Raw genomic sequence first — 57671 nt, 5'->3', positions numbered from 1 at the left:
ATAAACGTCATCAACCGTCATTCCAAATTTAATTTCGACGCTGTCTTTTACTAAGTCGTATAAAACTCGTTCCAGGTCTCCCCTCATAAAATTAAAATGCCTATTGTCCAAAAGAGCTCTAAGAGATTGGTAAGGGAGATCAAATTTCACTTTTCCATTCTCATTAAGAAATTTCAGGCCTGAGATAGGATAATGAATATCACTTAACTTTCTCATGATCCCCATTTTCTCAGCCACATCATATCCAGGCCCAAAAAAGTCCAGCATATACCCTTCCGTCCTTAATTCCGGGGCTTTTTCTATAATCTTCACATCATTTCCATTCTTATTCAGCCAGTAAGCTAACGTTAATCCAGCAATACCGCCACCTACAATCATTACTTTCATATTTTCAACCACCTTATCAAGCTTTTTTTGACTCATGTAACCCTCAAATCGATCCAGGCTGTCTTCCCTTTATTTTCCCAGCTAATACAAATTTAATGTGCTCGGAAATACGACCTGCATAAGTTTCATAGGACATGTCCTCGCTGTAAATATAAAATAGTGTATCTGTCATAACTGAACTATAGATTACATAAGCTGCATCTTCTGGATCTACAGGCAAAAGAAATTGTTCTGATGCGGTGCTGATAATGGATGTCACATCCTTCATGATGTCTTCATCTAAGCCGAACAACCCCTGTCTTAAATGGATACTTTCTTGTGCTTCTTCTGTCATCACATGGAACAATTCTTTCCAAAAAGCTTTAGGGTAATGAGAAAATAACACTGTAAACTGTAAAATAAATTCGCTGATCCTCTCTGCCAGTCCAGCCTCTGAAGAAGCTTTTAACCTCTGAGGCTCTTTCATCTCCATCCGGGACGTTTCTTCTGAGAATATTTGCAGCAACAAAGCACCTTTAGATGAAAAATAATTATATATAGTCCCTGTGCCGACGGCTGCATCCTTTGCTATCTCCACCATTGAAGCATTTTCAAACCCTTTTTCCGAGAAAATCTTTTTAGCCGATTCCATGATCGCCAGCTGAGTTTGCTTTTTCTTTTCTTCTCTTAGACCGGCCAACTTCCCACCTCCAAATTATGAACTTATTCATTTATGAATGCATTCATATTTTATCTTTCATTCATTTGATAGTCAATATTCCTATGCTTTTCAAAGTAAATATTAAAAAACTACTTGAGCATCTAAAATAATTGTTAGGTAAAAGGGACGTAATGAGGAAATTTAGTGGAGATCAAGAGGAGCTTTCTCTTAAACAAAATAAAGCACCATTCTTCTGCAGCAGAAGAATGGTGCGTTATTTACACACAAATTAAAAAACCACCAATATATGTATTGGTGGAGACGGTGGGAGTCGAACCCACGTCCGGAGATATCGGCACTCGGGCATCTACAAGCTTAGTTGATATATTGTCATTCACTTCCTCTTCAGCCTATCAACAGGCTTCCGAGAAGCTAGCCTGATTAGTCTCTTCGTTTTTCCTCAGGCGGTGGAAAAACGCGTAGCCCGCTTTAGTTTGAGACCCTTCATCTAGTACACGGGCGATACCAGGAAGGATCAGCTATAGACTACTTACGCAGCTACAGCTAGGTTTTCGTTAGATTCGCCAGTTATATTTAGGCAAATGACGTTTTACGAGTCGTCGCCTCGACCTGCAGCCCGAGCTCGACCTATCCCCGTCGAATCCGTAACGTCCCCGTTAGGATTAAAGGATAGAAAATCAAGCTCAATTCTATGCTGTCACATATAGCGACATAAAATATTATAGCACATTATTGATATTTTTCAAGCCGGTAATTATTTCAAGCTCTCTTTAATCGCCCGGTCAATTTCACGGTTCACTTGCTTGCGTTTTAAGTCCTCTCGTTTGTCATATTTCTTTTTTCCTCTTCCAAGTCCGATGAGTACTTTAGCCACTCCGTTTTTAATATAAACTTTCAGCGGCACTAGCGAATACCCTTTTTGCTGAGTTTGTCCGATTAGCTGATTAATCTCTTTCCGATGTAAGAGCAGCTTACGCGCGCGAGTGGGATCATGATTGTAAATGTTGCCTTGCTCATACGGAGAAATGTGCATATTATGCAGATAAGCTTCTCCATTATTAATCCGGGCAAAGCTGTCTTTAAGATTTACTCTTCCGTTACGAATCGATTTTATTTCCGTGCCTTGCAGGACAATTCCGGCTTCAAAGGTTTCTTCAATTGTAAAGTCGTGTCTGGCTTTTTTATTTTGAGCGATGGTTTTCCCGTGACCTCTTGGCATGGCGCTTTCCTCCTCTATTGCGTACCTTCTATTGTACCAAATGTCTCAAGCGTTTCCAATTCACAGCTGCTCCTTTTTCTCCAAATAGACAGGATCTCGTTTTTTATGAGATTATTATCTCGCAACCCTTATTCAAAGGAGCTTTAGCTGATGGAATCTCTCCACCTTCAAGTTAGAAAATTAACAGACAAGGATTTACCCGCATTTTCAAAAATGGACACTGGTATAGAAGATGATTATGTGCTCCGAATTTTTGACCGGCTCATCGCTTCCCAAGATCACACTTTATTCGGATTGTTTAACAGAAACCAGTTGGTTTCTGTCGGGGGCTATAGTTTATTTGCCAATGGACGATTTGCAATGATCGGCCGGATGAGAACAGACCGCCGCTTTTATGGCAAAGGCTGCTCGACTCAATTGCTGCTTTTTGTCGTAGAAGAATTACATACGCGAAACGAAATCCTTTGGATGGGGGCCAACACACATAAACATAACAAGCCCGCCCGGAGAGTTCTGGAAAAAATCGGCCTTCTTCCCGGGCCGCTCCATTATTATACAGTGTTGAGACACCCGCAGCTGCTTGCAGGCAGCACAAAAGGAAAGATATGGGGAGAAGTTACTGAAATCAAAGAAAAACGAACCCTGCTCCTTCAGCTAGAAGAAAACACACTTGGCTTTTTTCCATATGAGTGCTATTATCCATTCCCTTACCACAAACAGTTATTTACAGATAAACATTTAAGTGAATCCAGTGTTTACACTTCTCCTGACGGGAAGCGTTTTGTAATCATTAGGAATGATCGAAAAGGAGAGGAATATTCACACGTGAAATATTTCTGGAACGATCATTACCTTCAACCCGGCTTGTTCGAAACCATTCTTCACCATTGGCGCAAGCACCCTTCCCATACTGGGTGCTGGATCGACTTTTCTCCGGAGGGCTATCACAATATCCCTGATTTAACTCCTTTCGAAATTCAGAAACCATGGATTCTTTATGGAAAATGGATGCAGTCATAGAAAAACGCGCTTAAATGCGCGTTTTTTTATATCTTCAGTTATTTTTTCTTTTTCCGACCTTTTTTAGGAACCCCTTTATTGCGATAGAAAGGCTTATTTCCTTTCTGCTTGTTCTTCTTCTTATCTTTCTTGCGATCAGGACCTTTTGATTGAATTTCCTTAGGACGCTCACGGCGAGGACGCTCTTTGCGTGGTTTCATATAATCAATTTCAAAATCAACGACGCGCTCGTCTAAATTGACATTGGTTACCCGAATCGTGACTTCATCACCGATACGGAATACATTTCCTGTCCGCTCACCAATCATGGCATATTGTTTTTCGTGGAAATGATAATAATCATCGGTCAGCGTACTAACATGTACGAGTCCTTCAACGGTGTTTGGCAGTTCCACAAACATACCGAAGCTTGTAATCGAACTGATCACACCTTCATACTCTTCGCCGATTTTGTCCTGCATATACTCTGCTTTTTTAAGGTCATCGGTTTCCCGTTCGGCGTCTACCGCTGCCCGCTCCATTTCGGAAGAGTGGCGGGCAATATCCGGCATCTGGTCTTTCCAGTGTTTACGCGTTTTATAGTCCACTTTTTTCTCAACTAAGTAGGTTCGGATTAAACGGTGAACGATCAAATCCGGGTACCTGCGGATCGGCGAAGTAAAGTGGGTATAAAAGTCTGTTGCCAGACCAAAGTGACCGAGACTTTGAGGATCGTATTTGGCCTGCTGCATCGAACGAAGCATCAGCTTGGAAATAATCATATCCTCCTGGGTGCCCTTTACTTCTTCAAGCACCTTTTGCAATGCTTGTGGGTGGACATCATCTGAGGTTCCTTTAACCGAGAAACCGAGATTCGCAACAAATTCAAAGAAATGCTGCAATTTGCTTGAATCAGGATCTTCGTGAATCCGGTGAATAAACGGAACGTCCATCCAATGGAAATGTTCGGCTATCGTTTCGTTCGCAGCGAGCATGAATTCTTCAATCAGCCGTTCAGCAACCGAGCGATCCCTCAGCTTAACATCAACTGCTTTTCCTTCTTCATCCACAATGACTCCGGCTTCTTTAAAATCAAAGTCAATCGCTCCTCGTTTCATCCGCTTCGTGCGCAGAATTTTAGCAAGGTAGCCCATATCTCTGAACATAGGAACAAGCTTGCTGTATTTTTCGATTAGAGCGGGATCATCATTCTCAAGAATTTCATTAACATCACGGTACGTCATACGTTCGTTGGTTTTTATGACACTTTGAAAAATTTCATGTTCGACAATTTCACCACGATCATTGATTTCCATTTCACAGGAAAGAGTCAAACGGTCCACTTGAGGATTCAATGAACAAATTCCGTTGGATAACCGGTGAGGGATCATCGGGATCACGCGGTCTACTAAATACACACTGGTAGCCCGCTCCCGAGCTTCTTTATCGATCGGGGACCCTTCACCTACATAATAAGAGACATCTGCAATATGAACACCAAGCTTATAGTGTCCGTTGCTCAATTTCTTGACCGTTACGGCATCATCAAGATCCTTTGCATCTGCTCCATCAATCGTAACAATCGTTTCATCTCTAAGATCACGCCGATTCTTAATTTCATCTTCACTAATTTGGTCAGGGGTTTCGGCTGCTTGGGCCAATACCTCTTCAGGGAAATCAATTTTGATTCCGTGCTTATAAATAATCGAAATGATGTCGATTCCCGGGTCATTTTTGTGACCAAGGATTTCTACAATTTCCCCTTCCGCGCTCATACGCGCTTCAGGAAACTTTGTAATGTTTACGATCACTTTATGCCCATCAACAGCGCCGTTTGCCTGACCTTTAGGGATGAAGATATCGTTGGGAATTCGTTTATCATCTGCAATGACAAACCCGAAGTTACGGCTTTGTTCATACGTTCCGACCACTCTAGTCGTTGCCCGTTCCACTATACGAATGACAGTTCCCTCCGGACGCTGACCCGCCTCATCTCTTTTCTCAATTCTGACAAGAACTTTATCATTATTCATCGCTGAGTTAAGGTCGGAATGGTGCACATACACGTCGTCCTTATCTTCTTCATCCGGAATTAAAAAGGCAAAACCTTTCGCATGCATTTGAATGCGTCCGCGAACTAAATTCATCTTTTCTGGAAGTCCGAACCGGTTCTTCCTCGTGCGGACAAGCTCCCCTTCCTCTTCCAAGGCATTCAACGCTTTCATAAGGTCTTTGAATTGATCCCCTTCATTAAGCTGGAGCTCTTCTTCTAATTCTTGTACAGATAGCGGTTTAGAGACCGATTCTTTGAAAAATTGTAGTATTTGTTGTTGTAATTCAGTGTTCACTTGCCTTTCCTCCTTTAACTGAAGGGCAGGGCTCTTGGGCTATGACCAATCCAGGGATTCAAGAAATTCGAGTATATCCTTATGGAGCTGGTCTTTTTCTTTATCCATCGTAATGATGTGCCCAGAGTTTTTGTACCACTTCAAATCTTTATGATCTGCTTCAATTTGATGATAAATATAGCTGGCACTATCCGTGTTGATCATCTCATCCTGTTCAGCCTGCACAACCAGTGTGGGCGTATAAACCTGATCAATCTCATCGTGGACCTCATTAATAAACCGGCCAAGCTGTTGAAACATATCTTTCGAATCATCCAGAAGCTCTTTCACTTCTGCTTCTATCGTTTCTTTGTCTTTACCTTGCAGCTGCTTATACTGCCTGGCTTTAAATTGAAAGCCCTCCGTCAATTGCTCTTCATTATCAAAGAACATCGGCGCGCACATGGTTACTATTCCTTTGATCGGCTCAGAATAGCCAAGTTTCAAGCTTAATACTCCGCCAAGAGAAAGACCGGCAACAGCAATTTTGTCATACCCTTTTTCTCTCAAGTGGTTCAAGCCAGCCTGCACATCTTCCCACCACTCTTCAGGCGTGGCATCGATGAGATCTTCCGGTTTAGTTCCGTGCCCCCTGTAAATTGGAGCATGACTTGTATATCCATTCTTTTCTAAAAAACGCCCCAGCATACGGACATCGGCTGAATGGCCTGTGAATCCATGTAGTAATAATACCGCACGCTCGCCTGCTTCAAACGTAAACGGCTGAGGTTGTTTAATTTTCATCTCGTTCTCTCCTTACTTCCACTATTTCCTACTTTGAAAATTTCATTCCTTATTAGCAATGCTATTAATTTTAACAAAAGTGTGGATCAGGTTTCATACCATTTGCTTTCAAATAAAAAGAGCCGCGCTTTAACAGCGCGGCTTCCACTTCTTTAAAGTACATAAGCAACTAAAAAAGCAAGAACGAAAAATAATACGCCAACAACAACAGTAGAACGATGAAGTACGGCGTCAATCCCCCGTGCTTTTTGTTTACCGAACAATTGCTCCGCTCCCCCGGAAATTGCTCCAGACAGACCGGCACTTTTTCCCGATTGCAGCAATACTAAAACGATTAGAGCAATGGTATCAATGACTAACAACGATACTGCGATAGTTTCCATGATGTACCTACACCTCCTAGACCGCACAATTAACTATTTTTAAATGTAGCATAAAAGCACAGAATCAGCAAGATGAATTGAAACTTAAGACATAAAGAAAAATAGGAGTACCAGAGCGAAAATCGGAAGGATCATTTCGAGAAACAAAATGAAGCTTTACGAATGATTTTTGATCGTTTATGATTGTTTGTGGTTGATTATGGTTGATTTTTGTAAGGGCTTACTTTATGATGGAAATATCGATTACTAAAGGGAGGCTTAGGTAATGCTTACTCCTGAGCGTCATCAACTCATCATGACCCTTTTACATGCGCATCATAATGTAAAAATGCAGGACCTTGTGCTTCACACAGGAGCTTCAGAATCCACGATTCGGCGGGACTTGGATCAGCTGGAAAAGGAGGGAAAGCTTAGACGGGTCCACGGCGGTGCCTCTATTAGACAGCGAACGCTGGAAGAACCCAGCGTGGGAGAAAAACTTACGAAGTATCACGATGAAAAAAAGTTGATAGGTAAGTACGCGGCTTCAGTCGTACGGAATGGAGATTGTATCTTTATTGATGCCGGAACAACAACGATGGAAATGATCCCGCACCTTCAAGGAAAAGATATTATTGCAGTCACCAATGGTCTTAACCAATTAGAGTCACTCACTGATTATCAAGTGAAGACTTATATGTTAGGCGGTTATGTAAAGCATAAGACGAGAGCCGTTATCGGCACTCAAGTGTTAGAAGCATTGGCTCAGTATAGGTTTGATCAGTGTTTTCTTGGTGCTAACGGTATTTCGTTGAAAGAGGGATTTACGACGCCTGACCCTGAAGAAGCGTCCATTAAGTACCGTACCCTTTCCCTGTCACAGGAAAGCTATATCCTTGCAGATCATTCCAAGTTTGATGAAGTTTCCTTTTGTAAAATTGCAGACCTTAACGAATCTGCCATCATCACTAACTATCAAGGACCATTGTTAAAACAATTTCAAGAAAAAACAAACATAAAGGTTGTGACCACATGATATACACGTGCACGCTTAACCCGTCGATTGATTACGTAATGACTCTTGAGACATTCCAAGCAGGCGGGTTAAACCGAGCCAAGCGGGCATTTTACTATCCTGGCGGGAAAGGAATCAATGTATCAAGAGTCATGCGCAGACTCGGCGTGAACACAACAGCCTTAGGTTACATTGGTGAGTTTACCGGCAGGTTTATTACCGATTTTCTCGATGAGGAGAGCATCAGCCATCAGTTTATCGATACAGGCCAATACACACGGATCAATGTGAAACTTAAAGGAAATGAAGAGTCCGAAATCAACGGCCCTGGTCCGGAAATAAATTTTGACCAGCAGGAGAAACTAGTAGAACAAATCCGCTCTTTGTCATCGGATGACGTGTTAATCCTTGCGGGCAGTGTTCCTTCTTCCCTGCCGGAAAATTTCTATATGAAGATTGCCCAACTATGTACGGAAAGCGGCGCTAAGCTCGTGGCCGATACTTCCGGCAAAGCCCTTGAGCAGGTCGCTCGATATCCGGTTTTATTATTAAAACCTAACCATCACGAACTAGGTGAATTATTCAATACTGTGATTGACACAAAAGAAAAAGCGGCTGAATATGCCGCCAGGCTTGTAGAGAAAGGCACCAGGCACGTCATCGTATCTATGGGGGGAGAAGGAGCTGTTTATGTGGACAAGGAACAGCAGTTGTTCGCTAACGTTCCGAAAGGGAAAGTGAAAAACTCCGTCGGTGCGGGTGATTCTGTTGTATCCGGTTTTATCGCCGGTCTTACTTTAGGCAAAACGATTGAAGAATCTTTTAAATATGGAGTGGCAGCTGGAAGTGCAACGGCTTTTCAAGACGACTTATGTGAGAAAAGAGACGTAGTTCAGCTTTTGGAAGAAATCAAAATTTCTTCACTTAACTAAGGGAGGGAAATCCGTATGAAGATTACGGACTTACTTACGAAAGATACCATTTTGTTAAATATGCAGGCTTCATCAAAAGCAGAGGCGATTGATGAATTGATTGGCAAATTGGATCGTGCGGGCAAGCTTAACAATCGCGATGAATACAAACAGGCGATTGAAGCCCGCGAACAGCAAAGCACGACAGGAATCGGTGAAGGCATCGCTATTCCTCACGCGAAAACAGATGCAGTCAAAGAGCCTGCAATCGCCTTTGGGCGGTCTCAAGAAGGACTTGATTACGAGTCATTGGATGGACAGCCTACCAACTTATTCTTTATGATCGCTGCTTCTGAGGGAGCAAGTAACGCGCACCTTGAAACGTTATCCAGTCTTTCTTCCTATCTTATGGATAAGGAATTCCGCAGAAAGCTTGAAGAAGCCAAATCTATTGAAGATGTCATTGAAGCAATCAATGCAAAAGAAGCGGAAGAAGACGAAGGTGAAGTAACAACTGATGCTTCTGATAGTAAAATTCTCGCCGTAACTGCATGCCCTACCGGTATTGCACACACGTATATGGCAGCAGATAAACTGAAAGATACCGCTAAAGAAATGGGTGTCAATATTAAGGTCCAGACGAACGGATCAAGCGGCGTTAAGAATCGTCTCACCGACGAGGATATTAAAGAAGCAGACGCCATCATTGTCGCCGCTGATACAAAGGTCGACATGGATGTCTTTCACGGTAAACCGGTGATTGAAGTGCCTGTGGCTAAAGCCATTCATGAACCAAAGGAATTAATCACAAAAGCGTTAAATAAAGATGCACCTATTTACCAAGGTGGAGGAAAAAGCTCTGAATCAGCAGGTGATAAAAACCAGCGTACCGGTTTTTATAAACACTTAATGAACGGGGTTTCCAACATGCTGCCATTTGTTGTCGGCGGCGGAATTCTCATTGCGATTTCCTTTTTCTGGGGCATAAATTCCGATAACCAATTTGCTCAAATGCTAAGTACGATCGGCGGTGCCAATGCCTTCTACCTGCTCGTTCCTGTGCTTGCAGGTTTCATCGCTTCAAGTATTGCTGACCGCCCTGGTTTCGCTCCTGGTATGGTCGGCGGTTTAATTGCGATTACGCAAACCGTAGAAGGAGCAGACAATGGATCTGGTTTTCTAGGTGGTCTAATTGCAGGTTTCTTAGCAGGTTATATTACTATAGGTGTTAAAAAGGCTCTGGAAGGACTTCCTGCTGTATTAGACGGACTAAAAACAGTACTCTTCTATCCAGTATTTTCTTTATTCTTTACAGGTATGATTATGCTGCTTATCAATCCTGCCCTCACAAGTGTGTATACGGGACTGTTTGATTTCTTAAATGGCATGAGCGGCGCAAACCTTGCTCTCCTTGGTATTATCGTAGGCGGGATGATGGCCGTAGATATGGGCGGACCCGTCAACAAAGCCGCTTACACCTTTGGTATCGCTGCGCTAGGTGCCGATAATTATACGTTTATCGCTGCCGCAATGGCTGGTGGAATGGTACCGCCGCTTGCGATGGGACTTGCAACAACCCTATTTAGAAATAAATTCACGAAGCAGGAAAGAGAAACAGGAAAAGCCGCTTATCCGCTGGGAGCGTTTTTCATTACGGAAGGCGCCATTCCTTTTGCCGCAGCTGACCCGATTCGTGTCATCCCTTCTATGATCGTAGGAAGCGCGACTGCTGGTATGCTGACCATGCTCTTCCATATTGGTTTAAGAGCACCACACGGTGGATTAATTGTAGTTCCGCTAATTGAAGGCGGGTTTATGAAAATCGTGTTGTACTTGGCTGCCATTATTATCGGTACAATTGTGAGCGCAATTATTGTAGGATTCTTGAAAAAAGATGTAGAAAAGGCTTAAAATAATAGAGTTAGGGTAACTCACCAATTAAGGACTTATTTTTTGAGGAGGAATAAATCATGGTAGAAAAATCATTCAAAATTACATCATCAGACGGAGTACACGCGCGTCCAGCCACTGTACTTGTACAAAATGCAGGAAAGTACGAATCTGATATTAATCTTCACTACAAAGAGAAATCCGTCAACTTAAAGTCAATTATGGGGATTATGAGCCTAGGAATTCCTGCTGGTGCAGAAGTGAAAATTTCTGCTGAAGGCAGCGATGAACAGGAAGCGATTGACCATTTAGCAAGCACTATGAAGAACGAAGGGCTGGGGGAGTAATTTTATGACACACCTCCAGGGGATTGCAGCTTCCAACGGGATTGCCATTGCAAAGGTCTACCGTCTGGAAGCTCCAGACCTTTCCTACAGCAAGAATGAAATCCAACAGCCAGACCAGGAAGTCAAACGTCTTCATGACGCTCTCGACGTTTCTAAAAGCGAGCTTGAAAAGATTAAAGCCCACACGCTGGAAACCTTAGGTCAGGAGCATGCAGATATTTTCTCTGCTCACCTTCTTGTTTTGAGCGATCCTGAATTAATCAAACCGATAGAAGATAAGATTAAAACGGAAAATGTAAATGCAGAAGCTGCTTTAGATGAAACAGCCGATCTGTTTATTAACATGTTTAAAAACATGGACAATGAATACATGAAAGAACGTGCAGCAGACATCCAGGACGTTACAAAACGTGTGATGGCACATTTGTTAAACGTGACGTTCCCAGATCCTGCTCTTATTAATGAAGAAGTCGTGATCGTTGCCGATGATCTGACTCCTTCAGATACTGCTCAATTAAATAAACAATACGTGAAAGGGTTTACGACGGACATCGGCGGTCGTACTTCCCACTCTGCAATTATGGCCCGTTCGCTAGAGATCCCAGCGGTAGTCGGTACGAAAGACATCACGGCTAAGGCTGAGAAGGATTCCTTGATTATCGTAGATGGGATTGATGGCAATGTCATTGTTAATCCATCTGAAGAAGATATTCAATCCTATAAAGAAAAGCAAGCCGATTTTGACAAACAAAAACAGGAATGGGCGAAGCTGAAGGATGAAGCAACGGTCACATCTGAAGGCGAGCACGTTGAGCTTGCAGCCAATATCGGCACTCCTGAAGATGTGGAAGGGGTTTTAGCCAACGGTGGAGAAGGTGTCGGGCTTTACCGTACTGAATTCCTCTATATGGGCAAAAACCAGCTGCCTACAGAAGAAGAACAATACGATGCTTATTCCTCTGTCTTAAAACAAATGGGAGACAAGCCGGTTGTCGTCCGTACGTTGGACATCGGCGGAGATAAAGAATTGGATTACCTGGATCTTCCGGATGAAATGAACCCATTTCTTGGTTTCCGGGCGATTCGTCTCTGCCTTGAACGCGATGACATTTTCCGAGTCCAGCTTCGTGCGCTCTTGCGGGCAAGCGTTCACGGAAACTTGAAAATCATGTTCCCGATGATTGCGACACTGGACGAATTCCGTCAGGCAAAAGGCATCCTTGATGAAGAACGCGAAAAACTGCTTAGCGAAGGTATGGAAGTCGCTGGGGACATCGAAGTAGGAATGATGGTTGAAATTCCTTCTACAGCTGTTATCGCACGCCAATTTGCTAAAGAAGTTGATTTCTTCAGTATCGGCACCAACGACCTTATTCAGTACACCATGGCTGCTGATCGTATGAATGAGCGCGTCTCTTACTTGTATCAGCCCTACAATCCAGCAATTCTTCATTTAGTCAATAACGTCATTGAAGCAGCACATGCGGAAGGAAAATGGGCTGGAATGTGCGGTGAAATGGCAGGCGACGAAATTGCGATTCCTATCCTTTTAGGTTTAGGACTGGACGAATTCAGTATGAGTGCGACTTCTATCCTTCCTGCGCGTACACAAATAAGAAATCTTTCCAAGAAAGAATTGGCTTCTTTCAAGAAAGAACTGTTATCAATGGGTACCGCTGAAGAAGTAGTAGCATTTATTAAAGAAAAAACCGAAAGCCAGTAGTAATCCAAAGTCATTTATGGCACAATAAGCTTGAAAAGAAGGAGTTTTACGCTCCTTCTTTTTTTAAGACTGCTGAAAGAAAGTAGGTGGACCATTGCCTTTAGTCTTACTGCTTATTATATGTATTGTGATTGTACTGATTATCGCAGCTGCTTTTGGATTTGCCGTATCCAAAGGCTATGAATATAAGCACACTGTCGATCCGCTTCCTGACGAAACTCTAGATGATAATGAAAACAACCAAAAAGCTGACACGTAAATTCCGTGTCAGCTTTTTTCTTTAAACCTATTATTAACAAACTTCATTTTTTCTGTTATCGAACTCCGCTTCTTCGCAGCAGGTACTTGATTAGGAAACCCCATCTGCAAAACAGCTACAGGCTTATAGCGGTTGAAATCAATCCCTAAGCCTTCGGCAAACCATTCATCATTCAAGTAAGGACTTGTCGTCCACAGCATCCCTACTCCCATTTCCCAAGCGCCTAGCTGAGCATTCTGAATAAACGCACACACCGCTGCATAATCTTCTTCAAACTTATGAGGATCCTGCTCTCTTTCCATAAAGATCAACGCATGGTGAGGAATAGACACAAGAAAGTTACGGATGCCCTCGATCATTTTCTGCTTTTTCCCATCGTTATAAGCCGCGAAGAAACCAGCCCTCTCATAACTCTCTATCACAAGATCAGCATAGTCCTTCTTTCCATCCTCTTGAAAAATTCGGATGTTCCATGGTTCCTTCATCCGATGGTTTGGCGCCCAGGAAGCGGTTGAAAAGATTTCCGTCAGCATTTCTTCACTGACTTTTTCACTTTTAAAATCATGGATGGACCGCCGATTTTTTATTCCTTGTCTAAGGTTCATTTTATCTCACCTGTTTCTTAACGGAAAAATTGCATTACCTGATATCCCATAAAATAGCCCCATTCTTTAAAAAAGAAAGGCAGTTTTGTATCTCTTGTCTTGTAGGCAGAATACTTAGTCGGAATTCCCGTCACATTTTTCATATCTGCGTTCTGTGCTAAAGCGACGGCACGTTTAAGATGGTACCGGTCACTGACAAGTAAATACGATTGGATTGAATTTTTCTCCGCAACTTCTTTCGCATTTCTAAGATTTGTTTCCGTCTTTAAAGAGCGGTCTTCATATAGAATGGCTTTGTCAGGAACTCCGTGATCCATCGCATATTGTTTTCCTACCGCTGCTTCTGAAGACGCTGCATCTTGACTGGATCCACCGGTAAAAATTAAATAGTTCACTTTATCTTCTTTGTATAATTCAATGGCTTCTTTTAGCCGGCCTTCAAATACCGGACTCGGTCGTCCGTTCCATTGAGCAGCTCCTAATACGATTGCTGCATCTGCTTTTTTTACGTGTTTATTGCTGCCATATGTCCATATGCTGATGCCTGTATAGGCGATATAAGCTAAAATGGCAAGAAAGACAAATAATATGATTTTTTTCATTACTGTAAGTTCTCCTACTTTAAAGTGTCCTTCCCCATCATATCATAGAAAAAAGCCTCCCTGTCATAGGGAGGCTTAAATTACACATTTTTTACTTGTTCAAGTTGTAAAAAGAAGTTTCACCAGCGTACACGGCGGTATCAAGCAGCTGATCTTCAATACGAAGCAGCTGATTGTACTTCGCCACACGGTCCGTACGGGAAGGAGCACCTGTCTTAATTTGACCTGCATTAGCAGCAACAGCGATATCGGCAATGGTAGCATCCTCAGTCTCTCCTGAGCGGTGGGAAATGACGGCTGTATAACCTGCACGCTTCGCCATTTCAATCGCTTCAAATGTCTCTGTAAGTGTTCCGATTTGGTTCACTTTAATAAGGATTGAATTACCAACGCCTTCTTCAATTGCCCGGGCAAGCTTCGTCGTATTTGTCACAAATAAGTCGTCGCCTACAAGCTGTACTTTATCGCCGATGCGGTCGGTAAGAAGTTTTGTACCCTTCCAGTCATTTTCATCCAGACCGTCCTCGATAGAAACGATTGGATATTTATTAACAAGCTCTTCATACCAATCCACCATTTCTTCAGAAGTGCGGACAACGCCTTCTCCTTTAAGGTTGTATTTTCCATCTTCATAAATTTCAGAGGAAGCAACATCCATGGCAAGTTTAACTTGCTCACCTGGCTTATAGCCAGCTTCTTCAATGGCCTCAATGATGGTTGAAAGGGCTTCTTCGTTTGATTGAAGGTTTGGAGCGAAGCCGCCTTCATCACCTACACCAGTATTATAGCCTTTAGATTTTAGAACTTTCTTTAAGGAGTGGAAAATCTCTGCACCCATACGCAGAGCTTCCTTAAACGTTGGTGCGCCTACAGGCATAATCATAAATTCCTGGATATCTACATTATTATCCGCATGCTCGCCGCCATTTAAAATGTTCATCATTGGTGTCGGAAGCGTAGCAGCTGTAAAACCTCCGAGGTATTTGTAAAGAGGCTGGCCAACCATGTCAGCTGCTGCATGGGCAACGGCCATAGACACTCCAAGAATGGCATTGGCACCAAGATTGCCTTTGTTTTCAGTACCATCAAGCTCCATCATCATTTTATCGATGATGACTTGCTGAGTTACATCCATACCTAACAATTTTGGAGCGATGATTTCGTTAACGTTTTCCACAGCTTTTAATACACCTTTGCCTAGATAACGTTGTTGATCACCGTCACGCAGTTCTACAGCTTCATACTCTCCTGTAGAAGCTCCGCTGGGTACAAGAGCTGTACCAAAAGCGCCTGACTCTGTATATACTTCTACCTCAACGGTTGGATTGCCGCGTGAATCTAATACTTCACGGGCGTAAACATCTGTAATATATGGCATGCTAAATCTCTCCCTTTTATTTAATGATTGATTTTCCTGTCATTTCTTCCGGCTGATCTACGTGAAGCAACTCTAACAGCGTTGGCGAAAGATCGCCTAATATTCCATCTTCACGCAGTTCCTCGCCTTCTCTCGTTACGATGACTGGAACCGGATTTGTCGTATGAGCCGTCATCGGCTTTCCTTCCGGTGTTATGACTTCATCGGAGTTTCCGTGGTCAGCTGTAATGATGGCATTACCGCCTTTTTCCAAAATCTTATCAACGATTTTGCCTAAGCATTCATCTACTGCTTCCACTGCTTTAATCGTCGGTTCAAGCTTACCGGAATGGCCGACCATATCCGGATTTGCGAAATTCAGGATAATCGCGTTGTGTTTATCTGCATCTAATTCTTTTAATAATGCGTCGGTAACTTCATAAGCACTCATTTCGGGCTTAAGGTCGTAGGTAGCTACTTTTGGAGAATCGATGAGGATGCGCTCCTCTCCATCAAATTTCTCCTCTCGTCCACCACTCATAAAGAAGGTCACGTGCGGATATTTTTCCGTTTCCGCAATGCGAAGCTGCTTCATTTGGTTGTTAGCGAGTACTTCCCCCACTGTATTCTTAAGATCATTCGGAGGAAATGCGACTTTACTCTGAACTGTTTCACTATACTGGGTCATACCAACAAAATAAATATTTTTCGGCGCTGCAGGCCCGCGGTCAAAATCATTAAAATCATCATTTGCAAACGTACGTGAAAGCTGGATAGCACGGTCCGGCCGGAAGTTAAAGAAGATGACAGAATCTTCATCATTCATCTTCGCCACGGGCTCCCCATTTTCCTTTGTCACTACAAAAGGAACGACAAACTCATCATAAACTTCTTCTTTATAGGAGGCTTCCACTGCTTCCAGTGGGTCTTTATAAGCAGGTCCTTCCCCATAAGCAATCGCATCGTAAGCTTTTTTCACACGTTCCCAGCGATTGTCACGGTCCATGGCATAGTACCTGCCTGAAATTGTAGCAAATTGTCCCACCTGCAGTTCATCCATTTTCTGCTGTACTTGCTGAATAAACGTTTTTGCTGTTTGGGGACCTACATCGCGTCCATCTAAAAATCCGTGGACATAGACTTCTTTCAAGCCGTACTGTTCTGCCAGCTCCAGGGTAGCAAACAGATGGTTAACGTGACTGTGGATTCCACCATTGGAAATCAATCCAAAGACGTGTAAAGCCTTCTCGTTTTCCTTAGCATGGCGAACGGCCTTAAGGAGTTCTTCATTTTTAAAGAAATCCCGCTCCCGTATCGCTAAGTTGATACGCGTTAAGCTTTGATAAACAATACGGCCAGCGCCGATATTTAAATGACCGACTTCTGAATTTCCCATTTGCCCTTCCGGAAGGCCGACAGCTTCTCCACAAGCTGTCAGTTGGGAATGGGGGAACTTATTCCAATACCGGTCAAAATTTGGAGTATTCGCTTGTTTGACAGCATTGCCTTTTTCTTCGTCACGAAGTGCAAAACCATCAAGAATAATCAGTGCAGCTAAGTTCTTGTTACTCATGCTTACCTGCCTCCACAAGTTTTAGGAATGAAGCAGCTTCAAGGCTCGCACCGCCAACTAATGCCCCATCGATATCAGACTGGGAAAGAAGCTCATCTACATTAGCAGGCTTTACACTGCCACCATACTGAATCCGGACAGCTTCCGCGACATCTCCATTGTATTTCTCTTGAAGTGCTTTACGAATGTGTGTGCACACTTCGTTGGCTTGTTCTGCACTTGCTGTACGACCTGTTCCAATCGCCCAGATTGGTTCATAAGCAATGATGACCTTAGAAGCCTGCTGCTGATTTAAGCCTTCCAGGGCTTCCTTAACCTGACCTTCTACATGTTCCATAGTCTTGTTCGCTTCACGCTGCTCTAACGTTTCTCCTACACAAACAATTGGAGTCAATCCATGTTCAAAAGCCGCATGCACCTTTTTATTTACTTCTTCATCTGTCTCTTTAAAAATTTCACGGCGCTCTGAGTGGCCGATTACGACATAGGTTACTCCTAGTTCTTTGAGCATTACTGGACTTACTTCACCTGTAAACGCACCTTTTTCTTCATAGTGCATGTTTTGGGCACCAATTTCCAAAGGAGTATCCTTTGTTACTTCTACAAGTTTTTGAAGAAAAGGGAATGGAGCACAGATAACAGATTCCACTTGTTCAGCTGCTGGGAGGTCATTTTTTACCGTTTGAGCGAAATCTTCAGCTTCCGTGTGGGTTTTATTCATTTTCCAGTTTCCTGCTATGACTTGCTTACGCATATTGCCATCACCTCTCCTTATTTATTTATCATTGAGTAGAGCTACGCCGGGAAGTTCTTTACCTTCCATGAATTCCAAGGAAGCTCCGCCTCCTGTAGATACATGATCCATATCATCAGCGTAGCCGAATTTTTCAACAGCTGCTGCAGAATCCCCGCCGCCGATCACGGAGTAACCTTTTGTTTCCGCAAGAGCGTGGGCTACGGCTTTTGTTCCGTTGGCAAAAGTCTCAAGTTCAAAAACGCCCATTGGCCCATTCCAAATAATGAGTTTGGAATCTTTAATAACTTGAGCGTATTTCTCTCTCGTTTTCGGACCGATATCCAGCGCTTCCCAGTCTTCAGGAATACTGTCAATTGCCACTTCCTTTGTATTAGCGGAATCTGAGAAATCGTCAGCGACAATTACATCCTCCGGCATGATAAAGTCCACGCCTTTATTTTCAGCCTTTTTCATATACTCTTTAGCTAAATCAATCTTATCTTCTTCTAATAAAGACTTACCTACTTCATGTCCCTGGGCTTTGACGAAAGTATAAGCTAATCCGCCACCAATAATGAGATGGTCTACTTTATCAATAAGGTTGTCGATTACACCAATTTTATCTTTTACCTTCGCTCCGCCAATAATCGCTGTAAACGGACGTTCTGGATTGGACAAAGCCTGTCCCAGAACATTGATTTCTTTTTCCATTAAGAAGCCAGCTACTGCAGGAAGATGTTCTGCTACACCTGCAGTGGAAGCATGCGCACGATGGGCGGCCCCAAACGCATCATTAACGTAAAGATCTGCCATATTCGCAAAAGCCTTGGCTAATTCAGGATCATTCTTTTCTTCGCCAGGGTTAAAGCGGACATTTTCAATCAAGAGAATATCGCCGTTTTCCATTTCAGAAATGGCCTTGTTCACTTCGTCTCCGTATACTTCATCTGTTTTTGTTACAAGCTGCCCCAGCAGATCGCTTAAGCGCCTCGCTACTGGATCCAGGCGGAGTTCTTTTACAACTTCGCCTTTAGGACGCCCCAGATGACTTGCGAGAATGACTTTGGCTCCATTTCCTGCGAGATGTTTAATCGTAGGAAGAGCAGCCTTAATCCTTGTATCATCCGTTACTTCGCCATCGCTCATTGGCACGTTAAAATCTACACGGCAAAAAACTGTCTGCCCGTTCACTTCGACATCACGAATGGTCTTCTTATTCATGAATTGACAACCTCCTCAATTTATGATCAGGATGACTCCTACCATTATGTAGGTTTCCACAATCTATTTTAACAGAAACGCTTTTAAGTAGAGAGCGGGAAAACATGGAGAAAGGAGGAGGACCTGAGACCTCCTCCTTTACCTATTGCTTTCTATACTTATTCGTCTATTACAAGCCTTGCTTTTTCAAGAATGCTGCAAGATCAACACAACGATTGGAATAACCAGTTTCGTTGTCGTACCAGGAAACAACTTTAACCATATTGTTTTCAAGGGTAATGGTAGAAAGAGCATCAATGATAGAAGAATTCGTATTTCCGTTATAATCAGAAGAAACTAAAGGCTCGTCGCTGTAGGCAAGAATTCCTTTCAGGCTTCCTTCTGCTTCTGCTTTTAATGCTTCGTTTACTTCATCAGCTGTCACATCTTTGTCAAGCTCAGCCACAAAGTCAACAATTGATACGTTGGCAGTTGGTACTCGCATAGCCATACCGCTTAGCTTTCCTTCAAGTTCAGGAAGAACTTTGGCTACAGCTTGAGCGGCCCCTGTTGTTGTTGGAATAATGTTTTGAGCAGCAGCTCTCGCACGACGGTAATCTTTGTGCGGTAAGTCAAGAATCTGCTGGTCGTTTGTATAAGAGTGCACGGTAGTCATCATGCCGCGTTTCAAACCGAACTTGTCGTTAAGAACTTTTGCATAAGGAGCAAGGCAGTTTGTTGTACAAGATGCGTTAGAAATAACATGGTGACTGTCTTTATCATATTGATCTTCGTTAACGCCCATTACGACCGTAAGATCTTCCTGCTTAGCTGGCGCTGAGATTATTACTTTCTTCGCACCTGCGTCCAAGTGTTTTTTCGCATCTTCACGCTGAGTGAAACGTCCAGTAGATTCGATAACAACTTCTACTCCAAGGTCTCCCCAGCCAAGCTGTGCTGGATCTTTTTCAGATAGAACTTTCACTTCTTTTCCACCGACAACCAGGTTGTCACCATTTACAGTAACTTCCTCATCCAGACGGCCATGAACAGAGTCATGCTGAAGTAAGTGAGCTAACATGTTTGCATCAGTTAAGTCGTTTACTGCGACTACTTCGACCTCATCATTTTTTAAAGCAGCACGGTATACATTACGTCCAATACGTCCGAAACCGTTAATTCCAATTCTTACTGTCATGCTAAATTCCTCCTTGGATTAAATGCAAAATTTATTTAAAGGGAAGATCCCTTATTAACTCTTGGGCAGCGCCCTCATCTGTAATGAGCACGTTGCTTTTTCCAGGCTGGAAATAAGATGCTATGGCCTGGGCTTTAGAACGACCGCCAGCTACGGCAATTACCTGACTGGTGTTTTGCAAGTCCTCTAACTGCAGTCCGACCGTACGCACCTTATAGACAATCTCCCTTGAGAATTAAAATAATAACCAAAGGCCTCCCCTACAGCGCTGCTGTCTTTTATCATCTTCAGCTGATCTGCTGGAGTTCGCCGCCGTTCAGCCATGGTAATGGCATCCCCTACCCCATGTATGACAATATCCGCATTCCGGATAATCTCAAGTACTTCTTTAATCGAGGGTTCTTCGATGATTGTCTGATAGGCTTCTTCGCTTAAAGGGTCAGGTACATAAAGCAAGCGATAGTCACCTCTTGCTTTTTTGGCCATTTCTGCGCAAATCGTGTTCGCCTGATTTTCTACTCTCTCCCCCAGCCCTCCTCGAGCCGGAACGAAAAGGCAATTGTTAGCTTCTTGAAGCGGGGGCATCATTTCCGCTACGGCTGCCATCGTCGTGCCGCCAGTGATGGCAAGCACTTCACCAGGAGTTATCCTTTGTTTCAAATAATCGACACATGCTTTTCCCATCTCTTGTTTTACCCAATGAAGTTCATCACTATCCCCTGGAACGACAACTACGTAGTCTAGGTTTAATTTATCCTTAATTTGCTGCTCTAAAACCTTGACTCCAGTGACTTCTTTAATAAACTCGGCAAGCTGTTCGAGAATGCTTTGGCCTTCAAAGGTTAAGCTCATGCCTATAGATGTGATCTCGACTGCTCCTTGTTTGTTAAGGAAATCCACCTCGGTGCGAACCGTACGTTCAGCCAATTCCATGTTTTCAGAGAGAGTTCTTCGCCCTACGGGCTGCATCAACTGAATATAATGCAGCAGCTGGTAACGCCGCTGGATAACTTCCAGCACATCAGGGAATAACTTTTTTTGAAGGTCGATTAAAGCTCTCATGGAAAAGCCCCTTTAATGGTTAATAGCTGGGATAACATTGTCCCGGCAAGCCGTATTTTGTCCCACTTAGTACAAAAAAATACCCTTTTCACCATTAATAGTACCAGTGACAATAACCAGGCGCAAGCTAAAAACCTTCAATTTTTCATTGTAAACGCTCTCTTAATAACTCCAGAGAAATGGCAGGATACTGGAGTTCTTGATCACCGATGATCACTACTGGAATTTCCAGCATATATTGGTTCAATAAGGCCTCATCATTCTCGATATTTACCTCTTGTACCTTTACATTCTTTTCGAGCTCCAGAATAGATAACAAAGCCCGAACTTCCTCGCAAAGATGGCAGCCTTCTCTACTCATTAAATATACCGTCTGCACGGAATCCCTCCTGCAACCTCTTTTCATTCCATCTTACCAAAAAAAGAGACACGCTAAGAAGCGTGTCCTGTATGATCATAAAAACCGTGGTCAATTTTTAATTTTCGTTTTTGTAAGAACTCTGAGAGTTCCTCACCTGCGTAATTGTCAGGTGTCCTTTTTAATGATTCGTAATTAAATGATAGTTTTTGTTGCTCCTGCATATCAAATACGTGAATTCGCCTATCTTCAGAAATTTTTTCCGTCGACAACATTTTGTAACGGATAATATTTGTCATAATAACCCCATTTCTATTCCAATGAGCAGAAACAGCAGTTTCATCTCTACAAAATCCAGCATAACATAAATAAATAAATTAAAAAACTACATTACCATAACAAAACTATTAAGAAATAGCTTGTATAATAAATGTAGAGTTAATGTGTAATTTATATGTAAGTTATAAGACAGGTAATCAGGTGAGTTCACTCACATCACCAAACGTTATTCTTAAATAATAAACAACTTCTTTAAATTACCATAACATAAATATTACTACTTTTTAAGGGGAACGCTGTCGAATGAAATTTCTCCTTTTAATCTTAGAGGAACAAACCCGCTGTTTTAGAAAAACTCCCAGGGAAAACCTTTTCCATTATTAACAAAAAAAGACTTCTGCAGCTTATTACAGCAACAGAAGTCTTATAGATTAGCGCGCCCGAGAGGATTCGAACCTCCGACTGACGTAGAACCGGAATCTACCGCTCTATCCAACTGAGCTACGGGCGCAAAGCGACATGCAATATTCATTATACGAACAACAATAAAAAAACGCAAGGATTCCTCAGAAAGAATTTATAAATTTTCTTATTTCCTTTTCCTGAGTCTCAGGAAATCATTTTCACACGTTTATTCCATTTTATTTGGGGAAAGATGGTAGAAGAATAAAGAGAGAGAAAGGCATTCATTTTGTTTGACCTTTACTGACCTTAATTGTATGATAAAAACATAATCTTAATGTTCTGATCAAAAAGGAGGAAATTAAATTGAATTTAGTGCCTACAGTTATTGAACAAACGAACCGCGGGGAGCGCGCTTATGACATTTATTCCCGCTTATTAAAAGATCGAATCATCATGCTCGGCAGTGCGATTGACGATAACGTCTCCAATTCTATCGTTGCCCAGCTCTTGTTCTTAGCAGCCGATGATCCTGAGAAAGATATCTCTCTTTACATCAATTCACCAGGCGGATCCATCACATCCGGAATGGCCATTTATGATACGATGCAGTTTATTAAACCAAATGTTTCTACCATCTGCACAGGCATGGCTGCATCTATGGGGGCTTTCCTTCTAAATGCAGGAGAGAAAGGAAAACGATATGCCCTTCCTAATAGTGAAGTCATGATTCACCAGCCATTAGGTGGAACTCAGGGTCAAGCTACAGACATTGAAATTCACGCGAAACGAATTTTGAAAATGCGCGAGAAGTTAAACAAAATTCTTTCTGAACGCACCGGTCAGCCTATTGAAGTCATTGAACGTGACACAGACCGCGATAACTTTATGTCTGCAGAGGAAGCCGTAGAATATGGCTTAATCGATAAGGTTATGGAGAAAACCCAATAAAAATATAGTTATAAAAAGCGTTGCGCTTAACTGCCGCAACGCTTTTTCATTGTTTTTAAAGGACTTTATGTTCGTTATTTCACAAAGAATGCCTCAATTTTTTAAAATAAACGACGTTAATTCCTCTAATGCTTTTTCTTCATCATTTCCATCGGCAATGAGAAGGATTTCTTCTCCGTGTCCAATTGCCAGGCTCATTAATCCCATAATGCTTTTTGCATTTACTCGCTTTTCATCTTTTTCTATAAAAATATCAGCGGAAAATAAATTTGCCTGCTGTACGAATTGAGCAGCCGGCCTTGCTTGCAGTCCCGTATCCAATTCTACCTTAAGCTCGCGTTCGATCAATGTACAATTCTCCTCTCTCCAACGTCATAAAACGTTTCCAAAATTTGTACGAAAAAACGCTCTCGTTTGAAAGCGTTTTAGAATTGATATCATTATAGCATGAATAAGAGAAGAATACATTAGTTTTAACTGTTTTCAATGATTTCTCCTCTACGAACTTTATCAGCAAATTCGTCAATTTTCCTCAAACGATGATTAATGCCGGACTTGCTGATCCTTCCCCCAGAAACAAGTTCCCCCAGTTCCTTAAGAGAAACTTCCTGATGCTGCAGCCGCAGTGAAGCAATCTCCTGGAGTTTATCAGGGAGGGCTTCTAGTCCTACAGTTCGTTTAATAAACTTAATGTTCTCTACTTGTCGAAAGGCGGCCCCTATCGTCTTATTCAAGTTCGCTGTTTCACAATTTACGAGACGATTCACGGAATTCCGCATATCCCGCACGATTCGCACATCTTCAAATTTAAATAAAGCTTGATGAGCACCTATGTTACTAATTAATTCTGTTATTTTGTCAGCCTCTTTTAAATAGGTAATGAACCCTTTCTTTCTTTCCAAGGTGCGTGCATTCAACCCAAAGCTGTTCATGAGCTTACACAACGCTTCGTTGTGTTCCTCGTCACTAGAATAGATTTCTAAGTGATAAGAAGAGGTTTCCGGGTTGTTAACAGACCCACCAGCTAAAAAAGCTCCACGTAAATACGCACGCTTACAGCTCGTATCCTGCAAATACTTCTCAGGTATATTCGGGTTAATGGAAAGCGGGCCGTTCAAGATCTCTAAGTCCCTTAAGACTTTTTCTGCGTTTTCCTTTAAGCGGACGATGTATACGTTATTTTTCTTTAAACGCATTTTCTTTCGTACGAGCAGTTCTACTGGATAAGGGTAAAGCTTTTTAATAAGCATATAAATTCTTCTGGCAATCGCTGCGTTTTCTGTCTGCACATCCAGCACATATTCCCTGTTAGAAAATGAGAACGTTCCATTCATGCGTACCAGAGCAGCCAGCTCAGATTCTAAACAGAAATTCTCTGCTTCTACGTTCGTTAGTTCTTTTTTTATCTCTGATGCAAAGGACATGAACCTCCACCTCCTCGTCAGCTCTCTAAATCATGGAATAAAGCAAATGAGAGAGCTTAGTAGTATCATGTCTCAGCATGGATTGGCTCTGATCAATGATATCTTCTTCAATAATCTGCAGTCCCATGCCTTTAATCCGTTCCATATCATAAACAACTGGTTCTGCATTCTCTTCAGCATAAACCTTTCGTACCGATTGATCTATTGGTGCATTATGAACAATGACAGAATGAATGCACCCTTTTCCGATGTGATCAAACAGTGCCTGCACGTGATCAGCAGCTGTGTATCCGGCAGTCTCCCCTTCCTGGGTCATCACATTGCATACGTACGTGACTTTGGCCTTCGTCTCTCGTAAAGCTTGCCCAATTTCAGGTATGATTATGTTCGGGAGAATACTCGTGTAGAGACTTCCGGGGGCGATGACAATCAAATCAGCATCTTTTACAGCTTGAATTGCTTCAGGCAATGGATTGATCGGAGCAGGGCTGACAAACACGCGCTTAATACGCTTATTCTGCATGGGAATGCTCGATTCTCCAGTCACGATCGTTCCATCTTCCATTTCCGCATGCAGACTCATTGAATGATTAGCAATCGGATAGATATGCCCTTTCACATTTAACACACGTGAGATTTCTTTAATCCCGTGATAAAAATCCCCTGTCATGGAAGCCATTGCAGCTAACAGAAGATTCCCCATTGAGTGCCCGGTTAACCCGTTTCCATTTGTAAACCGATGCTGAAACAAGTCGAGAAGCATCGGTTCTGCTTCCGATAAGGCAGCAATTACATTCCGAATGTCGCCAGGAGCAGGAATTTCTAATTCCTTACGCAGTCTTCCTGAGCTTCCCCCATCATCAGCAACGGTAACGATCGCTGACAGCTCGATTGGAAAGTACTTTAAACCGCGCAAGAGGACCGGCATCCCAGTCCCCCCTCCGATCACAACCACTCGTGGTTCTGTTGGATTTGTCATTTAGGATAAACCCTTTCTTTTGTCTATGTCTCTATGCGTGACGTGAGTTACAAAATCACTTGAGAAATACTCACTTAAATACTCCGCGATCGCTACAGATCTGTGCTGTCCTCCTGTACATCCTATTCCTACAACCAATTGGCTCTTCCCTTCCCGTTTGTATTGAGGAAGCATGAATTGAAGAAGATCTTTTAATTTTTCTAAGAACTTCTGCGTGTCCGACCATTTAAATACGTAGGAGGAAACCTCAGAGTTCAATCCTGTCAGCGGGCGCATGTGATCGACGTAGTGCGGGTTAGGTAAAAATCGAACGTCAAACATAAGATCTGCATCAATCGGCACTCCGTATTTAAAGCCAAAGGAGACCATTTGGACAGAAAATACCTGCTGCTCTTGAGCCCGGTATCTTTCTAAAATAATTTCTCTTAACTCCTTTGGTTTTAGACTAGTCGTATTGACTAATGTTTGTGCGCGTCCTTTTAATTCTTCGAGCATTTTTCGCTCTCTGCGAATTCCTTCCAAGGGCAGGCCATCCTTCGCTAACGGATGGGACCTTCTCGTCTCTTTATAACGGGATACAAGAGCCTGATCTTCTGCATCTAAAAAGAGAATATGCTCTTGCAGCCAGTCCTCTTTCCCAAGCCTGTCCAAAGCATCAAAGAGCGACTCGAAAAACTCCCGTCCCCGTAAGTCCATAACTAAAGCAACGTTTTGAATATTATTTGTGGAATCTTTCATTAATTCGAGAAATTTAGGAAGAAGGGCGGGAGGAAGATTATCGACACAAAAAAAACCGAGATCTTCAAAACTTTGAACGGCAACCGTCTTTCCGGCTCCAGACATCCCAGTGATGATTACTAGTTGAGTATTTTTTGTTTTATCAGCCGTGGTCATCGTAAATCGCTCCTTGTTATTCTGGACGGGATGGATCAAGGTCCTGATCAATTAGTTTAAAGTCCGTGGTATAAATAAAGGTTCCATATACTTGTTCGTCATGCTTGAGAATATGTTCAAAAATATACCGATCGCCCTCCGCCATTGGCTTAGTTAATACATCGCTTACAGGCACCCATTCCAATTGTCCTTCTTCACTTTCTTCCAGCAATTCTCCTGTATAACTCGTCGTGTAAAACGTAAACATCATCCATTCCTGCTTCGTTACTTCCTGGTCACGCATAATGAAAGTAAAGGATCCTTTAAGTTCTGGATTATGAATGGTTAGTCCGGTTTCTTCTTTGAATTCCCTGACTACGGCATCTTTAATGTTTTCTCCGGCTTCCATCTTTCCGCCTGGAGCCACATACCAGCCACGTCTTGGCTTTTTTAACAGGAGTATTTGATCGTTAACTCGCAAGATACAGTTCGATACACGCTGCATGTGCGTCACCTCATTTTCTCTCTCGAGGGCATCTTTAATCATTATACAATGAATATTCTATTCGCTACAATATTATGATTTTCCAGATGTTTATCTTCACAAAAAAAATGCACAGGTGATAGCACCTGTGCTTAATAGAGATCTATCTATTAAAAGGGGGTCAATTAATCACTTACATTGTACCCTATAAATGTTTCACACGTGTTACAACACGGTTAAATTGAAATTACTTTTTTAATTTACAGCTTTTAATTCTTCGAGAAGATTTTCAATATAATGCTGAGCGGATTGAGCTGCTATACTTCCATCTCCAGTAGCCGTAACGATTTGACGAAGTTCTTTTTCACGGATATCTCCTGCTGCAAAAATACCCGGTACCTTTGTTTCCATCCGTTCATCCGTTTCGATATATCCTTGATCATTAGTGATCCCAAGACTTTTAAATGGCTCACTAAGCGGAATCATTCCGATATAAATAAACGTTCCATCTGCAGTAAATTCATATTCCTTGTTCGTTTTTTGATTATGAAGGGTCACACTGCCAACCTTGCCGTCTTTTTCATTGATGGTCTTTACAACCGTATCCCAAATAAAGTCAATCTTTTCATTGTCAAACGCCCGGTCCTGAAGGATTTTTTGGGCACGAAGCTCATCGCGGCGGTGCACGATGGTTACTTTATTTGCAAAGCGGGTTAAATAAACTCCTTCTTCAACGGCGGAATCTCCCCCACCTACAACAACAAGTTCTTTGTCACGGAAGAAAGCTCCGTCACAGACGGCACAATAAGAGACTCCACGTCCACCCAATTCTTTCTCTCCAGAAACGCCGAGTTCTTTATATTGAGCTCCCGTGGTAATGATCACTGCTCGTGTTTTATATTCTTTCTTTCCTGCGATTACGGTTTTGTATTCTTTTCCATCGATTACTTCTTTAATATCTCCGTAAGCATATTCAGCACCAAATTTTTTTGCATGTTCAAACATTTTATTGGAAAGATCAGGTCCTAAAATACTTTCATATCCAGGATAGTTTTCAACATCTTCTGTATTCGCCATCTGACCGCCAGGTACTCCTCGTTCTATCATCAACGTATCGAGGTTAGCACGGGAAGTGTAGACAGCTGCTGTCATGCCTGCTGGACCTGCACCTGCGATAATCACATCATAAACGCGCTCATCCGTCATCGAACATCAACTCCTTGTGAATCCAATTGTATCAATTTTTATGCCTTCCTTATCATAGTAAATCTTAGTACCATCGTCCATTAATGTGCTTCATTGAACAAGGCAGTCCTTTTAACCCTACTTATCGCTCCATGGCCCGTCTTCTTCGCCCAGCTTCGGAAAAGAGTGACATCCTTTTTCCCAGAGCTGAAGAGCTTTTGAAGGGTTGCCGGTGTGGTATAAAGCAATGCTGTACCACTTGTAATAGACACGCCGCTGAATCACCTGCTTTTGGTCGAGGATACGGAATCGTTCGACCGCTTCCTCATAATGCCCAGCGCGAGACAACGTTTCAGCTACGGCGAGCTTCTGCTGTTCGTGCATAGGAAAAACATTAAAGAGGACGTTGACATGGATCTCTGCTTTCTCAGGAAAACCTTGCTCTAAATAAAAACCAGCTAAATTGACGTGGCTATGAATATTAGTATGATTCTTCTTCAGCCATTGTTTCTCTAATTCAATTGCTCCATGCTTATCTCCACTATGAAACAAGGCATAAGCATATTTATGCTTGGCCAGCAAGAACTCAGGAAAATGCTGCATCATTTCTTCCAACACGGATAGTGCCTGGTCCCAATGCTCGTGTTCCAAATGGTAAAACGCCGTCTCCTGGTACACAAGCAAGTCGTCTTCATCTTCAAATGCCCAATCATCATCTTCTAAAGACTCATCGTCCAAGCTATCCAGCATCTCCAGTAGTTGTTTAGCAGCTTCATCAAACTCTCCATCGCCGGATTGCTCAAGATAGGTTTCTACATATTTTTTTGCATCGTTCAACAAACCAAGATGAGCATAATTATTAGCCATGAGGTAATAGCAATCCACATATTCTTTTCCAAATTTAGCCAAGACCTCAGTTAACAATTGGTTGGCAGCATGATAAGAGCCAACTTCCGTATAGATTACGGAAAGCTGGCATGGATACAATGGTTCATCAGGATCAGCTTCAATAGCTTTATTCAGCCATTTAACAGCAGCTTTAAATCGGCGCTTTTGAAAAGCCTGGATGCCATGTGAAAAATAAAAATTCGCTGTCGGCATAAATGGGATGACATTTTTATTTTCTTTTACTGCTGAGCTGTTTGATGTCGTCATGACGCTCCCCCTATTACGTTTCAAATCTCACTAATTAAGCAGTATAACATAATCTTGCTCTATGAAATAGGAGGAATTTAAGAGTTTTTGTCGAAATTATTGGTGCCGTTCTTGAAGTACGTCCAGTACCCGGTCAAATGGAACATCACGTTCTGTTAGTAATAGCAGCAAGTGAAAGAGTAGATCGGCAGACTCCATAGACATTTCTTCGGCGTCATTGTTTTTTGCGGCAATAATTACTTCACCCGCTTCTTCACCAATTTTCTTGGCAATTCTGTCTACTCCTTCCTGAAACAGCTTGGACGTATAGGAATCTTCAGGCAGCGCTGCCTTTCGTTCAGCTAACACGTGAAGCAGCTCGTCTAAAATAGCAAATCGGTCAGGCTTCAAGTCCGTGGTTTGGTCAGTAATCGATTTGTAGAAGCAGCTGTAGCTTCCTGTATGGCAGGCCGGCCCAGATGGTATCACTTGGATTAACAGCGCATCCTGGTCGCAATCAAAATGAAGGCTTACCACCTTCTGGGTGTTTCCCGATGTTTCTCCTTTATGCCATAACTCTTGGCGTGAACGGCTGTAAAAGACCGTTTCCTTTAATTCCAACGTCTTTTCCAATGCTTCCTTATTCATATAAGCAAGCGTAAGCACTGCCTTTGATCTTGCATCTTGTACGACAGCGGGTACCAGCCCGCGTTCATCAAATGAGACTTCACTTATATTCATCGAACAACAACCCCTTTACTCTTTAAATACTCTTTAACGTTAGCAACAGATGTTTCTTTATAATGGAAAATGGAAGCAGCCAGTGCGGCATCAGCATTCACTTCCGTGAATACATCATAAAAGTGTTCTGCCGCCCCGGCACCCCCGGAAGCGATCACTGGTACAGAAACAACTTCTTGGATGGCTCTTAGTAAGGGCAAATCAAATCCAGTCTTTTCTCCATCCTTGTTCATCGATGTAAGCAGGATCTCTCCTGCTCCAAGCTTAACTGCTTCCTTTGCCCATTCAACCGCCAGCCAGTCCGTCGGAGTGCGGCCACCATGTGTATAGACCCGCCACGTTCCCGCTTCTACATCGTACCGGGCATCTATTGCCACTACGATGCACTGGCTGCCAAAATAATCCGCACCTTCTGTAATCAGTTCCGGGCGCTTCACAGCGGCCGAATTCAGTGATACTTTATCGGCTCCGTTTCGGAGGGTTTCTTTCATATCCTCAAGCGTACGAATACCGCCGCCAACGGTAAAAGGGATCGCTAATTCGGAAGCAACAGCCCGTACGACATCGATCATCGTTTTCTTCCCTTCATGGGTTGCCGAAATATCGAGAAAGACTAACTCATCTGCTCCTTGCTCATCATATACCTTGGCAAGTTCCACGGGATCGCCCGCATCTCTTATTTCAACAAATTGAATTCCTTTGACGACTCTGCCTTCTTTCACATCAAGGCATGGAATAATCCTTTTTGACAGCATTATTCCACCTCCAGCTTCAAAGCATCTTCGAGTTTAAATTGTTTTGTATAGATCGCTTTTCCAACAATACTACCAATGACGTTCTGATCCTGATATTTTTTTAGCTTCCGTAAATCTTCAAGCTCTTTAATACCTCCAGAAGCGATTACATTTGTTGCCGTCTTATCAGCTAGAGTCACGATTTCTTCCAAATTAGGACCAGAGAGCATACCATCTTTAGCAATGTCTGTATAGATAAATGTCTGAGCTCCAGCCTCAGCTAATTCCCGGCCTAAGTCAACAGCTTTAACTTCAGAGCTTTCCAGCCATCCTTGTGTAGCGACGTAACCATCCCTCGCATCCAATCCAATAGCAATCCGTTCACCAAATTCCTGAACAAGCTGTTTGGTCAGTCCGAGATTTCTGACGGCGAGTGACCCGATAATTACGCGATCGACACCTTGATCTAAGTAATAACGGACATCATTTTCAGACCGAATTCCGCCGCCAATTTGTACTTTGCATGGCAGTTCATTAGCTACCCTGATGACATGCTCACCATTTTGTTCAGCCCCGGCTTTTGCTCCATCTAAGTCCACCATATGGACCCATGAAGCTCCGGCTTCAGCAAATTCTTTTGCCGTTTCAAATGGATTGTCTCCATACACTGTCTGTTTGTCAAAATCCCCTTGTTCCAGACGCACACACTTGCCATCCTTCATATCTATTGCTGGATAAATAGTAAATGTCATAACAAATTTCTCCTCACTGTTTAACCATGGTCTTGCAGAAGTTCTCAAGAAGTTTCACGCCTGCGCTTCCACTTTTTTCTGGATGAAACTGACTGGCTACAACATTTCCCCTTCCTACAATTGCCGGTACCTGCCTATGATAATCGGCAGTGGCATATAAGATGGAGGTGTCTTTCGTTTCCACAACGTAGGAATGTACAAAATAAACATAATCCTCAAGAACATCCGTAAACAGCGGCTGGTCGGGCTGGTGAATGTTTAAGCGGTTCCAGCCCATATGAGGCACTTTATAGGCATCTCCATTTTCATCCTTATCAGAGAACCTGACAATATTTCCAGGGAAATGACCAAGTCCTGCAGTTATTCCACCTTCCTCACTGCGTTCAAATAAAAGCTGCATGCCTAAGCAAATCCCATAAAAGGGGAAGTTTTCATTGATTTTTCGATGAATGAAGTCGATAAAACCATGTTCATGCAAGGCTTTCATTGCGTCTGGAAATGCTCCTACGCCAGGAAGGATATATCCGTCACAATCCTCAATTTGATAAGGTCTTTCTCCAAGCTGATAAGGAATATTCATGCGCTCTAACGCTTTTGATACGCTGAATAGGTTTCCCATCCCATAATCGATGATGCCAATCATGACAAGCTCCCCTTCGTACTCGGAACACCTTGAACTCTAGGATCCAATTGTGTGGCTTCATCCAGAGCTCTGGCAAGCGCCTTAAACATTGCTTCGATAATATGATGAGTATTGTGACCATGATGAAGGACGATGTGCAAATTCATGCGCGCTTCAACCGCTAATTTCCAAAAGAATTCATGAACATTTTCCGTGTCAAACGTACCTACACGGTCCTTTGGAAGTACAGCCTTCCATTCGAAATGTGGGCGGTCGCTTAAGTCAACGGCAACGGTTACAAGCGTTTCGTCCATCGGCAGGGTCATTGAACCATACCGTTTCATTCCAGCTTTATCCCCTATCGCCTGTCGCAACGCCTGCCCCAGGCAAATACCAATATCCTCCGTTAAATGATGGTCATCTACCTCTACATCGCCATACCCTTTCACGCTAAGATCAAAGAGACCGTGCTTAGTGAAAAGCTCAAGCATATGAGATAAAAAGGGAACTTGGACATCCAGGTCTGCTTTCCCCGTTCCATCAATAGTTAAATCCAGGGAGATATCGGTTTCCCTGGTTTTACGTTCGACTGCTGCTCTGCGTCCTTCTCTCATTTCCATCGCTCCTTACGTTTTTCTACTGCTCTTGCATGGGCTTCCAGGCCTTCCAGCCGGGCAAAGCGGGCAATTTTGTCAACGTTTTTCTTGAGTGCCTCTTCACTATAAGCTATAACACTGGACTTTTTAACAAAGTCATCAACATTGAGAGGGCTAGAAAACCTCGCCGTCCCATTCGTAGGCAGTACGTGATTAGGACCTGCAAAGTAATCCCCTACCGGCTCACTGCTGTATGGACCGAGGAAAATGGCTCCGGCATGCTTAATTTTCCCAAGCTGCTGATAAGGGTCTGAGGTCAAGATCTCTAAATGCTCAGGAGCAATTTCATTCACTGTGTCTACGGCGTCCTGCATTGTCGGGCACACGACAGCCATTCCGTAGTCCTTTACACTTTGTCTGGCTATATCTTCACGAGGGAGGTCGTTGAGCTGTTCTTCAACCGCGTTGTTAACAGCTTCCGCAAGGACAGCGCTTGTCGTAATAAGGACACTCGAAGAGCGCGCATCATGTTCCGCCTGGGATAAAAGATCAGCCGCTATTTCCGTCGAAGCTGCTGATTCATCGGCCAAAATCGCGATCTCACTTGGTCCAGCAATCATGTCAATATCGACATCACCAAACACTTCTCTTTTCGCTAAGGCCACAAACACATTCCCAGGTCCAGTAATTTTGTCTACCGCAGGAATCGTCTCCGTTCCATATGCAAGTGCTGCGATCGCCTGAGCTCCTCCTGCTTTATACACTTCAGTAATCCCTAAAATGCGGGCTGCGACCAAGACCCCGGCTGGCACTTTACCGTCTTCTCCCGGCGGTGTACACATCACAATGTGATCTACCCCGGCTACTTGTGCTGGAATCACGTTCATAAACACTGAAGAAGGGTAGGCAGCTGTTCCTCCAGGCACATACACGCCAGCGGCATCAAGAGCCGTAATTTTTTGACCGAGCAGCGTTCCATCACTGCTCGTATCAAACCACGACTGGGATAGTTGCTTTTCATGAAAGCTGCGAATGTTCGCTGCTGCTTCGGTTAAGATTTCAACAAATTCACCATCCACTGATTCGTACGCCTGATCGAATTCATCTGGATTCACCTTTAATGATTCCAGAGAGACTTCGTCAAATTGGCGGGTATAGGCAAACACAGCCTCATCTCCCCGCGATTTTACCTCTGTAATAATTTCCTTTACGGCCCGTCTTTGTTCTTCGGTTCCCTGGTCTACACTGCGTCTTAAGGAAGGAAGGTCACTTCGGGTTACGATTTTCATCCTGTCTTCACCTCAACAACCTCGCTTAGTTTTTGCGCTAATTCATCAATTTCCTGACTTTTTACACGGTAGCTTACCGGGTTCACGATTAATCGTGATGTAATCTCTGCGATTTTTTCATATTCCACAAGACCATTTTCCTTTAAAGTCCTTCCGGTCGAGACAATATCGACAATTCTGTCAGCGAGTCCAATCAGTGGAGCCAGCTCAATCGATCCATTAAGAGGAATAATTTCTATCTGCTCGCCTTTTTCCCGGAAATAATCGGATGCCACTTTCGGGTATTTCGTCGCTATCTTTGGAGCAATCCGGCTTAAAGGCTGATCAGGAAGCCCCGCAACAGCCACATAGCACGGACTTATTTTCAAATCGAGTACTTCATATACGTCTCTGTCCTGCTCTAATAACACGTCTTTGCCAGCAATACCAATGTCTGCAGCCCCATATTCGACATAGGTTACAACATCCATCGGCTTAGCCATCATGATTTGGAGATTTTGGTCTGGATATTCAAGAATCAGCTTTCTTGATTTTTCTTTGTCCCCTCCTAAATCATAGCCGGCTTGCTTCATTAAGGAGGCAGCTTCTTCATAAATGCGCCCTTTCGGCATAGCGATCGTTAACGGTTTATTCAACGGACTCGCCTCCTGTAGTTAAATTAATTGTCTTTTGTAAATGTTGTTGAAAAGCCTGAAGATTAGGGATTTGATCTACGTGCTGCAACAGCACCTGATACCCTTGCTGCCGCAATTCCTTAGCCTTTTGAATGCCTTGCCCATGCGTGTCCTCATCAACAAGAACTGCTACTCTTGTATCTTTTTCTTCATGCTTTTGCAAAGCTTCCACAAGCCGCTCTACACGGATAGCAAATCCAGTTGCAGACGCGTTTAACTGAAAAGTAGGAAGTAGTTGGTCATAACGCCCGCCATTGCATAATAATGCGCCCAGATTTGGAGCGTATCCTTCAAACAGAATCCCGGTATAGTAGTTCATATGGCTGATCAAATTTAAATCAAAATGAATATACTGAGCAACTCCATATTGCTTGAGCAGCTTATAAAGCTGTTTAAGTTCATTAACCGCCAGAATGCAGGACTGATTTCTCGCTAATGATTTACTCATTCCGAAGATTTCTTCGCCACCCCTTAAGTGGAGCAGCTGAAGCAGGGAATCTTCAGCTTCCTTAGGAAGTGATAATTCCTTCACGGCTTCCCTATATCCTACATAGTTTTTACGATATAAATAATTCAATAACTCATCCATCGTCGTTTCATCATCTTTAAGCACATCGCTGAAAAAACTTTTCACATATCCGATATGACCAACGGTAATTACGAAATCCTCCAGTCCGGCCTGCTTCAACGATTCTACAAGCAAAGCAATCACTTCTGCATCTGCATAGGAAGAATGGTCGCCAATGAGTTCCGTTCCCACTTGCTCAAACTGGGCAGGCTTTCCTCCCTCTGCCTGCTGGGCACGGAAAACTGGTCCATCATAAGCAAGCCGCAATGGAAATTCAGCATTTTTTAACTGAGAAGCTGCCACCCGTGCAATCGGAGCGGTCATATCAGGGCGGAGCACTAAGGAATGGCCCTGCTGATCCAATAACTTAAACAGCTGCTGATCGAGGGTAGCGCTCACTCTCCCCACCGTTTCGTGATATTCAAGCAGCGGTGTATCCATAAATGAATAGCCATAGGATAAAATGGCCTCAGACAACTGGTTTCTAGCTCGCTTCTTTTGATTATAAAAAAAAGGAAGCGTATCTCGCATTCCTAATGGTTTTTCAAACATGAGCCTCTTCCCCATTTTTTCTCATTCCTTTCGACAAATCCTTTAGCATGCTAACATGCTACCAAAATAAAGAACAACCGTCAATGACTTCTGCTATATTGCATCTATTGAATTGTACCCACCTTTATCATAGCAGAAACACTCTTACAAAAAAGCGTGCTTGGATATATCCGCAGTTCGATTCACTCCTTCACAGCATGCATGGCTCCTTACAGTACCTATCTCTTTTCAATAAATGAAAAAGCGTGCAGATACACATAAGTGATCCGCACGCTAAAACGCATATGTAGAAGAGTATACCTGGTATCAAGAGTTCAGCCCAATATGCTTCTATGCCTTTCTATCCTTAATCCCTGCGTTTGGATTTGGCAGGCAGCTGAATCACGATTACCGATGGGTTTGCATTAAAAAGATAAAAGCCATGAGTGATGAAGGAACCATTTCTTGAACTTTCCACTCTATAACACTCCCTGGCAAATCACCGAATTGCGCTGCGGCTTCCTTCGTAACTGCTCCTTGTTTTACTACCGCCCATGTAAAACCTTTTTGGTCTTTAACTGTATAGTGAGCAATGTATGGGTCTCCTTCTGCAAACCACTTACATTCCTCATTTTCTATATATCTGTACACAGACTTACCGGTGGCTTTGTTTTTTTTGATCGTTGTGTAAGCAAGATATTCATCATTTACATTCTTGACATACCCTCTCCACGTCAAACCGCCTTTCTTTTCAAGATGATAGACGGGTTTTCCATCTTTTTGGTACATTGTGTATTCTTCTGGGATCCATATTCCACCCGTGACAGAATAAGTAAAGTAGAATACAGCAGGAAAAGATCCACGCTTCTTCAACTCGCTGTAAACAGAACCATTCATGGCATAAAGTTTCTCTCTCGTCTCTTTTTTATAGTAATGTCCTATATACATTGTTGCAGGGACTTGTTCCAAGTTCATTTTCTCTTCGTCTTTTGTAAAATCTCGCTTCGTTCTGCCGGCACGATTGTAATCCCTAAAACCCGTAAAGAGTAGAACAGAACCTGAAATTAAAAATAATAAACCGTACAGGATTCCTAAAAGAAGTGTACTGTAATTAAAAAACAACCCCGCTAGAAATAGCAAGGCTAAAGATAATAACACTACTCCCAGCGCCGTCTGCCTTCTTGCATCCTGTTTCAATAAAGTATGTAAATTTACCATCCTTATTCACCAGCTTTCCCTTTCCATACTATCTTTACGATTACTGTGCAGGTGAAGTTTCAAAAACGTGGCATTAAAAATCGGGGAGTTACATAATTAGCAACCACCTTCTAAAGACGAACAGTGAAGGAATTGGTAAATTCCGAAGCTGTCGTTGGTTGTAAGACCGATTCGGAAATACACTCCGCTTTTGGCGTGCTTCAGCACGTAGGCTAGTTCGATGTCGGAGCGGCCACGCGCCGACCCAGTAAGGCAGATATCAAAAGTAATGACAGGAATTAGATTTGAAGTTTATCTCCCAAAAAATCCGAATGATGGTGAAGTCTTATCGTAATAAGTTCACCTTCATTCGGATTAGATAATGGCTAAAACTCTTTCGTCCCAGCTCCAATCATTTTGTCAGACAGTTTCCCGCACGTATTCAATCGGCTGGACTGCTTCTTTTAACAGCTGCTCTAGCTCTTCGGTGTACTCTTGTTTTTGAGACTCTGTCCAGTTTAATTCTTCAGCCATGTAATGAATCACTTGGTCTTTATATTCTCTCACCATTTGAATATTAAAGAACAAAGCCCCCGTTCTTCTAACAAAAAAGTCAACAGGTTTAAAGGTGAGTTCATAATTTAATCCATACACGAGCTTGGCAAATACAACTGGCTCGATTCCTTCTTGTTCCGCTCTTTGCTTCCCTTCTTTGTAAATATTAAACACAATATCTACGTTGGAACCGTACAGCCTAACCAGTTGTTCTGCATCCTTATGAGATAATCCCATTGATTCTGCTACTTGAATCCGTTCTCTCTTAAACTGTTCGAATCCTTGAGAACCGTTCACCTCTCCGCCTGAAATCGGCATATTTTTCGTTTCTGAATCTGAATAGCGAATCCCGAACTCTTCCATTAATTGATCACGAACAAGATCAACTGCGGTTTGTGCCATTTTGCGATAGCCAGTCAACTTCCCTCCAGCCATGGAAATGAGTCCAGAATCCGAAACAAATATTTCATCTTTCCTGGATATTTCAGATGGATCCTTCCCTTCTTCATAAATAAGAGGTCGTACACCTGCCCAGCTTGACTCAATGTCATCCGGTGTAATATCAACCTTAGGAAACATCATGTGAATGGCATTGAGAATATAGTTGCGATCCTCTTCTGTCATCGTTGGATGAGAAATTTTTCCTGAGTAGGGGGTGTCTGTTGTACCGACATACGTTTTTCCGTCTCTTGGAATAGCGAAAATCATTCGTCCATCAGGTGTATCAAAATAGACAGCCTGCTGCAGTGGAAAAACTTCTTGATCAAAGACGAGGTGAACGCCTTTCGTCAGCTGAAGATGTTTTCCTTTTTTAGAGCCGTCTATCTCACGAAGCTCATCTACCCATGGACCACCGGCATTCACGACCTTTTTAGCTTTTACATGGTATTGTCTGCCAGTGATGGTGTCTTCAATTTTTGCACCTTGAATAGAACCTTGCTCATCATAAAGAAAATCGACCACTTTCGTATAATTAATTGAAGACGCTCCGTAATCCACAGCTTTCTTCATAACTTCAAGCGTAAGCCTTGCATCATCGGTTTTATATTCTACATAAAAGCCTGCCCCTTTTAAACCTTCCTTCTTAATCAGGGGCTCCCTTTTTAAAGCTTCTTCTGCACTTAACATCGTCCGTCTTTCATTTCTCTTCACACCTGCTAAATAATCGTACACACGTAAACCGATGTTCGTGGAGAAAGGACCAAAGTTCCCGCCTTCGTGGAACGGAAGCATCATCCATTCCGGAGTGGTCACATGAGGTCCGTTTTCATAAACTATCGCACGTTCCTTGCCTACTTCAGCCACCATTTTCACTTCAAACTGTTTTAAATATCTGAGACCGCCATGCACCAATTTAGTAGAACGGCTGGAAGTCCCGGCGGCAAAATCCTGCATCTCTATTACGGCTGTTTTCATACCACGGCTTGCCGCATCAAGAGCAATTCCTGAGCCGGTAATCCCTCCCCTACGACAAGGACATCCCATTCTTCCTGTTTCAGCTCATTTAATTGCTGCTCTCGATTGTAGCTGGAAAACTGCTGCTTCATAATATCTCTCCTTGTATTAAATCTTCATAAATGATGCCGTCTGATACGTATATTCCCAATAACCGGAGGAAATATGTGTTTTTTGTAATAAAAAAAGAGACCACGAAAGCCCTCGCAGCTAAGTACGAGGCTTCGTGGTCTCTCCGTATCTCCGACCTATATTGATTAACTTAATCTTAGTATATCAAAAACTAGAAGGACATCAAACCTTTTCAACCTAAATTTTAAATACCCGCGTCGCTTCTACGGCTTTTTGCCAGCCTTTATAAAGGTCTTCGCTTTTTCGTTGGTCCATATGAGGGTCAAACTCCCTTTCCAAGGCCCATTCTTTAGCGATCTCTTCCTTGCTTTCCCAAAAGCCGACCGCAAGCCCGGCTAAATAAGCAGCGCCAAGCGCTGTAGTTTCATTGATTTCAGGTCTTTCCACAGTAACATTGAGTAAGTCACTTTGGAATTGCATTAACAAGTTATTTTTGACTGCTCCCCCATCTACCCGGAGATTTTTCAGTTTTATGCCCGAATCTTCGATCATAGCATCGACTACATCCTTCGTTTGATAGGCGAGGGACTCCAAAGTAGCACGTACGAAGTGAGCACGGTTGGTTCCGCGTGTCAGGCCGAAGACAGCACCACGGGCATCACTGTCCCAATAAGGTGTACCGAGACCAACAAATGCAGGGACTACATAAACCCCCTCTGTTGAATTTACTTCCCCAGCAATTTCTTCACTCTGAGGAGAAGATTCAATCATTTTCAATCCATCACGCAGCCATTGAATTGCTGATCCTGAAACAAAAATACTTCCTTCTAACGCATATTCTACCTTACCGTCTACGCCCCAGGCCAATGTGGTGAGCAGTCCATTCTCAGATTTAACTGCTTCTTCCCCGGTGTTCATCAACATAAACCCGCCTGTACCATACGTATTTTTGGCAGATCCTTTTTCAAAGCATGCCTGTCCGAATAAGGCAGCTTGCTGGTCTCCGGCAATCCCGGCGATTGGAATTTCCTGACCGAAGAAATGGTAATCGACCGTGTTTGCATAAACTTCTGACGATGGCTTCACTTCAGGAAGCATCGATTCAGGGACTCCTAGTATATCAAGCAGTTCCTTATCCCATTTCAATTCATAAATGTTGTACATCAGTGTTCTTGAAGCGTTGGAATAATCGGTAATATGTGCCTTTTTACCAGATAGCTTGTAGACGAGCCACGTATCGATCGTTCCAAACAGCAAGTCACCATTTTCTGCTTTTTCTCTTGCACCATCTACATGATCTAGAATCCACTTCACCTTCGTGCCAGCAAAATAAGGATCAAGCAGGAGACCAGTTTTATCCCTGAACGTGTCATTATGACCTTGATCACGAAGTTCATTACAGATCCCCTGCGTTTGTCTTGATTGCCAGACAATCGCATGGTAAATCGGCCGGCCGGTATTTTTATCCCACACGACCGTTGTTTCCCTTTGGTTCGTAATCCCGATTCCGGCAATTTGCTCCGCTTCAACGTTGGCTTTGGTCAGGACATCTGCAATACACCCAAGTACTGACGTCCAAATTTCATTGGCATCATGCTCAACCCAGCCTGGCTTAGGAAATGACTGCTTAAATTCCTTTTGTGCGGTTTCCACAATTTCGCGCTCTTTATTAAATAATATGGCACGGGAACTCGTCGTTCCTTGATCAATAGATAAAATATACGATTCCATCTTTTTCACTCCTCCTAGAATGTTAGGCTTCTCGTGCTATTCGCAGTTCTTTTTGAGCGGAAGCAAATAGAATGGCTAAAATAATTATAGATACGATCCAAAACCATACTTTGGCATCACCCTCAAAGACAGCTTGATAAAACAAACCTCCGTAAATTCCCCCAAGGGCGGGGCCAACAACAGGAATCCATGCGTAACTCCAATCCGATCCCCCTTTTCCAGGGATGGGAAGAAGGGCATGTGCAATGCGCGGTCCCAGATCCCGGGCCGGGTTGATCGCGTAACCTGTTGTAGCTCCAAGCGACATCCCTATCGCTACAATCAATAGTCCTACAATGATCGGATTCAGCCCATCTGTAAACTTATTTGCGCCGATGAACAAAATCCCCATAACGAGGACAAATGTACCAATGATTTCACTAACCAAGTTGGAGATAGGACTTCGAATCGCTGGATCCGTACAAAATACGGATTTAATCGCCAAGGGATCCTCCGTATCCTTCCAATGGGGCAGATAATGAAAAAATACGATCGTTCCTCCGATGAATGCTCCAATGGTCTGAGCTGTAATATAAAGTGGAACTTTTCCCCACGGAAAATCGCCGACTGCAGCTAGTCCCAGGGTTACAGCAGGGTTGATATGAGCACCGGTGATATTTCCGACCGCATAAACCCCCATGGCTACACCCAGCCCCCATGCAACCGTGATCAGCACCCAGCCGCCCCCTTGGGCTTTCGTTGCATGCAGGTTGGCTCCGGCAATAACTCCTCCACCCAGAATAATGAGGATCATCGTCCCAATTAATTCGCCCATGAACTCTGTCAAAATTCATCCCTCCTCTATCAAGAGTGGACCGCCTAAGAAAAAATCCACACAATGATTCTATTTTCCAAATCATTGTGTGGATCTTCAGCTTCTATTCACGAATCGTTATGTAACAGCCTTAGGATGGCCATAGTGCCGCCCGTGAAGTAGATACCGCAGAAGCACCTGCACCGATGGCGTCCTCAATTTCTTCATGGGTACGGATTAATCCGCCAGCGATTACTGGTACGCCTAAACGATCCTTAATCTCTGTTATCATTCCCGGTAAAATCCCTGGCAAAACTTCCACATAGTCAGGCTTTGTTTTTTGGATAAGTTTCATATGATGATTAATCGCCTGACTGTCAATTAAAAACAACCGTTGTACGGTACAAAGATTATATTTTTTCGCCTGAATGATTGCTTGTGACCGAGTAGAAATGATTCCATCAGGTTTTACTTCCTGGCCTAGAAATTCCATGCCATACTCATCTGCTCTCAGTCCTTGGATTAAATCAACATGCACAAACACTTTTTTGCTCGCTTTATGGCCGACTTTCACTAGCTTTTTTAGTAGACCCAGCCTACTGTCAAGGATAATAATATAGGTGGTGCTGCTATCCAATAGCTTCTCGAAGTCTTTGATCTTTTTCACGGCTGGAAGCACCTGCTGTTCAATCTCCATATTCAGCTTCCCCACCTTTCAAAAACTCATCCACCGCTGCTCGCTTGTCCATCTCTTCCTTAGAATAGATAACAGTCATTGGATTTCCTCCAACGAATACGCCGGGAGGAACGTCTTTATGAACGAGCGTACCGGCAGAAATAATAGCTCCATTTCCAATAGTTACCCCAGGAAGAATGGTGGTATTAGCTCCTATCATCACCTCATCACCAATGACCACGTCTCCCAGTCTGTATTCCTTAATTAAGTACTCATGAGCAAGAATCGTTGTGTTGTAGCCAATGACACTATTACGACCAACCGATATCCGCTCCGGGAACATAATATCTACCATTACCATAAGCGCAAATGCGGTTTCCCTGCCCACTTCCATCTGCAACAAAGAGCGATACAGCCAGTTCTTTACTTTCAAGATAGGCGTATAACGGGCAATCTGAATCACGATAAAGTTTTTTATTACTTTGAAGAAAGGTACCGTTTTATATATGTGCCACAGCGAATTCGCCCCATGCACTCTATACCGCTCAGTCTTTCTCATTTTTTATCCTCCAGTTATTTCCAACAAATCGTTCATTTGCATTAACATATAGTCTGGATGAAGCTGTTCAAGCACTTCCCTGCCTTTGACTGTCCAGGCTACTCCTGCAGTTTTCGTGCCCGCATTCTTACCTCCCTCAATATCATGGGTGTTATCTCCAACCATAAGTGCCTCGCTTGCACACGAATCTAACGCTTGCAGTGCTTTAGCTACTGGTTCTGGATGAGGTTTTGCATTTGTCACATCGTCTAACGTTATGATCGTATCGAACAGACCATCAAGGCCGGTGATATTGAGACCAAGTTCGACTGTGTTACGCAGTTTGGTCGTTACAATTCCCAGTTTAAAGCCTCTTTCTTTCAGCAACTGGACCGTTTCTACCACACCTTCATAGGCTTTCACATAAGCATTGTGATGTTCAATGTTGTGTTTGCGGTAAACTTCAATTAATTCGTCTACCCGGTCCGGATCGATTTTACTTAAGCTTTCTTTTAAAGGAGGGCCGATAAAATCAAGCACTTCCTGCCTGGAATATGAACGGCCTCCATGCTGCTCAATCGTGTGCATAAAAGAGGCAATAATTAATTCATTTGTATCAATCAGCGTACCATCTAAATCAAAAAGTATCGTTCGAATACTCATCATAAAATTCCTTTCTTCCAAGTGTATCTATAACTACTAGTGTACTTGTTTACCGTTATAATATTTATTCGCCATGCCCGTTTTTCTACGGTAAAACATCACAGCCAGGGCAGCTATGACAAGAATAATTGAAATGAGCTGAGCCATGCGGATATGGCCGATTAAGTAAAGGCTGTCGGTTCTCATTCCTTCTATAAAGTAACGGCCGATAGAATAATAAATCAGATAACTTAAGAACACTTCTCCTCTTCGCGGATTGAATTTGTGCCTTAATATTAACAACAGCACCACTCCGAGAAGATCCCATAGGGATTCATACAGGAACGTCGGGTGGTAGACGGTTCCTTCAATACACATTTGCTGATTAATAAAATCCGGCAAATACTGCATGAAATTATTATAAAAGGATTCACTCACAGGTCCGCCATGGGCTTCCTGGTTCATAAAGTTCCCCCAGCGTCCGATCCCTTGTCCTAACAAAATACTCGGTGCAGCAATATCCACCATCTGCCAGAAAGAAATCTTCTTCACACGCGTGTAGATTAGTGCGGTAAGCGTTGCCCCAATGAGAGCTCCGTGAATGGCAATACCGCCTTCCCAAATGGCAAAAACATCCCACCATGGTCCACCAGTATACCGATCCCATTCAAAAATAACGTAGTAGATCCTGGCACAAATAATGGAGATTGGAATGGCATATACAACAATATCTATCAAATAGTCTTTACTTATCCCGAGTCTTTCTGATTCCCTCGTAGCAATAAGCAAGCCTAAAAAAGCACCAGTTGCAATAATGACACCGTACCAATAAATATTTAAGGGGCCCAAGTGTAGAAATACTCGATCTAATGCATCAGGTGTACAAGTCATGTGGCACTCTCCTCTACTCTTCCTTTAATTGGTCCTGATCGATGACTTTCGTTAAGCGGTCAGAAAATTCTTCAGCCGCATTTACACCCATCCGCTTCAAACGGAAATTCATCGCTGCTACTTCTATGATTACTGCTAAGTTACGCCCTGGGCGGACTGGAACTGTGGCTTTTGGTAAATCTACGTCCATGATTTTCATCGTTTCTTCCTCTAACCCTAATCGGTCATATTGCTTGTTTTTATCCCACAGCTCTAGATTGATGACAAGTGTAATTCGTTTAAAGCTCCTAACAGCACCCGCTCCAAATAAAGTCATCACATTGATAATCCCTAATCCCCGTATTTCTAATAAGTGCTCAATTAACGGAGGACTGTTTCCAATTAGAGTGTCGTAATCCTCCTGACGAATTTCAACACTATCATCCGCCACAAGCCGGTGGCCGCGCTTCACTAGTTCCAAAGCAGTTTCACTTTTACCGACACCGCTTTGACCGGTAATAAGCACGCCTATCCCATAAATATCAACAAGGACACCATGAATTGCTGTGAATGGAGCAAATTTTGACTCGAGATAGTTTGTAAGCCGACTGATAACTCTCGTCGTTTTATGCGGTGATCTCATAAGCGGGACACCTGCATCTCTTGCCGCAGCCAACAACTCTGCAGGTATATCCATCCCACGGCTGATCACAATCCCTGGAGTTACGTCTGTACATAGTTTATCTGCTCGTTCGCGGCGCTGTTCTTCATTGAGTTCATTAAAATAAGACAGTTCCGTTTTTCCAAGCAGCTGCAAGCGTTCTTTAGGGTAAAATTTAAAATAGCCGGTCATCTCTACACCTGGTCTCGAAATATCACTCGTATGTATTTCACGGTGCACACCATCTTCACCCGCTACGATTTCCAAGTTAAACTGTTCCAGTAAATCTTCGGTTCTTACCTTGCTCATTGGTTAGTTTACCTCCTCAAAAAACCTCAATCACTGTCCCCTATTGTAGCACTTTTTCAATGAAATTGGATAGTTTTCAAAAGCAGGGAACACAGGATCAGATCATGCTTTCATTTACCGAGCAAAAAAACCTCCAGTACGGACAGGTACTGGAGGTTTTGACTACCCTTTATCTTTAATCAAGCTATTTAAAACTAAGTTGATGATCGAAATGATGATCGCAGCAAGAATGGCTGTTCCAAATCCGTCTATTTCAAACGTGCTCCCCAGCAGCCCGTCAGTAATTAACAACGTAATTGCATTAATGACAAATAGAAACAGCCCCAGGGTTAGGACGGTAATCGGAAGGGTAAGCACGATAAGAATCGGCCGTACAATCGCATTTAGAATAGAGAGAATAAAAGCAGCAGCTATAGCTCCTACTACGCCATTAATCGATACAGCTGTAATTAGCCAGCTGACTAAGAGGATAGCAATGGCATTAACAATGACATGCAACAGCCAGTTCTTCATAACATTCACCTACTTTTTTACAGTTGTTTTGCTGGAATAATAGTTACGGCACCAGTTTTCGTTTCTGCTTCGATGTGATAGGTATCTTCATATTGTTCAAAAGCTTCAAATTCCAACTGTTTATTCATGACTTCTTTTTTATTGTTAAGAATTTTATAATTCTCAAGACGACAGTCAATGCTGCCGAAGCTGGTTTTAAGCTTCCCTTCAATTTCCCTGGCCGGCGGTAAATGAACGATTACACTTCCCGTAGTTGTTTTAAAGAAACCGCTGTTAGCTCTCGTGCCTTTGTTCTCTACGACTACGCTCCCAGTAACGGCGGAAGCATGGGCTTTGCCGAATTCTCCAATTAGTTTTATGGATCCGTTAATCGTATCGGCCTGGCATTCATCCAGTGCTGCTCCTACTACTTGAATCGAACCATTTCCTGTTTCCGCTTTACACGAGCTGCCTTTCATATCATTGAGACGAAGCGAACCATTCGCCGTTTTCACCTGGATGTGATTGCTTGCCAAGCCAAAAGCGTTGAGTGTACCGTTGCTCAGTTTTGTTTTAAAGAATTCATAGTGGTCATCAGGAATATACAAATGTACATTGGTCTTTATTTTCTTTGAAGGACTGGCAACCCGCAAAATACCGTTATGGATATTAAGCTGGCTGTCGGTAAAGAATCTTTCTTTTGCTTCCTCTTCAGAAGATACCTGGTAAACCTTTACCTCTAATTCAGCCTTGGCAAAATCCTCTTTCCATGTTTCGATGTCTAACGAGCCATTAGCGATCTGGATGTCAATATCATTAAAATCTTTTTTCTCTAACTCTTCCGTATGCTCAAAGCGGAAGGATTCTCCAAAAGTAAGGTCAAAGTCAGCATTTTTAATTTTTTCAACGGCTTCCCCAATAAAGTCTTTAATGCCATATCTTTTTTCTGAAGAGGAAGTCTGGTTATTCTTTTCTTCTACGGCGGTTAACAGCTTTTCCCCTTCCTCCGCAGTGATAGTGCCTTCTTCAATCATTTTTAATATTCTCATACGCTCTTCTGACATTGATCCATCTCTCCTTTACTTAACTCTAAGATTACACATTCCCCGATGTTGATTCAAGAAAACTAAAAAGGGACACCATGAGACGAAGGAATTCATCTTATGGTGTCCATACTATTACTTGGTTGGATAGCGGTAAAAACGTTCGGTTTTTAATCGATTGACTTGCTCAGAAGCCTGATCATGCTTTTCAATGAGGTTCATCATTCCATCAGCCTGCGAAAGATGGGATTTGATCGCTGCAAGCTTTTTATCCCAATAAGGGGTTACGTCATGGATGATTTCAGGCTTACCAAGGCGCTCCTCATGATCATTCGAGATGGCATGCATCCAAATCTCCGGACGTTCTTCCTTCTTCATCTTCTCCACTGCTGCTACGACCGCGGCTCCGAGAGCGTCATGGTCCGGATGGACAGCAAACCCCGGATAGTGGGTAATCACTATTGAAGGTTTCAGTCTTTCCAAACGTTTGAGAAGATCTTCTGCAAGCTCATCGATCGGTTCAAATTCTATGGTCTTGTCACGGTAACCCAATAATTCCAAAGAAATATCGAGCTTAGTCACTGCTTCTTTTAATTCCTGAATGCGATAAGACGACAGCGTTTCCCGGTTCGCAAAAGGAGGGTTTCCCATATTTCTACCCATTTCACCTAATGTACCGCATAAATAAGTAACAGGTACCCCTTCTTCACGAAACTTGGAAATCGTACCTGAAGCTCCAAATGATTCATCGTCCGGGTGGGGGAAAACAACTACGACATGCTGCTCATTCATTTAGATCAGCCTCATGAGAGAAAGGCGTTTCGCTGATTTCCAAAGCGACCATCAACCTTCCTTCGCGGTCATGACCCGCCATGAGCAATCGATCGTTATCATCGATTTCATAGTCAGTCACTCCTTCCGCATAAACCCAGCCGATATCCAGCTTCAAACCAACACGGAAAGATCCTCCAGTACTGACAATCTTCCCATGCTGGTAACTGACCCTGGCATTCCTAATAAACGCCCCAACATTATAAGCTTCTTCATCAAAATGGCTTGCATAAGCGCCATTTGTCGTTTCCAAATGGATATAAACCTGTTTGTCTGCAAGCTCATCAATCTTCGTCTGCACTTTTTCCTGTTCGATTATTTTCATTGACGAATCCTCCCGTTAAGCATCTCTTGTTTTACGATACTTAAAATATCGGAAAGCGTCAAAACATCTACTTGCTCACCACTTTTTCCCGTGTCTGCAATTTCTTTTCCATCCGCTTGCGATCTCTTTCCAAAATTGGCTTTAAATAACGCCCTGTATGGGATTCCTCTGTTTCTGCTACTTCCTCTGGAGTTCCCGTGGCGATGATTTGACCGCCTTTTTCACCACCCTCAGGTCCAAGGTCGATGATATAATCTGCTTCTTTTATAACGTCGAGGTTATGCTCAATAATTAAAACAGAGTCGCCATTTTCAACGAGCCTCTGCAGCACTTGAAGCAGTCGGAAGATATCATCGACGTGAAGACCTGTGGTGGGCTCATCCAGGATGTAGAAGGATTTACCGTTAGAACGGCGGTGCAGCTCACTGGCAAGCTTCACGCGCTGGGCTTCTCCTCCAGACAGCGTTGTGGCGGGCTGACCAAGCTTGATATATTCAAGACCTACGTCCGCAACAGTTTGTAATTTCCGTTTGATCTTTGGAATGTTCCCGAAGAATTCCAAAGCTTCTTCAATCGTCATTCCGAGTACATCTGCGATGCTTTTTCCTTTATATTTCACTTCAAGCGTCTCACGGTTGTATCGTTTACCGTTACACACTTCACACGGTACGTAGACGTCGGGCAGAAAATGCATTTCTATTTTTATTATCCCGTCTCCTCTGCAGGCTTCACAGCGTCCGCCTTTGACATTAAAGCTGAACCGTCCTTTTTTATAGCCACGGATTTTCGCTTCATTTGTCTGTGCAAACACATCGCGAATATCATCAAATACACCTGTATAAGTGGCAGGATTGGAACGGGGTGTCCGGCCGATGGGAGACTGGTCAATGTCAATGACCTTCTCTAGCTGGTCTATCCCTTCAATCTCCTGGTGTTTCCCGGGTTTCTGCTTGCCCTTATGAAGCTTCATAGATAAAGACTTATATAAGATTTCATTTATCAGGGTACTCTTTCCGGAGCCGGAAACTCCGGTGACAGCAGTAAATAACCCTAGCGGAATAGAAGCATTGACCTTTTTCAAGTTATTTTCTTCTGCTTTTTTTATCGTTAATTTACGTCCATCAGGCTGACGCCGCTTCGCTGGAAGAGGAATGAATTTCTCCCCTGATAAATACTGGCCGGTTAACGACTTTTTGTTCCGCATTACTTGCTTAGGAGTTCCCTGCGTTACGATATGACCTCCATGAGCACCGGCACCAGGACCGATATCGATTAAATAGTCAGCTGCAAGCATCGTATCTTCATCGTGTTCAACGACAATAAGGGTGTTATCCAAATCCCGCATTCTTTTCAGCGTTTTGATCAAGCGGTCATTATCCCGCTGATGAAGACCGATGGATGGCTCGTCTAATACATAAAGAACACCTGTCAAAGCAGAACCGATTTGAGTGGCAAGCCTGATCCTTTGTGCTTCGCCGCCTGATAAAGTGCCAGCTGAGCGCGATAATGTCAGATATTCTAAGCCTACATTGGATAGAAAGCTGAGCCGCTCGCAAATTTCTTTTAAAATCATATGGGCAATCGTCTTCTCTTTTTCAGTCAGCTCAAGATTCTCAAAAAATTCTTTTGCCTCGGTAACGGAAAAATCAGTCGTCTGACCAATATGCTTTCCATTAATCAAAACAGCAAGCGCCTCTTCGTTTAGACGGTTCCCTTTACACTTCGGACATGGCTTTTGGGCCATATATTTTTCCATCTGCTCCCGAATAAAATCCGAGCTTGTTTCCCGGTAGCGGCGAGAAATATTTGGTATCACGCCCTCAAAAAAGATTTCGCTTTCCCGTACTTTTCCAAAATCATTTTCATAACGGAAGAAAATTTTCTCTTCTCCGCTTCCATAAAGCACACGCTCCATCAGGTCCTTCGGAATGTCTTTCACGGGCATATTCATATCAATGCCATAATGGTCACAAACACTTTTCAAAAGCTGCGGGTAGTACTGGGAACTATTTGGTTCCCAGGCAGCGATCGCATGCTGCTTCAGAGACCGGGACCAGTCAGGAATCACTAGATCAATATCAACCTCAAGCTGTGTCCCGAGACCATCACATCGGCTGCAGGCACCGTAAGGGCTGTTAAAAGAAAACATCCGGGGTTCGAGTTCACTCACGGAAAACCCGCAGATCGGGCAGGCATGGTGCTCACTGAACATGAGTTCTTCCTCCCCGATGACATCGGCAAGGGCGTGACCGCCTCCTAATTGAAGAGACGTTTCCAATGAATCCGAAAGCCTGCCTTCCACGCCTTCCTTCACGACAATCCGGTCTACCACCACTTCAATGGAGTGCTTTTTATTTTTATCTAATTTTATTTCCTCGGAAATCTCACGCATTTCCCCGTCCACGCGCAGGCGGATATATCCCTCTTTCTGCAGCTGCTCAAACACTTTAACATGCTCACCCTTACGACCAGATATAACAGGGGCTAGAATTTGCAGTTTCGTCCTTTCAGGATATTCCATAATCCTGTCCACCATCTGCTGAACGGTTTGCGAGCTGATTTCTATCCCATGCTTCGGACATGTAGGTCGTCCGATTCGTGCAAATAACAGGCGAAGGTAATCATAGATTTCCGTAACCGTCCCAACAGTAGACCTTGGATTACGGCTGGTGGTTTTCTGGTCTATCGAAATAGCCGGGGAAAGTCCTTCGATGGAATCTACATCCGGCTTGTCCATCTGCCCGAGAAATTGGCGGGCATAAGCGCTTAAAGATTCGACATAGCGGCGCTGCCCTTCCGCATAGATCGTATCAAAGGCGAGCGAGGACTTCCCTGATCCGGATAAGCCGGTCATGACTACCAGCTTATTTTTGGGTATATCTAAATCGATGTTTTTTAAATTATGGGCTCTGGCACCTTTTATACTGATATGCTTACTAGCCATATCGTAATCATCCTTCCGCTTTTAGTTCCAAAATAATATCCCTTAGCTCGGCAGCTTTTTCGAAATCGAGGTTGCGTGCTGCCTGTTTCATTTCTGTTTCCATATTGTCTACAAGTTCCTGGCGTTCTTTCTTTGTCATCTCTGATGGCTTTTTGCCTGTATCGTAGGAAGCTTCTTCTTCAGCTGCCGTAGTCGCTCTGATCACATCACGAATTTCTTTGTTAATGGTTGTCGGCGTCACTCCATGCTCTTCATTATAAGCAATCTGCTTCTCCCTGCGTCGGTAGGTTTCATCAATGGCAAACTGCATGGAATCGGTAATTTTATCGGCATACATAATGACCCTGCCGTTTTCATTTCTCGCCGCACGGCCGATCGTCTGAATGAGGGAGCGATCCGAGCGAAGGAAACCTTCCTTATCGGCATCAAGAATTGAGACAAGCGAAACCTCAGGAATATCAAGTCCTTCTCTTAACAGGTTGATGCCAATCAGGACATCGTATTTGCCTACCCGTAAATCACGGATGATTTCAATTCTTTCGAGCGTCTTAATTTCAGAATGAAGGTAGGCGACTTTCATATTCAGTTCTTTCAAGTAATCGGTGAGATCCTCAGACATTTTTTTCGTCAGGGTAGTCACAAGCACTCGTTCATTTCTATCCGCACGCTTATTAATTTCACCGACTAAGTCATCAATCTGGCCATGAATCGGCCGAACATCAATTTCCGGATCAAGCAGTCCTGTCGGGCGGATAATCTGTTCCGTCATTTTAGGAGAATGCTCCTTTTCATATGGACCCGGAGTTGCAGATACATAGGTGATTTGATTGATATGATTTTCAAACTCTTCGAATTGAAGCGGACGGTTGTCAAGAGCCGAAGGCAGTCGAAATCCGTGATCGACAAGCACCTGCTTCCTTGCCTTGTCCCCGTTGTACATCCCACGCACCTGAGGCAAGGTCACGTGTGATTCATCTACCATAATCATGAAATCATCAGGAAAGTAATCGATGAGTGTATAGGGGGTGGCTCCTTGTTCCCGAAACGTCAAATGGCGTGAGTAGTTTTCAATACCTGAACAAAAACCCATCTCCCGCATCATTTCCAAATCATAATTGGTCCTCTGTTCCAGACGCTGGGCTTCGAGAAGCTTATCTTCATCTCTCAGCTCCTTCAAACGTCCCTGAAGTTCTTTCTCAATATTTTCAATTGCTTTTTTAAGCTTTTCTTCTCGTGTAACGAAGTGGGAAGCTGGGAAAATAGCTACATGTTCACGATCTCCGACAATTTCCCCTGTAAGAACATCTACTTCTCGTACCCGGTCGATCTCATCTCCAAAAAATTCAACCCGGATGGCGTGGTCTTCACGGGAAGCCGGAATGATCTCCACAGAATCCCCTCGTACACGAAACGTTCCGCGTTGAAATTCTATATCATTTCTTGCATATTGAATGTCTACTAAATTACGGAGCAGTTCATCACGGTCCTTTTCCATACCGGAACGTATGGATAATACTTGACTGCGATATTCGTCCGGAGAACCTAAGCCATAAATACACGAGACACTGGCAACAATAATGACATCGTTCCGCTCAAATAAAGCGGACGTAGCAGAGTGGCGCAATTTATCAATCTCATCATTGATGCTCGCGTCTTTTTCTATAAATGTATCGGAAGACGGTACATACGCTTCCGGCTGATAGTAATCGTAATAACTGACGAAATATTCGACAGCATTATTTGGAAAAAATTCTTTAAATTCGCTGTAAAGCTGGCCGGCTAACGTCTTATTATGGGCAATGATCAAAGTCGGTTTGTTTACTTGCTGGATGACATTGGACATCGTGAACGTCTTTCCTGTTCCCGTTGCGCCAAGCAGAGTTTGATGTTTTTCCCCCGATTGATCCCTTCCACGAGTTCTTTTATTGCTTTTGGCTGGTCCCCCTCCGGGGAATACTGTGAAACTAATTCAAATTGATTCTCCATGACGAATCCCTCCGTTCCGAACTCTATCACCAATAGTTTACCACATCATTTTAACATTCTAACACAAAACGAACAAACATTCGGTCTTATAGAAAAAACCACACTTCTCTTTTGGTGTGGTTTCTTAAAAATCATATATTAATAAGCGTCTTTCATGATAATGACAGTGTACGATGTTTTCATTCGATGGTGTGCCATCCCCTTATTTGTATGGTACACGTTTACCTGTCCTTTTCCTGTCCTTTTCCTGACCTTTTCCCCTTATACAACGCTAGATCTGCTTGAATAATTAGATCTTGCATTTTATTAACAGCCGTTATCATTTCGGTAACCCCGCTCGTAATTCCTAATGAAAATGAAGAACTTGATACTTCAAGTGATTTCCCACATTTCCACTCCCCATACTATGCCTTCTATTGTTTATTATCATCGATTTCAACAAATTTTTTAGTAAAAAAAACCGCTGCACAGTAATGCAGCGGCCAAAAGATATTTATTCGTAAGCCTGGTCGTACTGATTCACTTCAAATAGGTCAATTAGCTCTATATCCGGATTTTTGTCAATAAACCAGCGCAGCGAAAAGTCGTTTTTAAATAAAACGAGCGGATTCCCTTCCCGATCCTGGACGAGCATATTTCTCTCATCAAACAAGGATTCGTCCACTTGCTCAGGCTTCAACCAACGCGGAATTCTCTCTCCGATAGAAGTAAGTTCAATTTCCACATTATATTCATTTTTCATCCGGTAATCAAAGACTTCATACTGAAGTTCTCCTACCGCCCCAATAATGTAATCTTCAAACCGGTAACGTTTAAACAACTGGATCGCTCCTTCCTGCACGAGCTGCTCCAGGCCTTTTTTAAACTGCTTCGCTTTCATAACGTTCTTAGCGGTCACTTTTTTAAACAGCTCAGGCGGGAATTGAGGAAGTTCATCATACTCGAAATTCCGCCGGCCGGTAACAATTGTATCGCCAATCCGGTACACATTCGGATCATAGATTCCTATGATATCTCCGGCATATCCTTCCTCTACAGTCCCCCGTGAAGAAGCCACAAACTGCTGGGACTGGGCGAGCTTAAACGTCTTTCCAGTACGGGATAACGTTACATTCATCCCGCGTTCGAACTTCCCGGAACAAACACGGACAAAAGCGATACGATCCCTATGCTGAGGATTCATATTCGCTTGGATCTTGAAGATAAAACCCGAAAACTCTTCGTGGTCGGGTGAAACGGTTCCTTCTGTTGAGCGGCGCGGTGCCGGCTCAGGTGCCATATCAATAAAAGTATTAAAAAAGGTTTCAACGCCAAATGGGGCGAGGGCACTTCCGAAGAAAACAGGCGTTTGATCGCCTTTTAACACTTTATCCATGTCAAAAGAATCCCCAGCTTCTTCTAAAAGCAGCATTTCATCCTGAGCATCACTGAATTCAGCATGTTCAGTGATATCGGTCCGCTGATCCAATTCACTGTATGGAATATATTCTTCCGATTCATTTCCAGTAAAATGTACAAACTGTTCGTGATTTCGGTCAAACACACCGAGGAACCGCTTGCCCATTCCAGCGGGCCAAGTAATCGGATACGTCTCGATATTGAGTGTTTCTTCAATTTCTTCCATTAACTCAAAAGGGTCGCGGCCTTCGCGGTCCATTTTATTAATAAACGTAAAGATCGGAATTCCTCGCATCTTACATACTTTAAACAGCTTGATGGTTTGGGCTTCAATCCCTTTTGTCCCATCAATAATCATTACTACGCTGTCAACAGCTGTAAGCGTACGATACGTATCCTCACTAAAATCTTCGTGCCCGGGAGTATCTAAAATATTGACCTGGTAATCCTTATAAGGAAAGTTCATGACGCTGGAGGTCACTGAAATTCCACGCTGCTTCTCAATTTCCATCCAGTCTGAGGTAGCAAATTTTCCTGACTTCTTCCCTTTTACCGTCCCAGCTGACCTGATAAGATTCCCAAATAACAGCATCTTCTCCGTCATCGTTGTTTTACCGGCGTCCGGGTGAGAAATAATTGCAAAGGTACGTCGCTTTTTCATTTCTTCTTTTATATTCATCGTCATATCCTCCATCGATAGTAAGTTATGGACTCTAAGTATTAAGGCAGGATATACGTATCACATTGGTCGATTCACTCCAAAAAAAAGCCGCTCACTCTAAGAGCCGGCTGAATTATATTTAAAACTCATACCTTGAAAGTTAGCACAACCACTATGGAAAATCAATCCTATTCCTCTGCTTATCCAGCTTGTATTTTCCTATCATAACCAAAAATAGTTATAAAGGAAGGAAGATAAACTCCCCTTCTACCTGTTATAATAAAAAAAAATCAACAATAAGGATGCCATTGTTATGCAGTCATATTTATTACAACCTAACGACATCATTAAAATCACCGGGAAAAGTTATTATGACCGTGGAAAGCGGTATTATGAATTGGGAAAGGTGTATGGACTTTCCCATAACAGCGCTATTCATTCCTGGCGTGCCGTCGTAACGGGTACTCATGATTATGAAGTACGCGTTTTCTTTTTTGAAGACGATGACCTTGAAGCGACTTGCGAATGCCCCGCATATGAGAAGTATTTCTGCTGTAAACATATTGCTGCGGTCCTCATCTCAATCCGGGAGTGGGCAATTAAAGAAAGTGCGCCTTCCCAATCAAGCACGCTTATCACTTCCAAAAATGATACTGGAAGCCATGACCGCTTATTTGCGGGGCAGCTCTTTGAAACATTCCGTCAGCGCCGGGAAAACCGTTACAATGCCCATTTAAAGAAACCTCTTCATATAGAGTATTACGTACACCTTCAATCCTTGCTTGGCAGTAAGAATTTAGGGATTGAATTAAAAATTGGTGAAGATTACATGTACGTGATTAAAAACATCAGACAGCTTCTTCAGCATATTAAGCAGGGACAGCCATACCGGTTATCAAAAAAATTCAGCTATGATCCCGATGAACACCAATGGAGCAAAGAAGACACCGATCTTCTGCAATTGCTCCACAAATCCTATGAACAGGAATTATTTTACGAACGCCAATGGAACCAGTCTGATCAGAAAATACTGACCATACCTCCGTCTCTGGCTGAAGAGATGCTGAGTAAGCTTGCTTGCCGCTCAAGTCAAATGGTTAATCGTGGAACTGTAGAAGGAGAACTTCATATGCACGACAGCTTTCCTGAAATGTCCTTTTATATTTCAGAGGAACGCGGGAGCTTCCACCTTTATATGGATAAATTAAAAGCCTACGAGTATTTAAGCAACTATCATTTGCTGTATAAAGACGGCAGCTTCTTCCCTTTAGATGAGGAAAAAGAAAGCGTGATTCGAACTTTAAACACACTCCTTCCTTATAACTCTAATGGGAACCACACCGTCAATTACCAGGATATGGAAGGTATTGTATCTCACGTCCTGCCAGAACTTGAAACCATTGCCGACATTCAATTGGATGAAGCTGCGCAAAGGAAGATCCTGCAAACAGATTTACAAGCAGCTATTTATCTCGATTTTGCCCAGTGGACGCTTACGATTGATGTCCATTTCAATTACGGCGACTATGCGTTCAACCCTTTTAACCATCATTCTACCGGTAATCAGGTTATTATTCAGCGGAACACCGAAAAGGAACAAGCAATTATTCAAATCATTGAACAAGCGGAATTTAAATTTGACGGAGAAATGGTTTATATCGATGATGAATCTGCACTTGATGATTTTGTGAATGTGTATTTAAAAGAACTGAACGAATTGGCCGAAGTGTTTTTATCTCCATCTGTGAAAGCTATGCTCCACCAGCAGGACCAGGAGCTTAAACCGGATATTCAAATAGCGAGTGAAGGCAGCTGGCTGGATATTAATTTTACCATTGAAGGCATCAGCTCTGATGATGTCACCGAAGCCTTGAAAGCAGCCATTGAACGGAAACGATATTATCGTCTGTCAAATGGAGCACTCCTTTCATTAATGAGCGACTCCTTTCAGCGTTTTCAACGCCTCGCCTCAGAGCTTGAATTAACATCTGAGGACATCAATGAGCAGTCAGCGAGAGTCTCTCATGCGCGCAGTCTCCAGGTCGACAGTGCCTTGCACCCGACGAGAGACGAAAGCTCGGCACAGTTTAACCAGCTAGTCGAACTGATGAAAGCCCCCCAATCTCTTGAGCTTGATCCACCTAATGGCCTGCGGGCGGAGCTCAGACCGTACCAACTGACAGGATTCCGTTGGTTTAAGACCTTGGCGGCATATCATTTTGGCGGCATTCTTGCAGATGATATGGGACTTGGTAAAACGCTTCAGACTATCAGCTTTTTACTATCGGAAAAAGAACAATCTTCCTTAAATAATCCCGTACTCATCGTGGCTCCTTCCTCCTTGCTTTATAACTGGCGAAAGGAAGTAGAGAAATTCGCTCCTGTATTGAGTACCGTCATTATTGCCGGCGACCCATCCACACGCTCAGAAGCTATGCGGACTGCCGCTTCCAAAGACTTGTGGATTACTTCCTATCCTTTACTAAGACAGGATGAGGCCTTTTATAAGAAACAGCATTTTCACACTATTATTTTTGATGAAGCTCAGGCAATAAAAAATGAGGCGACCAAAACTGCCAATGCCGCTCGTCACATAAATGCCAAGCATCGTTTTGCTTTAAGTGGAACACCCATAGAAAATTCTTTGAATGAATTGTGGTCTCTGTTTAGAACAATCAT

53 protein-coding genes, 1 tRNA gene, 1 other RNA gene and 3 pseudogenes (2 of these 58 cut by a window edge) are annotated in these 57671 nt (G+C 43.1%); 9 read left to right on the top strand and 49 right to left on the bottom strand.

What is annotated here, in order from left to right; all coding sequences use genetic code 11:
• From MUN89_RS08165 to smpB, 4 genes are all read right to left on the bottom strand, one after another.
• A protein-coding gene (locus MUN89_RS08165; RefSeq protein WP_244712791.1) for an FAD-dependent oxidoreductase crosses the window boundary here: on the bottom strand, positions 1-423 show its 5' portion. It extends 774 nt beyond the left edge of the window; 423 of the gene's 1197 nt are visible here — the first part of the coding sequence; its start codon is at positions 421-423; the stop codon falls past the left edge of the window.
• A 7-nt stretch (positions 424-430) separates the two neighbouring features.
• Positions 431-1066 (bottom strand): TetR/AcrR family transcriptional regulator, encoded by a 636-nt coding sequence (locus tag MUN89_RS08160; RefSeq protein WP_244712789.1) that lies wholly within the window; start codon positions 1064-1066, stop codon positions 431-433.
• A gap of 274 nt (positions 1067-1340) precedes the next feature.
• Positions 1341-1703: a transfer-messenger RNA gene (gene ssrA / locus MUN89_RS08155) on the bottom strand.
• 99 nt (positions 1704-1802) lie between these two features.
• Positions 1803-2267 (bottom strand): SsrA-binding protein SmpB, encoded by a 465-nt coding sequence (gene smpB / locus MUN89_RS08150; protein ID WP_244712787.1) that lies wholly within the window; start codon positions 2265-2267, stop codon positions 1803-1805.
• Positions 2268-2417: 150 nt separating this feature from the next.
• On the opposite strand from smpB, the gene MUN89_RS08145 reads away from it, so the two are divergent.
• Positions 2418-3287 carry a GNAT family N-acetyltransferase gene (locus MUN89_RS08145; RefSeq protein ID WP_244712785.1) on the top strand — a complete coding sequence of 290 codons (870 nt, stop codon included), beginning with the start codon at positions 2418-2420 and terminating at the stop codon, positions 3285-3287.
• A 38-nt stretch (positions 3288-3325) separates the two neighbouring features.
• Here MUN89_RS08145 and rnr read toward each other — a convergent pair whose 3' ends face one another.
• The 3 genes from rnr to secG form a co-directional block, all read right to left on the bottom strand.
• A complete protein-coding gene (gene rnr, locus MUN89_RS08140; RefSeq protein WP_244712783.1) occupies positions 3326-5614 on the bottom strand; it encodes a ribonuclease R in 2289 nt (762 codons plus the stop codon).
• 39 nt (positions 5615-5653) lie between these two features.
• Positions 5654-6397: an alpha/beta hydrolase gene (locus MUN89_RS08135; RefSeq protein ID WP_244712782.1), complete on the bottom strand. Its 744-nt coding sequence runs from the start codon at positions 6395-6397 to the stop codon at positions 5654-5656.
• A gap of 152 nt (positions 6398-6549) precedes the next feature.
• Positions 6550-6780 (bottom strand): preprotein translocase subunit SecG, encoded by a 231-nt coding sequence (gene secG / locus MUN89_RS08130; RefSeq protein ID WP_244712780.1) that lies wholly within the window; start codon positions 6778-6780, stop codon positions 6550-6552.
• Positions 6781-7045: 265 nt separating this feature from the next.
• On the opposite strand from secG, the gene MUN89_RS08125 reads away from it, so the two are divergent.
• The 6 genes from MUN89_RS08125 to ytzI all read left to right on the top strand — a co-directional run bounded on the left by MUN89_RS08125 (position 7046) and on the right by ytzI (position 12904).
• Positions 7046-7795 carry a DeoR/GlpR family DNA-binding transcription regulator gene (locus tag MUN89_RS08125; RefSeq protein WP_244712778.1) on the top strand — a complete coding sequence of 250 codons (750 nt, stop codon included), beginning with the start codon at positions 7046-7048 and terminating at the stop codon, positions 7793-7795.
• Complete coding sequence (pfkB, locus tag MUN89_RS08120) at positions 7792-8706, top strand: 1-phosphofructokinase (protein ID WP_244712776.1); 915 nt, start codon at positions 7792-7794, stop codon at positions 8704-8706. The genes MUN89_RS08125 and pfkB overlap by 4 nt, the downstream gene beginning before the upstream one ends.
• 15 nt (positions 8707-8721) lie before the next feature.
• The gene (locus tag MUN89_RS08115; protein WP_244712775.1) at positions 8722-10596 is read left to right on the top strand and encodes a PTS fructose transporter subunit IIABC; all 1875 of its coding nucleotides are present in this window, start codon (positions 8722-8724) and stop codon (positions 10594-10596) included.
• Between the two features lie 59 nt (positions 10597-10655).
• Positions 10656-10922, top strand: a complete 267-nt coding sequence (locus MUN89_RS08110) for a phosphocarrier protein HPr (RefSeq protein WP_244712773.1) — start codon at positions 10656-10658, stop codon at positions 10920-10922.
• A 4-nt stretch (positions 10923-10926) separates the two neighbouring features.
• A complete protein-coding gene (gene ptsP / locus MUN89_RS08105) occupies positions 10927-12645 on the top strand; it encodes a phosphoenolpyruvate--protein phosphotransferase (protein WP_244712771.1) in 1719 nt (572 codons plus the stop codon).
• A gap of 94 nt (positions 12646-12739) precedes the next feature.
• The gene (gene ytzI, locus MUN89_RS08100) at positions 12740-12904 is read left to right on the top strand and encodes a YtzI protein (RefSeq protein ID WP_244712769.1); all 165 of its coding nucleotides are present in this window, start codon (positions 12740-12742) and stop codon (positions 12902-12904) included.
• 8 nt (positions 12905-12912) lie between these two features.
• Here ytzI and MUN89_RS08095 read toward each other — a convergent pair whose 3' ends face one another.
• From MUN89_RS08095 to MUN89_RS08045, 11 genes and pseudogenes are all read right to left on the bottom strand, one after another.
• Positions 12913-13509, bottom strand: a complete 597-nt coding sequence (locus MUN89_RS08095) for a nitroreductase family protein (RefSeq protein ID WP_244712767.1) — start codon at positions 13507-13509, stop codon at positions 12913-12915.
• 17 nt (positions 13510-13526) lie between these two features.
• The gene (locus MUN89_RS08090) at positions 13527-14111 is read right to left on the bottom strand and encodes a YdcF family protein (RefSeq protein WP_244712765.1); all 585 of its coding nucleotides are present in this window, start codon (positions 14109-14111) and stop codon (positions 13527-13529) included.
• A gap of 91 nt (positions 14112-14202) precedes the next feature.
• Complete coding sequence (eno, locus tag MUN89_RS08085; protein ID WP_244712764.1) at positions 14203-15489, bottom strand: phosphopyruvate hydratase; 1287 nt, start codon at positions 15487-15489, stop codon at positions 14203-14205.
• 16 nt (positions 15490-15505) lie between these two features.
• Positions 15506-17041: a 2,3-bisphosphoglycerate-independent phosphoglycerate mutase gene (gene gpmI, locus MUN89_RS08080; protein ID WP_244712763.1), complete on the bottom strand. Its 1536-nt coding sequence runs from the start codon at positions 17039-17041 to the stop codon at positions 15506-15508.
• Positions 17034-17795 carry a triose-phosphate isomerase gene (gene tpiA, locus MUN89_RS08075; RefSeq protein ID WP_244712762.1) on the bottom strand — a complete coding sequence of 254 codons (762 nt, stop codon included), beginning with the start codon at positions 17793-17795 and terminating at the stop codon, positions 17034-17036. The genes gpmI and tpiA overlap by 8 nt, the downstream gene beginning before the upstream one ends.
• Positions 17796-17816: 21 nt before the next feature.
• A complete protein-coding gene (locus tag MUN89_RS08070; RefSeq protein WP_244712761.1) occupies positions 17817-18998 on the bottom strand; it encodes a phosphoglycerate kinase in 1182 nt (393 codons plus the stop codon).
• A gap of 169 nt (positions 18999-19167) precedes the next feature.
• Positions 19168-20175 carry a type I glyceraldehyde-3-phosphate dehydrogenase gene (gene gap, locus MUN89_RS08065; protein WP_244712760.1) on the bottom strand — a complete coding sequence of 336 codons (1008 nt, stop codon included), beginning with the start codon at positions 20173-20175 and terminating at the stop codon, positions 19168-19170.
• Between the two features lie 31 nt (positions 20176-20206).
• Positions 20207-21237: pseudogene (locus MUN89_RS08060) on the bottom strand (sugar-binding transcriptional regulator).
• A gap of 145 nt (positions 21238-21382) precedes the next feature.
• Complete coding sequence (locus tag MUN89_RS08055) at positions 21383-21616, bottom strand: glutaredoxin family protein (protein WP_244712759.1); 234 nt, start codon at positions 21614-21616, stop codon at positions 21383-21385.
• 53 nt (positions 21617-21669) lie between these two features.
• The gene (locus MUN89_RS08050; RefSeq protein WP_244712758.1) at positions 21670-21819 is read right to left on the bottom strand and encodes a hypothetical protein; all 150 of its coding nucleotides are present in this window, start codon (positions 21817-21819) and stop codon (positions 21670-21672) included.
• Between the two features lie 490 nt (positions 21820-22309).
• A tRNA-Arg gene (locus MUN89_RS08045) sits at positions 22310-22385 on the bottom strand.
• Between the two features lie 257 nt (positions 22386-22642).
• Between MUN89_RS08045 and clpP the strand changes: the two genes are divergently transcribed.
• Positions 22643-23227, top strand: a complete 585-nt coding sequence (clpP, locus tag MUN89_RS08040) for an ATP-dependent Clp endopeptidase proteolytic subunit ClpP (RefSeq protein WP_244712757.1) — start codon at positions 22643-22645, stop codon at positions 23225-23227.
• Between the two features lie 93 nt (positions 23228-23320).
• On the opposite strand, the gene MUN89_RS08035 is transcribed toward clpP, so the two are convergent.
• From MUN89_RS08035 to MUN89_RS07885, 31 genes and pseudogenes are all read right to left on the bottom strand, one after another.
• Positions 23321-23575, bottom strand: a complete 255-nt coding sequence (locus MUN89_RS08035) for an HPr family phosphocarrier protein (protein ID WP_244712756.1) — start codon at positions 23573-23575, stop codon at positions 23321-23323.
• 125 nt (positions 23576-23700) lie between these two features.
• Positions 23701-24651, bottom strand: coding sequence for a DNA-binding protein WhiA (gene whiA / locus MUN89_RS08030; protein ID WP_244712755.1), 951 nt, complete (start codon positions 24649-24651; stop codon positions 23701-23703).
• Between the two features lie 25 nt (positions 24652-24676).
• Positions 24677-25630, bottom strand: coding sequence for a gluconeogenesis factor YvcK family protein (locus tag MUN89_RS08025; protein ID WP_244712754.1), 954 nt, complete (start codon positions 25628-25630; stop codon positions 24677-24679).
• Positions 25631-26524: an RNase adapter RapZ gene (rapZ, locus tag MUN89_RS08020; RefSeq protein ID WP_244712753.1), complete on the bottom strand. Its 894-nt coding sequence runs from the start codon at positions 26522-26524 to the stop codon at positions 25631-25633.
• Positions 26525-26540: 16 nt separating this feature from the next.
• Positions 26541-27008, bottom strand: a complete 468-nt coding sequence (locus MUN89_RS08015) for an NUDIX domain-containing protein (RefSeq protein ID WP_244713639.1) — start codon at positions 27006-27008, stop codon at positions 26541-26543.
• A gap of 234 nt (positions 27009-27242) precedes the next feature.
• Positions 27243-28193: a thioredoxin-disulfide reductase gene (gene trxB, locus MUN89_RS08010; protein WP_244712752.1), complete on the bottom strand. Its 951-nt coding sequence runs from the start codon at positions 28191-28193 to the stop codon at positions 27243-27245.
• 117 nt (positions 28194-28310) lie between these two features.
• Positions 28311-29327, bottom strand: coding sequence for a tetratricopeptide repeat protein (locus tag MUN89_RS08005; protein WP_244712751.1), 1017 nt, complete (start codon positions 29325-29327; stop codon positions 28311-28313).
• A gap of 96 nt (positions 29328-29423) precedes the next feature.
• Positions 29424-30047 (bottom strand): bifunctional phosphoribosyl-AMP cyclohydrolase/phosphoribosyl-ATP diphosphatase HisIE, encoded by a 624-nt coding sequence (hisIE, locus tag MUN89_RS08000; RefSeq protein WP_244712750.1) that lies wholly within the window; start codon positions 30045-30047, stop codon positions 29424-29426.
• The gene (hisF, locus tag MUN89_RS07995; protein WP_244712749.1) at positions 30044-30802 is read right to left on the bottom strand and encodes an imidazole glycerol phosphate synthase subunit HisF; all 759 of its coding nucleotides are present in this window, start codon (positions 30800-30802) and stop codon (positions 30044-30046) included. The genes hisIE and hisF overlap by 4 nt, the downstream gene beginning before the upstream one ends.
• Positions 30802-31533 carry a 1-(5-phosphoribosyl)-5-[(5-phosphoribosylamino)methylideneamino]imidazole-4-carboxamide isomerase gene (hisA, locus tag MUN89_RS07990; RefSeq protein ID WP_244712748.1) on the bottom strand — a complete coding sequence of 244 codons (732 nt, stop codon included), beginning with the start codon at positions 31531-31533 and terminating at the stop codon, positions 30802-30804. Before hisA ends, hisF begins: the two co-directional genes overlap by 1 nt.
• A 13-nt stretch (positions 31534-31546) precedes the next feature.
• Positions 31547-32176, bottom strand: a complete 630-nt coding sequence (hisH, locus tag MUN89_RS07985; RefSeq protein ID WP_244712747.1) for an imidazole glycerol phosphate synthase subunit HisH — start codon at positions 32174-32176, stop codon at positions 31547-31549.
• Positions 32173-32769 carry an imidazoleglycerol-phosphate dehydratase HisB gene (gene hisB, locus MUN89_RS07980; protein ID WP_244712746.1) on the bottom strand — a complete coding sequence of 199 codons (597 nt, stop codon included), beginning with the start codon at positions 32767-32769 and terminating at the stop codon, positions 32173-32175. Before hisB ends, hisH begins: the two co-directional genes overlap by 4 nt.
• Complete coding sequence (gene hisD / locus MUN89_RS07975; RefSeq protein WP_244712745.1) at positions 32766-34040, bottom strand: histidinol dehydrogenase; 1275 nt, start codon at positions 34038-34040, stop codon at positions 32766-32768. Before hisD ends, hisB begins: the two co-directional genes overlap by 4 nt.
• Positions 34037-34675 (bottom strand): ATP phosphoribosyltransferase, encoded by a 639-nt coding sequence (hisG, locus tag MUN89_RS07970; protein ID WP_244712744.1) that lies wholly within the window; start codon positions 34673-34675, stop codon positions 34037-34039. Before hisG ends, hisD begins: the two co-directional genes overlap by 4 nt.
• Entirely contained in the window at positions 34668-35849 is a 1182-nt protein-coding gene (locus tag MUN89_RS07965) for an ATP phosphoribosyltransferase regulatory subunit (protein WP_256464021.1), read from the bottom strand. Before MUN89_RS07965 ends, hisG begins: the two co-directional genes overlap by 8 nt.
• Before the next feature lie 372 nt (positions 35850-36221).
• Positions 36222-37031, bottom strand: coding sequence for a hypothetical protein (locus tag MUN89_RS07960; RefSeq protein ID WP_244712742.1), 810 nt, complete (start codon positions 37029-37031; stop codon positions 36222-36224).
• A gap of 399 nt (positions 37032-37430) precedes the next feature.
• A pseudogene (locus tag MUN89_RS07955) lies at positions 37431-39112 on the bottom strand (glycerol-3-phosphate dehydrogenase/oxidase).
• Positions 39113-39329: 217 nt separating this feature from the next.
• A complete protein-coding gene (gene glpK / locus MUN89_RS07950) occupies positions 39330-40823 on the bottom strand; it encodes a glycerol kinase GlpK (protein WP_244712741.1) in 1494 nt (497 codons plus the stop codon).
• 22 nt (positions 40824-40845) lie between these two features.
• Positions 40846-41649, bottom strand: coding sequence for an MIP/aquaporin family protein (locus MUN89_RS07945; protein WP_244712740.1), 804 nt, complete (start codon positions 41647-41649; stop codon positions 40846-40848).
• Between the two features lie 118 nt (positions 41650-41767).
• Positions 41768-42313 (bottom strand): glycerol-3-phosphate responsive antiterminator, encoded by a 546-nt coding sequence (locus MUN89_RS07940; RefSeq protein ID WP_244712739.1) that lies wholly within the window; start codon positions 42311-42313, stop codon positions 41768-41770.
• A complete protein-coding gene (locus tag MUN89_RS07935) occupies positions 42303-42851 on the bottom strand; it encodes an acyltransferase (protein WP_244712738.1) in 549 nt (182 codons plus the stop codon). Before MUN89_RS07935 ends, MUN89_RS07940 begins: the two co-directional genes overlap by 11 nt.
• A 3-nt stretch (positions 42852-42854) precedes the next feature.
• A complete protein-coding gene (gene ppaX / locus MUN89_RS07930) occupies positions 42855-43493 on the bottom strand; it encodes a pyrophosphatase PpaX (RefSeq protein ID WP_244713637.1) in 639 nt (212 codons plus the stop codon).
• Between the two features lie 36 nt (positions 43494-43529).
• Positions 43530-44363, bottom strand: coding sequence for a prolipoprotein diacylglyceryl transferase (lgt, locus tag MUN89_RS07925; protein ID WP_244712737.1), 834 nt, complete (start codon positions 44361-44363; stop codon positions 43530-43532).
• A gap of 13 nt (positions 44364-44376) precedes the next feature.
• Positions 44377-45312 (bottom strand): HPr(Ser) kinase/phosphatase, encoded by a 936-nt coding sequence (hprK, locus tag MUN89_RS07920; protein ID WP_244712736.1) that lies wholly within the window; start codon positions 45310-45312, stop codon positions 44377-44379.
• A gap of 162 nt (positions 45313-45474) precedes the next feature.
• Positions 45475-45825, bottom strand: a complete 351-nt coding sequence (locus MUN89_RS07915; protein ID WP_244712734.1) for a phage holin family protein — start codon at positions 45823-45825, stop codon at positions 45475-45477.
• 17 nt (positions 45826-45842) lie between these two features.
• Positions 45843-46868 carry a DUF4097 family beta strand repeat-containing protein gene (locus MUN89_RS07910; protein ID WP_244712732.1) on the bottom strand — a complete coding sequence of 342 codons (1026 nt, stop codon included), beginning with the start codon at positions 46866-46868 and terminating at the stop codon, positions 45843-45845.
• 114 nt (positions 46869-46982) lie between these two features.
• Positions 46983-47639, bottom strand: coding sequence for a bacillithiol biosynthesis deacetylase BshB2 (gene bshB2, locus MUN89_RS07905; RefSeq protein ID WP_244712730.1), 657 nt, complete (start codon positions 47637-47639; stop codon positions 46983-46985).
• Positions 47632-48003: a YojF family protein gene (locus MUN89_RS07900; RefSeq protein ID WP_244712728.1), complete on the bottom strand. Its 372-nt coding sequence runs from the start codon at positions 48001-48003 to the stop codon at positions 47632-47634. Before MUN89_RS07900 ends, bshB2 begins: the two co-directional genes overlap by 8 nt.
• A gap of 67 nt (positions 48004-48070) precedes the next feature.
• On the bottom strand, positions 48071-50947 hold the full coding sequence (uvrA, locus tag MUN89_RS07895; RefSeq protein WP_244712726.1) for an excinuclease ABC subunit UvrA: 2877 nt from the start codon (positions 50945-50947) through the stop codon (positions 48071-48073).
• 7 nt (positions 50948-50954) lie between these two features.
• Positions 50955-52933, bottom strand: a pseudogene (uvrB, locus tag MUN89_RS07890) (excinuclease ABC subunit UvrB).
• 493 nt (positions 52934-53426) lie between these two features.
• Positions 53427-55010, bottom strand: a complete 1584-nt coding sequence (locus tag MUN89_RS07885) for a peptide chain release factor 3 (protein WP_244712724.1) — start codon at positions 55008-55010, stop codon at positions 53427-53429.
• Positions 55011-55305: 295 nt separating this feature from the next.
• Between MUN89_RS07885 and MUN89_RS07880 the strand changes: the two genes are divergently transcribed.
• On the top strand, positions 55306-57671 hold the 5' portion of the coding sequence (locus MUN89_RS07880; RefSeq protein ID WP_244712722.1) for a DEAD/DEAH box helicase. Its footprint extends 838 nt past the window's final position; only the first 2366 of its 3204 coding nucleotides appear in the window; the start codon lies at positions 55306-55308; its stop codon lies off the right edge, out of view.

The organism is Halobacillus salinarum, assembly GCF_022919095.1.
GTDB classification, from domain to species: domain Bacteria; phylum Bacillota; class Bacilli; order Bacillales; family Halobacillaceae; genus Halobacillus_B; species Halobacillus_B salinarum.
The sequence above is the reverse complement of the archived record's forward strand: the minus strand, read 5'-3'. Positions and strand labels throughout refer to the sequence as shown.

Coding starts and splice junctions, on each gene's coding strand:
- smpB (WP_244712787.1), bottom strand. CDS start 2,267: ATGCCAAGAGGTCACGGGAAAACCATCGCTCAAAATAAAAAAGCCAGA.
- MUN89_RS08145 (WP_244712785.1), top strand. CDS start 2,418: ATGGAATCTCTCCACCTTCAAGTTAGAAAATTAACAGACAAGGATTTA.
- MUN89_RS08135 (WP_244712782.1), bottom strand. CDS start 6,397: ATGAAAATTAAACAACCTCAGCCGTTTACGTTTGAAGCAGGCGAGCGT.
- secG (WP_244712780.1), bottom strand. CDS start 6,780: ATGGAAACTATCGCAGTATCGTTGTTAGTCATTGATACCATTGCTCTA.
- MUN89_RS08125 (WP_244712778.1), top strand. CDS start 7,046: ATGCTTACTCCTGAGCGTCATCAACTCATCATGACCCTTTTACATGCG.
- pfkB (WP_244712776.1), top strand. CDS start 7,792: ATGATATACACGTGCACGCTTAACCCGTCGATTGATTACGTAATGACT.
- MUN89_RS08115 (WP_244712775.1), top strand. CDS start 8,722: ATGAAGATTACGGACTTACTTACGAAAGATACCATTTTGTTAAATATG.
- MUN89_RS08110 (WP_244712773.1), top strand. CDS start 10,656: ATGGTAGAAAAATCATTCAAAATTACATCATCAGACGGAGTACACGCG.
- ptsP (WP_244712771.1), top strand. CDS start 10,927: ATGACACACCTCCAGGGGATTGCAGCTTCCAACGGGATTGCCATTGCA.
- MUN89_RS08095 (WP_244712767.1), bottom strand. CDS start 13,509: ATGAACCTTAGACAAGGAATAAAAAATCGGCGGTCCATCCATGATTTT.
- MUN89_RS08090 (WP_244712765.1), bottom strand. CDS start 14,111: ATGAAAAAAATCATATTATTTGTCTTTCTTGCCATTTTAGCTTATATC.
- eno (WP_244712764.1), bottom strand. CDS start 15,489: ATGCCATATATTACAGATGTTTACGCCCGTGAAGTATTAGATTCACGC.
- gpmI (WP_244712763.1), bottom strand. CDS start 17,041: ATGAGTAACAAGAACTTAGCTGCACTGATTATTCTTGATGGTTTTGCA.
- tpiA (WP_244712762.1), bottom strand. CDS start 17,795: ATGCGTAAGCAAGTCATAGCAGGAAACTGGAAAATGAATAAAACCCAC.
- MUN89_RS08070 (WP_244712761.1), bottom strand. CDS start 18,998: ATGAATAAGAAGACCATTCGTGATGTCGAAGTGAACGGGCAGACAGTT.
- gap (WP_244712760.1), bottom strand. CDS start 20,175: ATGACAGTAAGAATTGGAATTAACGGTTTCGGACGTATTGGACGTAAT.
- MUN89_RS08050 (WP_244712758.1), bottom strand. CDS start 21,819: ATGCAGGAGCAACAAAAACTATCATTTAATTACGAATCATTAAAAAGG.
- whiA (WP_244712755.1), bottom strand. CDS start 24,651: ATGTCCTTTGCATCAGAGATAAAAAAAGAACTAACGAACGTAGAAGCA.
- MUN89_RS08025 (WP_244712754.1), bottom strand. CDS start 25,630: ATGACAAATCCAACAGAACCACGAGTGGTTGTGATCGGAGGGGGGACT.
- rapZ (WP_244712753.1), bottom strand. CDS start 26,524: ATGACCACGGCTGATAAAACAAAAAATACTCAACTAGTAATCATCACT.
- MUN89_RS08015 (WP_244713639.1), bottom strand. CDS start 27,008: ATGCAGCGTGTATCGAACTGTATCTTGCGAGTTAACGATCAAATACTC.
- trxB (WP_244712752.1), bottom strand. CDS start 28,193: ATGACGGATGAGCGCGTTTATGATGTGATTATCGCAGGTGCAGGTCCA.
- MUN89_RS08005 (WP_244712751.1), bottom strand. CDS start 29,327: ATGACGACATCAAACAGCTCAGCAGTAAAAGAAAATAAAAATGTCATC.
- hisIE (WP_244712750.1), bottom strand. CDS start 30,047: ATGAATATAAGTGAAGTCTCATTTGATGAACGCGGGCTGGTACCCGCT.
- hisF (WP_244712749.1), bottom strand. CDS start 30,802: ATGCTGTCAAAAAGGATTATTCCATGCCTTGATGTGAAAGAAGGCAGA.
- hisA (WP_244712748.1), bottom strand. CDS start 31,533: ATGACATTTACTATTTATCCAGCAATAGATATGAAGGATGGCAAGTGT.
- hisH (WP_244712747.1), bottom strand. CDS start 32,176: ATGATTGGCATCATCGATTATGGGATGGGAAACCTATTCAGCGTATCA.
- hisB (WP_244712746.1), bottom strand. CDS start 32,769: ATGAGAGAAGGACGCAGAGCAGCAGTCGAACGTAAAACCAGGGAAACC.
- hisD (WP_244712745.1), bottom strand. CDS start 34,040: ATGAAAATCGTAACCCGAAGTGACCTTCCTTCCTTAAGACGCAGTGTA.
- MUN89_RS07965 (WP_256464021.1), bottom strand. CDS start 35,849: ATGGGGAAGAGGCTCATGTTTGAAAAACCATTAGGAATGCGAGATACG.
- MUN89_RS07960 (WP_244712742.1), bottom strand. CDS start 37,031: ATGGTAAATTTACATACTTTATTGAAACAGGATGCAAGAAGGCAGACG.
- glpK (WP_244712741.1), bottom strand. CDS start 40,823: ATGGAATCGTATATTTTATCTATTGATCAAGGAACGACGAGTTCCCGT.
- MUN89_RS07940 (WP_244712739.1), bottom strand. CDS start 42,313: ATGGAGATTGAACAGCAGGTGCTTCCAGCCGTGAAAAAGATCAAAGAC.
- MUN89_RS07935 (WP_244712738.1), bottom strand. CDS start 42,851: ATGAGAAAGACTGAGCGGTATAGAGTGCATGGGGCGAATTCGCTGTGG.
- ppaX (WP_244713637.1), bottom strand. CDS start 43,493: ATGAGTATTCGAACGATACTTTTTGATTTAGATGGTACGCTGATTGAT.
- lgt (WP_244712737.1), bottom strand. CDS start 44,363: ATGACTTGTACACCTGATGCATTAGATCGAGTATTTCTACACTTGGGC.
- hprK (WP_244712736.1), bottom strand. CDS start 45,312: ATGAGCAAGGTAAGAACCGAAGATTTACTGGAACAGTTTAACTTGGAA.
- MUN89_RS07915 (WP_244712734.1), bottom strand. CDS start 45,825: ATGAAGAACTGGCTGTTGCATGTCATTGTTAATGCCATTGCTATCCTC.
- MUN89_RS07910 (WP_244712732.1), bottom strand. CDS start 46,868: ATGTCAGAAGAGCGTATGAGAATATTAAAAATGATTGAAGAAGGCACT.
- bshB2 (WP_244712730.1), bottom strand. CDS start 47,639: ATGAATGAGCAGCATGTCGTAGTTGTTTTCCCCCACCCGGACGATGAA.
- MUN89_RS07900 (WP_244712728.1), bottom strand. CDS start 48,003: ATGAAAATAATCGAACAGGAAAAAGTGCAGACGAAGATTGATGAGCTT.
- uvrA (WP_244712726.1), bottom strand. CDS start 50,947: ATGGCTAGTAAGCATATCAGTATAAAAGGTGCCAGAGCCCATAATTTA.
- MUN89_RS07885 (WP_244712724.1), bottom strand. CDS start 55,010: ATGAATATAAAAGAAGAAATGAAAAAGCGACGTACCTTTGCAATTATT.